At 63.3% G+C, this 57,671-nt stretch carries 43 protein-coding genes, 1 other RNA gene and 1 pseudogene (1 of these 45 running past the window's edge); 24 read left to right on the top strand and 21 right to left on the bottom strand.

Going from position 1 to position 57,671, the window contains the following annotated elements:
- Positions 1-621, top strand: the 3' portion of a protein-coding gene (gene fbp, locus J9892_RS04350; RefSeq protein ID WP_029314452.1) for a class 1 fructose-bisphosphatase. The gene continues 414 nt to the left of window position 1, outside the view; the window shows 621 of its 1,035 coding nt (coding positions 415-1,035); its start codon lies beyond the left edge, outside the window; its stop codon occupies positions 619-621.
- A 596-nt stretch (positions 622-1,217) separates the two neighbouring features.
- Here the strand turns inward: fbp and mfd are convergent.
- Both mfd and J9892_RS04340 read right to left on the bottom strand, forming a co-directional pair.
- Entirely contained in the window at positions 1,218-4,682 is a 3,465-nt protein-coding gene (gene mfd / locus J9892_RS04345) for a transcription-repair coupling factor (protein ID WP_210538012.1), read from the bottom strand.
- Positions 4,683-4,724: 42 nt separating this feature from the next.
- Positions 4,725-5,300: a PilZ domain-containing protein gene (locus J9892_RS04340; RefSeq protein WP_042863798.1), complete on the bottom strand. Its 576-nt coding sequence runs from the start codon at positions 5,298-5,300 to the stop codon at positions 4,725-4,727.
- Between the two features lie 76 nt (positions 5,301-5,376).
- Between J9892_RS04340 and J9892_RS04335 the strand changes: the two genes are divergently transcribed.
- The 3 genes from J9892_RS04335 (at position 5,377) to lolE (ending at position 8,628) form a co-directional block, all read left to right on the top strand.
- A complete protein-coding gene (locus J9892_RS04335) occupies positions 5,377-6,612 on the top strand; it encodes a lipoprotein-releasing ABC transporter permease subunit (protein WP_104452890.1) in 1,236 nt (411 codons plus the stop codon).
- A 76-nt stretch (positions 6,613-6,688) separates the two neighbouring features.
- A complete protein-coding gene (gene lolD / locus J9892_RS04330; protein ID WP_010674567.1) occupies positions 6,689-7,387 on the top strand; it encodes a lipoprotein-releasing ABC transporter ATP-binding protein LolD in 699 nt (232 codons plus the stop codon).
- On the top strand, positions 7,387-8,628 hold the full coding sequence (lolE, locus tag J9892_RS04325; RefSeq protein WP_039039045.1) for a lipoprotein-releasing ABC transporter permease subunit LolE: 1,242 nt from the start codon (positions 7,387-7,389) through the stop codon (positions 8,626-8,628). The genes lolD and lolE overlap by 1 nt, the downstream gene beginning before the upstream one ends.
- A 130-nt stretch (positions 8,629-8,758) precedes the next feature.
- On the opposite strand, the gene yfbR is transcribed toward lolE, so the two are convergent.
- A complete protein-coding gene (yfbR, locus tag J9892_RS04320) occupies positions 8,759-9,349 on the bottom strand; it encodes a 5'-deoxynucleotidase (RefSeq protein ID WP_010674569.1) in 591 nt (196 codons plus the stop codon).
- 84 nt (positions 9,350-9,433) lie between these two features.
- Positions 9,434-9,868 (bottom strand): YccF domain-containing protein, encoded by a 435-nt coding sequence (locus tag J9892_RS04315; protein ID WP_042016081.1) that lies wholly within the window; start codon positions 9,866-9,868, stop codon positions 9,434-9,436.
- Between the two features lie 430 nt (positions 9,869-10,298).
- On the opposite strand from J9892_RS04315, the gene tig reads away from it, so the two are divergent.
- The 6 genes from tig to ppiD all read left to right on the top strand — a co-directional run bounded on the left by tig (position 10,299) and on the right by ppiD (position 18,734).
- Entirely contained in the window at positions 10,299-11,609 is a 1,311-nt protein-coding gene (gene tig / locus J9892_RS04310) for a trigger factor (protein WP_210538011.1), read from the top strand.
- Between the two features lie 86 nt (positions 11,610-11,695).
- On the top strand, positions 11,696-12,319 hold the full coding sequence (gene clpP, locus J9892_RS04305) for an ATP-dependent Clp endopeptidase proteolytic subunit ClpP (RefSeq protein WP_210538010.1): 624 nt from the start codon (positions 11,696-11,698) through the stop codon (positions 12,317-12,319).
- A gap of 70 nt (positions 12,320-12,389) precedes the next feature.
- On the top strand, positions 12,390-13,664 hold the full coding sequence (clpX, locus tag J9892_RS04300; protein ID WP_010674573.1) for an ATP-dependent protease ATP-binding subunit ClpX: 1,275 nt from the start codon (positions 12,390-12,392) through the stop codon (positions 13,662-13,664).
- A 139-nt stretch (positions 13,665-13,803) separates the two neighbouring features.
- Complete coding sequence (gene lon / locus J9892_RS04295; RefSeq protein WP_041215258.1) at positions 13,804-16,158, top strand: endopeptidase La; 2,355 nt, start codon at positions 13,804-13,806, stop codon at positions 16,156-16,158.
- Between the two features lie 240 nt (positions 16,159-16,398).
- Positions 16,399-16,671, top strand: coding sequence for a nucleoid-associated protein HU-beta (hupB, locus tag J9892_RS04290; RefSeq protein ID WP_005315375.1), 273 nt, complete (start codon positions 16,399-16,401; stop codon positions 16,669-16,671).
- Between the two features lie 149 nt (positions 16,672-16,820).
- The gene (ppiD, locus tag J9892_RS04285; protein WP_161653526.1) at positions 16,821-18,734 is read left to right on the top strand and encodes a peptidylprolyl isomerase; all 1,914 of its coding nucleotides are present in this window, start codon (positions 16,821-16,823) and stop codon (positions 18,732-18,734) included.
- Between the two features lie 201 nt (positions 18,735-18,935).
- Here the strand turns inward: ppiD and J9892_RS04280 are convergent, their stop codons facing one another.
- From J9892_RS04280 to J9892_RS04260, 5 genes are all read right to left on the bottom strand, one after another.
- The gene (locus tag J9892_RS04280) at positions 18,936-20,528 is read right to left on the bottom strand and encodes an ABC-F family ATPase (protein WP_010674576.1); all 1,593 of its coding nucleotides are present in this window, start codon (positions 20,526-20,528) and stop codon (positions 18,936-18,938) included.
- A 210-nt stretch (positions 20,529-20,738) separates the two neighbouring features.
- Complete coding sequence (locus tag J9892_RS04275) at positions 20,739-22,394, bottom strand: cation acetate symporter (RefSeq protein ID WP_039039048.1); 1,656 nt, start codon at positions 22,392-22,394, stop codon at positions 20,739-20,741.
- A complete protein-coding gene (locus J9892_RS04270; protein ID WP_039039049.1) occupies positions 22,391-22,702 on the bottom strand; it encodes a DUF485 domain-containing protein in 312 nt (103 codons plus the stop codon). Before J9892_RS04270 ends, J9892_RS04275 begins: the two co-directional genes overlap by 4 nt.
- A 107-nt stretch (positions 22,703-22,809) precedes the next feature.
- Positions 22,810-23,436: a 3'-5' exonuclease gene (locus J9892_RS04265; RefSeq protein WP_104452892.1), complete on the bottom strand. Its 627-nt coding sequence runs from the start codon at positions 23,434-23,436 to the stop codon at positions 22,810-22,812.
- A 2-nt stretch (positions 23,437-23,438) separates the two neighbouring features.
- Positions 23,439-25,226: a putative nucleotidyltransferase substrate binding domain-containing protein gene (locus tag J9892_RS04260; RefSeq protein ID WP_041211372.1), complete on the bottom strand. Its 1,788-nt coding sequence runs from the start codon at positions 25,224-25,226 to the stop codon at positions 23,439-23,441.
- Between the two features lie 158 nt (positions 25,227-25,384).
- On the opposite strand from J9892_RS04260, the gene J9892_RS04255 reads away from it, so the two are divergent.
- Positions 25,385-26,191, top strand: a complete 807-nt coding sequence (locus J9892_RS04255) for a crotonase/enoyl-CoA hydratase family protein (RefSeq protein WP_010674581.1) — start codon at positions 25,385-25,387, stop codon at positions 26,189-26,191.
- A 67-nt stretch (positions 26,192-26,258) separates the two neighbouring features.
- Here J9892_RS04255 and J9892_RS04250 read toward each other — a convergent pair whose 3' ends face one another.
- Positions 26,259-27,758 carry an alanine/glycine:cation symporter family protein gene (locus J9892_RS04250; protein ID WP_010674582.1) on the bottom strand — a complete coding sequence of 500 codons (1,500 nt, stop codon included), beginning with the start codon at positions 27,756-27,758 and terminating at the stop codon, positions 26,259-26,261.
- A gap of 375 nt (positions 27,759-28,133) precedes the next feature.
- Here J9892_RS04250 and J9892_RS04245 point away from each other — a divergent pair, with 375 nt between their 5' ends.
- Positions 28,134-28,502, top strand: a complete 369-nt coding sequence (locus J9892_RS04245; RefSeq protein WP_010674583.1) for a GNAT family N-acetyltransferase — start codon at positions 28,134-28,136, stop codon at positions 28,500-28,502.
- A gap of 18 nt (positions 28,503-28,520) precedes the next feature.
- Positions 28,521-29,330, top strand: a complete 810-nt coding sequence (locus J9892_RS04240; protein ID WP_104452893.1) for a M90 family metallopeptidase — start codon at positions 28,521-28,523, stop codon at positions 29,328-29,330.
- Positions 29,331-29,410: 80 nt separating this feature from the next.
- Here J9892_RS04240 and J9892_RS04235 read toward each other — a convergent pair whose 3' ends face one another.
- The 8 genes and pseudogenes from J9892_RS04235 to J9892_RS04200 all read right to left on the bottom strand — a co-directional run bounded on the left by J9892_RS04235 (position 29,411) and on the right by J9892_RS04200 (position 41,445).
- Complete coding sequence (locus J9892_RS04235) at positions 29,411-30,007, bottom strand: GPR1/FUN34/YaaH family transporter (protein ID WP_029314465.1); 597 nt, start codon at positions 30,005-30,007, stop codon at positions 29,411-29,413.
- A gap of 1,129 nt (positions 30,008-31,136) precedes the next feature.
- Positions 31,137-34,044 (bottom strand): annotated as a pseudogene (locus tag J9892_RS04230) (DUF748 domain-containing protein).
- A gap of 271 nt (positions 34,045-34,315) precedes the next feature.
- Entirely contained in the window at positions 34,316-34,729 is a 414-nt protein-coding gene (locus J9892_RS04225) for a MerR family DNA-binding transcriptional regulator (RefSeq protein WP_010674587.1), read from the bottom strand.
- Positions 34,730-34,783: 54 nt separating this feature from the next.
- A complete protein-coding gene (locus tag J9892_RS04220) occupies positions 34,784-35,755 on the bottom strand; it encodes a hydroxymethylglutaryl-CoA lyase (protein WP_010674588.1) in 972 nt (323 codons plus the stop codon).
- A complete protein-coding gene (locus tag J9892_RS04215; RefSeq protein ID WP_104452894.1) occupies positions 35,752-37,716 on the bottom strand; it encodes a biotin carboxylase N-terminal domain-containing protein in 1,965 nt (654 codons plus the stop codon). Before J9892_RS04215 ends, J9892_RS04220 begins: the two co-directional genes overlap by 4 nt.
- Before the next feature lie 109 nt (positions 37,717-37,825).
- Positions 37,826-38,674 carry an enoyl-CoA hydratase-related protein gene (locus J9892_RS04210; RefSeq protein WP_161648157.1) on the bottom strand — a complete coding sequence of 283 codons (849 nt, stop codon included), beginning with the start codon at positions 38,672-38,674 and terminating at the stop codon, positions 37,826-37,828.
- 9 nt (positions 38,675-38,683) lie between these two features.
- Complete coding sequence (locus tag J9892_RS04205) at positions 38,684-40,300, bottom strand: carboxyl transferase domain-containing protein (protein ID WP_010674592.1); 1,617 nt, start codon at positions 40,298-40,300, stop codon at positions 38,684-38,686.
- Positions 40,297-41,445, bottom strand: coding sequence for an isovaleryl-CoA dehydrogenase (locus tag J9892_RS04200; RefSeq protein ID WP_010674593.1), 1,149 nt, complete (start codon positions 41,443-41,445; stop codon positions 40,297-40,299). Before J9892_RS04200 ends, J9892_RS04205 begins: the two co-directional genes overlap by 4 nt.
- 257 nt (positions 41,446-41,702) lie before the next feature.
- On the opposite strand from J9892_RS04200, the gene J9892_RS04195 reads away from it, so the two are divergent.
- From J9892_RS04195 to J9892_RS04145, 11 genes are all read left to right on the top strand, one after another.
- On the top strand, positions 41,703-43,214 hold the full coding sequence (locus J9892_RS04195; protein ID WP_210538009.1) for a CoA-acylating methylmalonate-semialdehyde dehydrogenase: 1,512 nt from the start codon (positions 41,703-41,705) through the stop codon (positions 43,212-43,214).
- Positions 43,215-43,293: 79 nt separating this feature from the next.
- Complete coding sequence (locus J9892_RS04190) at positions 43,294-44,451, top strand: acyl-CoA dehydrogenase family protein (RefSeq protein ID WP_104452896.1); 1,158 nt, start codon at positions 43,294-43,296, stop codon at positions 44,449-44,451.
- Positions 44,452-44,569: 118 nt separating this feature from the next.
- Entirely contained in the window at positions 44,570-45,361 is a 792-nt protein-coding gene (locus J9892_RS04185) for an enoyl-CoA hydratase (protein ID WP_210538008.1), read from the top strand.
- A 78-nt stretch (positions 45,362-45,439) separates the two neighbouring features.
- Entirely contained in the window at positions 45,440-46,540 is a 1,101-nt protein-coding gene (locus tag J9892_RS04180; RefSeq protein WP_161470447.1) for an enoyl-CoA hydratase/isomerase family protein, read from the top strand.
- 27 nt (positions 46,541-46,567) lie between these two features.
- Positions 46,568-47,488: a 3-hydroxyisobutyrate dehydrogenase gene (mmsB, locus tag J9892_RS04175; RefSeq protein ID WP_210538007.1), complete on the top strand. Its 921-nt coding sequence runs from the start codon at positions 46,568-46,570 to the stop codon at positions 47,486-47,488.
- A gap of 71 nt (positions 47,489-47,559) precedes the next feature.
- Positions 47,560-48,321 carry an SDR family oxidoreductase gene (locus J9892_RS04170; protein ID WP_210538006.1) on the top strand — a complete coding sequence of 254 codons (762 nt, stop codon included), beginning with the start codon at positions 47,560-47,562 and terminating at the stop codon, positions 48,319-48,321.
- A 366-nt stretch (positions 48,322-48,687) separates the two neighbouring features.
- Positions 48,688-50,124, top strand: a complete 1,437-nt coding sequence (gene arcD, locus J9892_RS04165; RefSeq protein ID WP_010674600.1) for an arginine-ornithine antiporter — start codon at positions 48,688-48,690, stop codon at positions 50,122-50,124.
- 91 nt (positions 50,125-50,215) lie between these two features.
- Positions 50,216-51,004 (top strand): sulfite exporter TauE/SafE family protein, encoded by a 789-nt coding sequence (locus J9892_RS04160; RefSeq protein ID WP_045524789.1) that lies wholly within the window; start codon positions 50,216-50,218, stop codon positions 51,002-51,004.
- Between the two features lie 102 nt (positions 51,005-51,106).
- Positions 51,107-51,203, top strand: an RNA gene (ffs, locus tag J9892_RS04155) — signal recognition particle sRNA small type.
- A gap of 590 nt (positions 51,204-51,793) precedes the next feature.
- Entirely contained in the window at positions 51,794-52,579 is a 786-nt protein-coding gene (locus J9892_RS04150; protein WP_134996771.1) for a MetQ/NlpA family ABC transporter substrate-binding protein, read from the top strand.
- Positions 52,580-52,762: 183 nt separating this feature from the next.
- Positions 52,763-54,076 (top strand): FAD-binding oxidoreductase, encoded by a 1,314-nt coding sequence (locus J9892_RS04145; protein ID WP_210538005.1) that lies wholly within the window; start codon positions 52,763-52,765, stop codon positions 54,074-54,076.
- 60 nt (positions 54,077-54,136) lie between these two features.
- On the opposite strand, the gene yjfF is transcribed toward J9892_RS04145, so the two are convergent.
- From yjfF to J9892_RS04130, 3 genes are read right to left on the bottom strand one after another with little or no spacing between them, the layout of a single operon-like run.
- Entirely contained in the window at positions 54,137-55,147 is a 1,011-nt protein-coding gene (yjfF, locus tag J9892_RS04140) for a galactofuranose ABC transporter, permease protein YjfF (protein ID WP_210538004.1), read from the bottom strand.
- Positions 55,140-56,159: a galactofuranose ABC transporter, ATP-binding protein YtfT gene (gene ytfT / locus J9892_RS04135; protein ID WP_045524792.1), complete on the bottom strand. Its 1,020-nt coding sequence runs from the start codon at positions 56,157-56,159 to the stop codon at positions 55,140-55,142. The genes yjfF and ytfT overlap by 8 nt, the downstream gene beginning before the upstream one ends.
- Position 56,160: 1 nt before the next feature.
- A complete protein-coding gene (locus J9892_RS04130; RefSeq protein WP_246876615.1) occupies positions 56,161-57,519 on the bottom strand; it encodes a sugar ABC transporter ATP-binding protein in 1,359 nt (452 codons plus the stop codon).
- Positions 57,520-57,671: the final 152 nt, after the last annotated feature.

The following is a 57,671-nucleotide window of genomic DNA, read 5'->3' as shown; positions in this document are numbered from 1 at the left end:
GTCAGCAAACCGGGCGCCGGGGTCACTCTGGAGGACTTCCTGCAGCCGGGTCACCGTCAGGTCGCGGCGGGCTACGTGGTCTACGGCTCCTCCACCATGCTGGTCTACACCACCGGCTTTGGGGTCAACGGCTTCACCTATGACCCCTCCATCGGCTGCTTCTGCCTCTCCCACGAGAACATCCGCATTCCGGAGGAGGGCAAGATCTACTCCATCAACGAGGGCAACTACATCAAGTTCCCGGACGGGGTGAAGAAGTACCTGAAATACTGCCAGGAGCGTGACGAGGCGACTCACAGGCCCTATACCTCCCGCTACATCGGCTCCCTGGTGTCGGATTTCCACCGCAACCTGCTCAAGGGGGGCATCTACATCTACCCGTCCGGCACCAACTCCCCGAACGGCAAGCTGCGCCTGCTCTATGAGTGCAACCCCATGGCCTTCCTGGTGGAGCAGGCCGGTGGCAAGGCGTCCGATGGCTTTGGCCGCATCATGGACATCCAGCCTACCGCTCTGCACCAGCGCACCCCCTACTTCGTCGGGTCCACCAGGATGGTGGAGCGGGCCGAGGCCTTCATGCGGGAGTTCTCCGCCCACGAGGATCCGGCCAACCAGGGCTGAGCCCGGGCCAGCGTCCCTTCGTCACGGGAGCCGTCAAGGCTCCCGTTTTTATTGGCGTGCAGGCGGGTGTAGCCAGGTTGATATGCTGACGGACTGACGGACTGACGGACTGACGGACTGACGGACTGACGGACTGACGGACTGACGGACTGACGGACTGACGGACTGACGGACTGACGGACTGACGGACGGACTGACGGACGGACTGATGGACTGACGCGGCGCCTCGGTTGTCGCGGTGCAATGGCTGGTGGCCCCCTGGCCGGGATGCCTGGCCTGGATACCTGGTCTGGATACGTGGGCGGGATAAATACGGCACGGGCCATCTGCGGGGCTATCGAGGCGCGTTGAACCCGTTTTTTGCCCACGATCATCCCCACATCCATCTGTTTTTCAGATGGGTTATGACTCAATGTATCGTATCAAAAGATGGATTCGGCGGCAAAATGGTGCTGCCAGAAGGGCGAACCGAGGCGTCGGGGGCAAGAAGGCGGGCCGGGGGCGAGATGCCGCCCCTTGCCAGCAACGAAACGGGAGCCCTGGGGCTCCCGTTGTTGTAGGCGGCAGGTCGCGCCCTGCTGACGTCATGCTTCCCCTCAGGGGGTGGCATGGCGGGCGAGATCCGCCAGCAGGCCGTCCACCAGTTTGAGGCGCATGGCCCTGTCCTGGGTCGGTACCTGGAAGCGCAGCCGGGTCGGCCCGTCCATCTTGTAGATGCGCGGCTGCTCCGAGAGCAGCTTGACCAGATAGGCCGGGTTGACGCGGGTTTCCTGGGTAAAGTCCAGATAGCCGCCGCGCTCGCTCATCTCCACCCGGCGAATGCCCAGCGCCGTGGCGCGCTGGCGGAAGGCGGCCAGCTCCATCAGCGTCTTGGTCGGCTCCGGCAAGAGGCCGAAGCGATCGATGAGCTCCACTTTGAGCTCCCGCAGCTCCTGCTCGTCCGCCGCACTGGCGATGCGCTTGTACATGGAGAGGCGCATGTTGACGTCCGGGATGTAGTCGTCCGGGAGCAAGGCGGGCAGGCGCAGCTCTACCTCGGTGTGCTGGCTCATGAGCTGCTCCAGCGACGGCTCCTTGCCATGTTTGAGCGCCTCCACCGCCTGCTCCAGCATCTCCATGTAGAGGGTGAAGCCCACCGATTCAATCTGGCCGCTCTGATCGTCGCCGAGCAGCTCGCCCGCGCCCCGGATCTCCAGATCGTGGGTGGCGAGCGCAAAGCCGGCGCCGAGATCTTCCAGCGACGCGATGGCCTCCAGCCGCTTGGCCGCATCCTTGGTCATCAGCTTGGGATGGGGGGTGAGCAGGTAGGCATAGGCCTGGTGGTGGGAGCGACCGACCCGGCCCCGCAGCTGGTGCAACTGGGCCAGACCGAGATGATCCGCCCGGTCCATGATGATGGTGTTGGCGCTCGGCACGTCGATGCCGGTCTCGATGATGGTGGTGCACACCAGCAGGTTGAAGCGCTGGTGGTAGAAGTCCGACATCACCCGCTCGAGCTCCCGCTCGCGCATCTGGCCGTGGGCGATGCCGATGCGCGCCTCCGGCACCAGCTCGGCAAGATCGGCGGCGCACTTCTCGATGCTCTCCACGTCGTTGTGCAGGTAGTAGACCTGGCCGCCACGCTTCAATTCCCGCAGTACCGCCTCGCGCACCACCGCAGGTTCGTGCTGGCGCACGAAGGTCTTGATGGCGAGCCGCTTGGCGGGCGGGGTAGCGATGATGGAGAGATCCCGCATGCCGGACATGGCCATGTTGAGGGTGCGGGGAATGGGGGTCGCGGTGAGGGTGAGGATATCCACGTCGGCGCGCAGCGCCTTGATCTTCTCCTTCTGGCGCACCCCGAAGCGGTGCTCCTCGTCGACGATGAGCAGGCCCAGATCCTTGAAGGTGAGCTCGGCGCCGAGCAGCTTGTGGGTGCCGATGATGATGTCCACCTTGCCCTCGGCCATCTCCTTCATCACGGCGCTCTGCTCCTTGGCGGAGCGGAAGCGGCTCAGCACTTCCACCCGCACCGGCCAGTTGGCGAATCGGTCGCGGAAGTTGTCGTAGTGTTGCTGGGCCAGGAGGGTGGTGGGCACCAGCACGGCCACCTGCTTGCCGCCGTGCACGGCCACAAAGGCCGCCCGCATCGCCACTTCGGTCTTGCCAAAGCCCACGTCGCCGCACACCAGGCGGTCCATGCTCTTGGCCTGGCACATGTCGCCGAGCACAGCGTTGATGGCATTGAGCTGATCCTCGGTCTCCTCGAACGGGAAGCTCGCGGCAAACTGGCTGTAGGCCTCCCGGTCGTGTTTGAAGGCAAAGCCGTGACGGGCTGCCCGCATGGCATAGACATCCAGCAGCTCGGCCGCCACGTCCCGCACCTTTTCCGCCGCCTTGCGCCGCGCCTTGACCCAGGCCTCGCCGCCGAGCTTGTGGCTGGGCGGGTTGTCGGAGCCGGTGTAGCGGCTGATCAGGTGCAAACTGGTGACCGGCACGAACAGCTTGTCGCCGCCGGCGTATTCCAGGGTCAGAAACTCGGTGGGCAGGCCGCCGGCATCGATGGTCTCGAGCCCCAGGTAGCGACCGACCCCGTGATCCAGGTGCACCACCGGCTGGCCCTGGGTCAGCTCGCCCAGGTTTCGGATCACCGCATCCGAGCTCAGGTTCTTGCTCTTGTCCCGCTGGCGCTTGCTGCGGATCTTGCCGCCGAGCAGCTCGGCCTCGGTGATGAGGGCAAGGGGCATCTGGCCGGGCTCTTGCAGCAGGAAGCCCCGCTCCAGGGGACAGACCAGCAGCCCGTGGCGCGCATCGCTCACCAGGAAGGCGTCGAGGGAGGCAAACTCCCGGGGTTGCAGGTTGATCCGTGCAAGCAGATCCCCGAGCCCCTCGCGCCGCCCCTCGGACTCCACCGCAAACAGGGTGCGCCCGGCAAAGCCTTGCAGGAAGCCGTCAAGGGCCAGCAGGGGCTGCTCCTTGCTGTGGTCGAGCTGCAGATCCGGCAGGGGGGCGAGGGGCAGATCGTGCTGACCCGCTCCGCCGTCAACGGTCGCCTCCTGCAGACGCACGGCGCCATAGTCCCCGAGGGCGGCGAAGAGCTGCTCCACCGGCAGATAGATCTGCTGGGGCGGCAGCAGGGGACGGGTGTTGTCCCAGCGCCTGTCTTCATAGCGCTGGCCGATGTCGTTCCAGAAGCGCTGGGCCGCGGGGTAGATCTCCCCCACGGTGAGCAGCAGGGTGTTTTCGGGCAGGTAATCAAACAGGCTGGCGGTCTGCTGGAAGAAGAGCGGCAGGTAGTATTCGATACCGGCGGGCCAGCGCCCCTTGCTCACCTCCTGATAGACGGAGCCCTCGGCGCGGGAGATCTCGAACTGTTCGCGATACTGGCCACGAAACAGCTCGATGGCCCCCTCGTCGGTGGGAAATTCCCGTGCGGGCAGGAGGCTCACCGACTTCACCGGCTCGCTGGAGCGCTGGGTCTCGGGATCGAACGGGCGGATGGAGTCCACCTCGTCATCGAAAAAATCAATGCGATAGGGGCGGCTGCTCCCCATGGGGAAGAGATCCAGCAGGGAGCCGCGGGCGGCGAATTCGCCGTGCTCCAGCACCTGTTCCACCGCCACGTAGCCCGCCTCCGCCAGACGCCCGCGCAGCTGCTGCAGGTTGAGGCGCTGGCCGCTTGTGACCATCAGGCTGTATTTGTCGAGATAAGCCTGGGGCGCCGTGCGCAGCATCAGGGTGGAGATGGGCACGATGAGCACGCCGTGGCGCATCTGCGGCAACTGGTAGAGGGTCTCGAGGCGCTGGGAGATGATGTCCTGGTGGGGAGAGAAGCTGTCGTAGGGCAGGGTCTCCCAGTCCGGGAACAGCAGCACCGGGCAATCCTGATCCGCCAGCAGGAACCCCAGTTCCTGTTCAAGGCGCAGGGCGCTCGGGGTATCGGCGGTGACCAGCAGGACGGGTCTTCGGGCTTCCCGGGTGAGGCGGGCGGCAACCAGAGCCAGGCTGCTGCCGACCAGCTGGCCGAACGTTGTCTTCTGGCCCGCTTTGGCGGGCAAGGCGGGGAGGGTCATTGGCATCATCGGAGTCTTTTACTGTTGGCGTTCTTTTGACATGGACCTGGGTTAGCGCTGACGTTCCTGGGCACGCAGCTTGAGCTGTTTCGACTGCACATGCAGGCTGGCGCGCACCAGCAGCTCCCGGTCATCCTCGCGGATGCGTACGTAGTCGAGCACCACGTGGGTGCCGTGCTCTCCGGCGTCCCGCTGCACGACCTCGCCGTAGCAGTAGACGGCGGAGGCCTCTTCCCGCAGGAAGATCTTGAGCCGCACGATCTGGTGCAGGGCGGGGGCCTCCCCGTGCCCCTGGTGGGGGTGCAGGTAGGTGAGCTGCCCGGCGCCAAAGCGCAGGGTGTGGAAGCGGTGCTCGGGATGATCCTGGGCCGCCAGCACATAGCCCATGATCATGTCGATCTTGCGGGACTGCTGATTGATGATCTCCACCAGATCGTGCATGGACTCGTTCTGGCTGCGCAGCAACCGGCTGCTCACCAGATCGATGGAGGTGATGGCGGAGGCGATGCGAAACGGCTCGGGCAACTCGGCCTCCAGGGCCTCCAGCGTCGGCAGACGAAAGTCGGCCGGCATGGGGATCACATTGACCGGCGTGGCATGGGTGACGCTGAAGAACTGTTCCTGCATGGAGGCTATCCCTTGTTGTCATAGACGGTTTCCCTTTATTATCCGGTATCTTATTTCGTTGGCAACGTAGATATCCTTGAAGACCGGACTTTTTCAGCCACTGTCGCTGGCCATCGGCCTGCGTTATGCAGGCTCGCGACGCAGTAACCGCTTCGTCTCCTTTATCTCCCTGTTCTCCACCTTTGGCATCGCCATCGGGGTCGCCGCCCTGATGGTGGTGATCTCGGTGATGAACGGGTTCGAAGGCCAGCTCAAGGGGCGCATCCTCGGGGTGATCCCCCATGTGGTGGTGACCAATCAGGCCGGACGCATCGAGGCCGAGCCCGAAGGTCTGCCCGATCTGGCCGGCTTGCCCCACGTGGTGGCCACGGCCCCCATGCTCGACAGCGAAGGCATGCTGCAAAGCCCGGGTCAGCTCACCGGCGTGAGCGTGCAGGGGATCGATCCCGCCCGCTGGCCCAAGGATGACATCCTGCACGCCCAGATGCTGGGAGGGCGCCTTGACAGCCTGCAGGCCGGTGAATACCACATCGTGCTGGGGCAGGGGGTGGCCAGCCGACTCAAGGTCTCTATCGGCGACCAGGTGCGTCTCATTCTGACCGAAGGTACCCGCTTTACCCCCTTTGGCCGGGTGCCGGCCCAGCGTCTTTTCACCGTCTCCGGCATTTTCGGGGTCGGCGCCGACGTGGACAGCCAGGTGGCCCTGATTGCCCTGGGGGATGCCCAGCGCATGCTGCGCCTGCCCGCAGACAAGGTGGGCGGCATCCGCCTCTGGCTGGACGATCCCTTCGCCGCCGACGAGGTGGTGAAGACCGCGTTGCCGGACGGGCTGGAGTGGCAGGACTGGCGCCGCGAGCGCGGCGAGCTGTTCCAGGCGGTGGCCATGGAAAAACGGATGATGGGGCTGATGCTGGTGCTGATCATCGCGGTCGCCACCTTCAACATCCTCTCCGCCCTGGTGATGGTGGTCACCGACAAGGAAGGGGAGGTGGCCATCCTGCGTACCATGGGCATGAGCGAATCCGGCATCGTCAAGATCTTCATGGTGCTGGGGGCGTCGAGCGGCGTCATCGGCGCCCTGTTCGGGGGGCTGGCGGGGCTGGCGCTCTGCTTCGGCCTCAATCCTCTGCTCAATGCCCTTGGGCTCAACCTCTATATGGCGGCGGGGGGCAGCGGTCTGCCGGTCATCGTCGAGCCGGCCCAGGTCATGACCATCCTGCTGGGTGCCGTGCTGCTGAGTTTCAGTGCCACCCTTTATCCGGCCTCCCGCGCGGCCCGGGTCAAACCGGCGGAGGCGCTGCGTTATGAATAATTCATCTTCTGTTGTTACTGGTGCCGGTGTTGCTACCGGCGCCAGCGTTGTTACAGGTGCAAGTGGAGCCTCCTTTATGAATCAATCCGTCTCCTGCGAGCCGCTGCTGCGCTGCCAGGCCCTCAATCATGTCTACAAAGAGGGCAATCTGGAGACCCAGGTACTCAAGGGGATCGAGCTGGACGTCGCCCCCGGGGAGATGCTGGCGGTGGTGGGGAGCTCGGGCTCCGGCAAGACCACCCTGCTGCACCTGATGGGGGCGCTGGACAACCCCTCCAGCGGCGCCGTGCTGTTCAAGGGGCAGGACATCCATGGCTGGGACAGCCGTACCCAGGCGAGGTTTCGCAACCAGGAGCTGGGTTTCGTTTACCAGTTCCACCACCTGCTCTCGGAATTCAGCGCGCTGGAAAATGCGGCCATGCCGCTGCTGATCGCCGGTGAGTCGGTGGCCAGCGCCACCGAGAAGGCGAGCAAGATGCTGGGGCGGGTGGGGCTCTCCCACCGTCTCAACCACAGACCGTCCGAGCTCTCCGGTGGCGAGCGCCAGCGGGTGGCCATCGCCCGTGCCCTGGTCAACGAACCCAGCCTGGTGCTGGCGGACGAGCCCACCGGCAACCTGGATCATGCCAGCGCCACCGCCGTCTATGAGCTCTTGTGCGAGCTCAACCGCGAGCTTGGCACCGCGTTCGTGGTGGTGACCCATGACTTGAGCCTGGCGGCCAAGCTCCACCGCCGGGTCACCCTGGTGAGCGGCATCATGGCGGAGGTCGCCTGATGTTCAAACCGCTGCCCCTGTTCCTGGGCCTGCGTTACAGCCGCTCCCGCCGCCGCAACGGCTTCATCGCCTTTATCTCGGCCTCTTCCCTCATCGGCATCGCCCTCGGGGTGATGGCCCTCATTCTTGGCCTCTCCGCCATGAACGGGTTCGAGCGGGAGCTCAAGAACCGGGTGCTCTCCGTGGTACCCCACGGCGAGCTCATCGGCATGGAGGCGCCACTGCCTGACTGGCCGCGGCTCAGGGACTACCTGCTGGCCCAGCCCGGGGTGGAGGCGGCTGCCCCGGTCATTCGCCTGGACGGCCTGCTGGAGCACGGCTCCGCCCTCAAGGGGGTCCAGCTGCGTGCGGTGCTGCCGGAGCTGGAAGCCAATCTCTCCGATGCGGGCAACTTCATGACGGGGCGGGGCCTTCGCGAGCTGCAGGCGGGTGAACACGGGGTCATCCTCGGCAAGATCATCGCCGACAAGCTGGGGGTCAAGACAGGGGACACCGTCACCCTGCTGCTGCCCCAAGCGGGGGATGCCGCCGGCATCAAGAACCCGAAACGGGAGGCGCTCACCGTGGTGGGGCTGCTCGAGATCGGCGGCCAGCTCGACGGCCTGCTCGGCTTCATGCACCTGGCGGACGCCCAGGCCATCACCGGCATGGGCAGCGCGGTGGAGGGGTTCAGCCTCAAGGTGAGCGACGTGCTCAAGGCCCAGTCCATCACGGTGGCGGCGGCCCAGAAATTCCCGCACTACGTCTATATCAGCAGCTGGATGAGCCGTCAGGGTTATCTCTATCAGGACATCCAGATGGTGCGCACCGTGATGTACGTGGTGATGCTGATGGTGGTGGCGGTGGCCTGCTTCAACATCGTCTCCACCCTGGTGATGGCGGTGAACGAGAAGCGCAGCGAGATCGCCATCTTGAAGACCATGGGGGCGAGCCCGGGCCAGATCCGGCTCACCTTCGTCATCCAGGGGATGGTGAACGGGGTGGCGGGAGCCTTGCTAGGCGCCCTGCTGGGCGGCCTGCTCTCCAGCAAGCTGACCCAGATCCTGAGCGCCATCGAAGGAGTGATCGGGCACCGTTTCCTCAATCCGGACATCTACTTCATCGACTTCCTGCCGACCGAGCTGCACATGCAGGACTTGCTCATCGTGACCGGCGCCGCCATCCTGATGAGCCTGGTGGCGACCCTCTATCCCGCCTGGCGGGCGAGCGGCCTGGTGCCGTCCCGGGAGCTGGGGCATTGATGCCCATGGATGTGATAACGGGCCCTGCGGGGCCCTTTTTATTGTCACTCTTTTGTGGGGAACCCCCCGAAGTGGCGGTTATCGAGGCAATACGCAGGAGGAGATGATGCCCGGTGCCGTGTTGATGGCATCAATGGGCATTCAACTCATCGAGAGGCAGTGAAAAACTCCCCACGAAGACATCGATGAAGTAGCGCATGGCGGGGTTCATCCTGGCGTCCAGCATCTGCTCGAGGCGCTTTCGCGCGGGCTCGAACTCCCGGTTGCCGACGCTCAGCTCCTCCAGACACTTGGTGTAGGCACAGAGGGTGTCTGCATCCTTCACCAGGCTGGTGAGGGCCTCGTCCTGGGCGCCGGAGTCGAGCAGGGGGCGAAAGTCCTCGACCAGCTCAGGCGGCAACATGCCCAGCAGGCGCTGCTCGGCGGCAAGCTCAATCTTCTTGTATTCACGGGCGATTTCGGGATTGAAGTACTTGACCGGGGTGGGCAGATCCCCGGTCAGCACCTCGCTGCTGTCGTGGTAGAGGGCCATGACGGCGGCCCGGTCTGCATCCACCTGAGCGCCGAACAGGCGATTGCTGATAAGGCCGAGGGCGTGGGCCACCATGGCAACCTGCAAGCTGTGCTCGGCGATGTTTTCGGGCTGGATGTTGCGCATCAGGGGCCAGCGGTAGATGAGGCGCATACGGGCGAGGTTGGCAAAAAAATGGCTGGGCAGCATGAAAGACCTCGAATGGGGCAATGAAAAAGGGCAGACCCTAGTCTGCCCTTTTTTCCACCCGCAAGGATAGTCTGAGATGGGCTGTCAGCGGATGTAGCGGCCCGATTCGGCCTCGTGGTTGGTCACTATCATCTGGCCGATGGGGGCCAGGCTGATGAGGGCCAGCTTGAGGTGCTGGATGCCGAACGGGATGCCGACGATGGTGACGAAACAGGCCAGCGCCGAGGCGATGTGGCCGATGGCCAGCCAGACCCCGATGAGCACAAACCAGAGAATGTTGCCAATCAGCCCCAGGGCACCGGTGCCGATGTCGCTCTGGCCCGTCATGCTCTTGCGGCTCACCGCCTGCTTGCCAAACGGGAAGAAGGTGAAGGTGCCGATGACGAAGCAGGCGCGTCCCCAGGGGATCCCGATGAGGGAGATGAAGCAGAGCAGCCCCGCCAGCCACCAGGCCAGCCCCATGAAGACGCCTCCCAGCACGAACCAGAGCAGATTGAACAAGAAGCGGAAAAAGGACATGTGGGTGACTCCAGCAGCACGTGAATTGGTTGTCACCATAGCGAGCCCGGCCGGGGGACGCAATGGCACAGGCGAGAAGGTGGACAATTTGGGTCGCAGCACGCCATTTTTGTGCCTGATTGGCGGCGGATGGCGATCAAAATGGCCCGTTCGCCGTGAAAAAGAGTGAGCCAGTGCAAATTATTGCGGATGGAATGCTTGAACTCGGTGCAAGGCTTCCCCATATAGGAGAAAGTCTTGCGCAAATTGTGCTGTCTGTGCCCCGGATGGGGGATGTGCGGCTCGACGCGACCACTGCACGCCGCTATAATGTCGCGTCATATTTTCTCATCACAAAGACAGTCGTTGTCTTTATAAACAGGAAGACTCCGGGCTTGCCCGGGGGCAATAAAGGGTCAGCACGCAGTGCTGAGTTGAACGAGGTAAAAGAATGCAAGTTTCTGTAGAGACAACCCAGGGTCTGGAACGCCGTCTTACCATCACTGTACCGGCCGCTACCGTTGACGCCGCCGTGCGCAAAGAATTGAATGGCCTGGCCAAAACCCGTCGCATCGACGGTTTCCGTCCTGGCAAGGCTCCGGTTGCCATCATCAAGAAGATGTTCGGTGCCATGGCTCACGCCCGCGTTGCCGATGAAATGATGCAGAACAACTTCATCAAGGCCATCATCGAGAACAAACTGAGCCCGGCTGGCGCCCCGACCATGGATCCGAAAGAGATCAAAGAAGGTCAGGATTTCGAGTTCACCGCCACTTTCGAAGTGTATCCGGAGTTCGAAGTTGCCGGTCTGGAGAGCATCAAGGTCGAGAAGCCGGTTGCCACCGTTAAGGACAGCGACCTGGAAAACATGATCGACACCCTGCGCAAGCAGCACGCCACCTGGACTGAAGCCGCTGTGGCTGCCGCCAACGGCATGCGTGTGACCATGGACTTCGTCGGTTCCATCGACGGTGAAGAGTTCGACGGTGGCAAGGCTGAAGGCTTCACTCTGGAACTGGGCGCTGGCCGCATGATCCCGGGCTTCGAAGACGCCATCCTGGGCAAGAAAGCGGGCGACGAGTTCACCATCGAGGTGACTTTCCCGGCTGACTACCACGCCGAAGCCCTGAAGGGCAAGGCTGCCAAATTTGCTTCCAAGCTGCACAAGGTTGAAGAGCAGGTGCTGCCCGAGCTGACCGAAGAGTTCGTCAAGCGTTTCGGCATCGAGAGCGGCAGCGTTGAAGAACTGAAGGCAGAAGTGCGCAAGAACATGGAGCGCGAACTGGCCCAGGCCCTGAAAAACAGCGTGAAAGAGCAGGTACTGAACGGCCTGGTTGAAACCAACCAGATCGATCTGCCGAAAGCTGCCGTTGCCCAGGAAATCGACACCCTGCGTCAGCAGGCTCTGCAGCGCTTCGGTGGCTTCCAGGGCGGCAACGCCCCCGAGCTGCCGGCCGAGCTGTTCCAGGCCCAGGCCGAGCGCCGTGTCCGCGTTGGTCTGCTGCTGGGTGACGTCATCCGCACCAACGAGATCAAGGCTGACGACGCCCGTGTGACCAGCATCATCGAGTCCATGGCCACTGCCTACGAAGATCCGAAAGAAGTGATCGAGTACTATCAGCAGAACGAGCAGATGCTGAACGGCGTGCGCAACCTGGCCATTGAAGATCAAGCCATCGATCTGATCCTGTCCAAGGCGCAAGTCACCGAGAAAGAAGTTGCCTTCGACGAAGTGATCAACAAGTCCGGTGCCGCTGCCTAAGAACATTTGACTTAAGGTCAAAACTGTTAAGTATAATGGCTCGTGTGATCTCCACTCGGGCCATTTTATTTTAGGGACAATGCCTTATGTACAAGAACTATAACGATGTGACTGAATCCCCACGCAATGCGCTCATCCCGATGGTGGTAGAGCAAACCGCGAAAGGGGAGCGTTCCTACGACATCTATTCCCGTCTGCTGAAAGAGCGGGTGATCTTCCTGACCGGTCAGGTCGAGGATCACATGGCGAACCTGGTGGTGGCCCAACTGCTGTTCCTGGAGTCCGAGAACCCGGATCAGGACATCAGCATCTACATCAACTCGCCGGGTGGTGCCGTCACTGCGGGTATGTCCATCTATGACACCATGCAGTTCATCAAGCCGGACGTGAGCACCGTCTGCATGGGGCAGGCCTGCTCCATGGGGGCCTTCCTGCTGGCCGGTGGCGCCAAGGGCAAGCGTTTCTGCCTGCCCAATGCCCGAGTGATGATCCACCAGCCGCTGGGCGGCTTCCAGGGGCAGGCTTCTGACATCCAGATCCATGCCCAGGAGATCCTGAAAATCAAGAATACCCTGAACGATCGTCTGGCGTTCCATACCGGTCAGGACATGGCCACCATCGAGCACGACACCGACCGTGACAATTTCATGTCTGCCGAGCAGGCCGTTGCCTATGGTCTGGTTGACGGCATCCTGAGCCAGCGCGGCTGAGCAGGGTACCCCGTCCTGTTGTAAACTCAACAGGACGATCCATCTTCTATTGATAAAACGAGGTCGCTGAATGACAGAGAAACGCAAGGGTGAGGGCGACAAGCTGCTGTATTGCTCTTTCTGCGGCAAAAGCCAGCATGAAGTGCGCAAGCTGATCGCTGGCCCTTCCGTCTACGTATGTGATGAGTGTGTCGAGCTGTGCAACGACATCATCCGCGAAGAGATCCGCGAGATCTCTCCCAAGCGCGATGGTAGCGAGCTGCCGACCCCTCATGAAATCCGCGCCCATCTGGACGACTACGTGATCGGTCAGGAGTACGCCAAGAAGGTGCTGGCAGTGGCTGTCTACAACCACTACAAGCGTCTTCGCAGCGGCAGCGAGTCCGGTGGCGTGGAGCTGGGCAAATCCAACATTCTGCTGATTGGCCCCACCGGCAGCGGCAAGACTCTGCTGGCCGAGACCCTGGCTCGTCTGCTGGATGTGCCCTTCACCATGGCCGATGCTACCACCCTGACCGAAGCCGGTTACGTGGGCGAGGACGTGGAGAACATCATCCAGAAGTTGCTGCAAAAGTGCGACTACGACGTGGAGAAGGCCCAGCGCGGTATCGTCTACATCGACGAGATCGACAAGATCTCCCGCAAGTCGGACAACCCCTCCATCACCCGCGACGTGTCCGGGGAAGGGGTGCAGCAGGCCCTGCTGAAACTGATCGAAGGCACCATCGCCTCCGTGCCGCCCCAGGGCGGTCGCAAGCACCCGCAGCAGGAGTTTTTGCAGGTCGACACCTCCAAGATCCTGTTCATCTGTGGTGGTGCCTTCGCGGGGCTGGACAAGGTGATCGAGCAGCGTTCCGTCAAGGGCACCGGCATCGGTTTTGGCGCCGAGGTGAAATCCAAGAATGCCAAGGCAACCCTGAGCGAGAATTTTGCCAAGGTGGAGCCGGAAGATCTCATCAAGTACGGTCTCATCCCCGAGTTCATCGGTCGTCTGCCGGTGGTCGCGACCCTGACCGAGCTTGACGAGGCGGCCCTCATCCAGATCCTGAAAGAGCCGAAGAACGCGTTGACCAAGCAGTATGCCGCGCTGTTTGCCCTGGAAGAGGTGGAGCTGGAGTTTCGTGACGACGCGCTCAATGCCATTGCCCGCAAGGCCATGGAGCGCAAAACCGGTGCCCGGGGTCTGCGTTCCATTGTCGAGGCCGTGCTGCTCGACACCATGTATGACCTGCCCTCCCTGAAAGGGGTCAGCAAGGTGGTGATCGACGAGACGGTGATCAAGGGAGACTCCGCGCCCCTGATGATCTACGACAATCCCGAGACTCAGGCCGCAGCCTCAGAGTAACTGTCTGATTTTTAATCACATAAAGGGGCTTTTTGCCCCTTTCATGCTTTTTACGGCCAAGGCGATTGAATCTCATCTTTGCGCCCCCATATACTCAGCCAAGCCTTTGCCAACGGTATAACAAGCCGAGAGGACATATATGAACCTAGAGCGTTCAGAACGCATCGAGATTCCCGTCCTGCCTCTTCGTGACGTGGTGGTCTATCCCCACATGGTCATTCCACTCTTTGTGGGGCGGGAAAAATCCATTCGCTGTCTGGAAGCGGCCATGGAGCAGGACAAGAAAGTCCTGCTGGTGGCCCAGAAGGATGCGTCGACTGACGAACCGACGGTGGAGGAAATTTTCTCCGTCGGGACAGTGGCCAATATTCTGCAGATGCTCAAGCTGCCGGACGGCACCGTCAAGGTGCTGGTGGAGGGGGGCCAGCGTGCCCGCCTTGAGCGGATGATTGACGATCGCGACTTCTTTGTCGGGGAGGCCCAGTACATCGCGTCTGCTCCCATCGAGGAGAAGGATCAGGACGTGCTGGTGCGCTCTGCCATCGGCCAGTTCGAAGGTTACATCAAGCTCAACAAGAAGATCCCGCCCGAGGTACTCACCTCGATTTCGGCGATCGACGATGCGGCGCGCCTGGCCGATACCATGGCTGCCCACATGCCGCTCAAGCTCGAAGACAAGCAGAAGGTGCTGGAAATCGCCTCCGTGTCCGAGCGCATCGAGTTTCTGATGGCCATGATGGAGTCGGAGATCGATCTGCTGCAGGTCGAGAAGCGCATCCGCTCCCGGGTCAAGAAGCAGATGGAGAAGAGCCAGCGGGAGTATTACCTCAACGAGCAGATGAAGGCCATCCAGAAAGAGCTGGGTGAGCTGGAAGATAGCCCGGATGAATTCGAAGCCCTCAATCGCAAGATTGAAGAGGCCGGGATGCCGGAGGATGCCCGCGAGAAGGCCCAGGCCGAGCTCGCCAAGCTCAAGATGATGTCCCCCATGTCGGCGGAAGCCACCGTGGTGCGCAGCTATGTGGACTGGATGGTGCAGGTGCCCTGGAAGACCCGCTCCAAGGTCAAGAAAGACCTGGGCAAGGCCCAGGAGGTGCTGGATGCGGATCACTATGGCCTGGACAAGGTCAAGGATCGCATCCTCGAATACCTGGCAGTGCAGGCGCGTGTGAACAAGCTCAAGGGCCCCATCCTCTGCCTGGTCGGGCCTCCCGGCGTGGGCAAGACCTCCCTGGGCCAGTCCATCGCCAAGGCCACCGGCCGCAAGTATGTGCGCATGGCCCTGGGTGGGGTGCGTGACGAGGCGGAGATCCGTGGTCACCGTCGTACCTACATCGGCTCCATGCCCGGCAAGCTCATCCAGAAGATGGCGAAAGTCGGCGTGAAGAACCCGCTGTTCCTGCTCGACGAAATCGACAAGATGAGCTCGGACATGCGTGGCGATCCCGCTTCCGCCCTGCTGGAGGTGCTGGATCCCGAGCAGAACAGCAGCTTCAACGATCACTATCTGGAAGTGGATTATGACCTGTCGGACGTGATGTTCGTGGCGACCTCCAACTCCATGAACATCCCGGGTCCGCTGCTGGACCGGATGGAAGTGATCCGTCTGTCCGGTTACACCGAGGACGAGAAGCTCAACATTGCCAAGCAGCACCTGGTGGCCAAGCAGATCCAGCGCAACGGCCTGAAGCCTTCCGAGATCACCATTGAGGATTCGGCGCTGATCGGGGTGATTCGCTACTACACCCGCGAGGCGGGTGTGCGCAGCCTGGAGCGTGAAATCTCCAAAATCTGTCGCAAGGCAGTCAAACGCATCCTGCTGGACAAGAGCATCAAGCATGTTCAGGTCAACCAGGAGAACCTCAAGGAGTTCCTGGGGGTACAGCGCTTTGACTATGGCAAGGCCACCGACCAGAACCAGATTGGTCAGGTGTGCGGGCTGGCGTGGACCGAAGTGGGGGGCGATCTGCTCACCATCGAGACCACCAACATGCCGGGCAAGGGCAAGCTCACTTACACCGGTTCCCTCGGTGACGTGATGCAGGAGTCCATCCAGGCGGCCATGACGGTGGTGCGGGCCCGTGCCGAGAAGCTGCGTATCAACGGCGACTTCTACGAGAAGCGCGACATCCACGTGCACGTGCCGGAAGGGGCGACCCCGAAAGACGGCCCGAGCGCCGGTATCGCCATGTGTACCGCCCTGGTCTCCAGCCTCACCGGCAACCCGGTGCGTGCCGACGTGGCCATGACGGGTGAAATCACCCTGCGTGGCGAGGTGCTGCCCATCGGTGGTCTCAAGGAGAAACTGCTGGCGGCCCACCGTGGTGGCATCAAGCGTGTGCTGATCCCGAAAGAGAACGAACGTGACCTCGAGGAGATCCCGGCCAACGTCAAACAAGATCTTGAAATCTATCCGGTTCGCTGGATTGATGAGGTGCTTGCACTGGCGTTGCAGGACAATCCGCAAGGTTTCGAACGCGTTTCTGTCGTGTAAATGTTGATGCGCCGCAAATTTGGCGCATTCGGGGGGTGGTTAAGGCTTGCATGCACCGGACAACGGAAGTAGCCTTGACCACCGATCGGGTACTCATGATGAGTCGCAATGCGTGATGTGGCGCGGGTTTGCGCCAGATTGTCACTTGCAACTGATCAGGAGGCTTGTTATAAAACCTCCACTTGTTGTGGCCAGGGAAATCAGCGCCGCAGCGATGTTCGATAAAAGGGGAATATAAGAGTGAATAAATCTCAACTGATTGACAAGATTGCAGACGGTGCTGATATCTCCAAAGCTGCCGCTGGCCGTGCGCTGGATGCCTTCATCGATGCCGTGGGCGAAGCCCTGAAAGAGGGTGACCAGGTTGCTCTGGTTGGTTTCGGTACTTTCGCCGTTCGCGAGCGTGCAGCCCGTTCCGGCCGCAACCCGCAAACTGGTGCGACCATCGAAATCGCTGCCGGTAAAGTTCCTGCCTTCAAAGCCGGCAAGGCCCTGAAAGACGCGGTCAACTAAGCCGGTCGCTGATATCTATCGGCACCGTCCTTGGTCTCTGACCAGACAAGTGAGAGGGCTCTCCCTCATACTGCTTGACCAAGGCGCATCGCAATCGGTGCGCCTTTTCATTATTTACGCCCATCGAGTTCGGGAGCATAAGTACAAACATGATGTTGGATAAACTACGCGAAGGGGCGCAGGGCAAGGTAGCCAAGGTTATCTTGGGCCTGATCATCCTCTCCTTTGCCTTGGCCGGGGTAGGCAGCTACCTCAATGGCCCGGCACGTACCGCCCCCGCCACCGTCAACGGCAATGACATCAGTGCCCCCGCACTGGAGAATGCCTACCGCAATGAGCGGGCCCGTATGGAATCCCAAATGGGTGAGGCCTTCAACCAGCTGGCCGCCAATCCCGATTACATGAAACAGTTCCGCCGTGGCGTGCTGGACCGTCTGATCGATCAGGCGCTGATCGATGACAAGGCCCGCTCCCTGGGTCTGCGCGTCAGCGATGAGCAGATCAAGCAGGCCATCGTCGCCATGCCCGAGTTTGCCGAGAACGGCAAGTTCAGCAATGACCGCTACCTGCAGCTCATTCGCCGTGCCGGCATGACCCCCGAGATGTTCCGCGACTCCCTGCGCCAGGACATGGTGCGCCAGCAATTGATGGGCGCCGTGCTGGGATCGGAGTTCGCCCTCAAGGGTGAAGCAGAGCAACTGGATCGTCTCTACAACCAGACCCGTGACCTGCGCCTGATCCGTCTGGCCGCTTCCGCCTATGTGGGCGGGATCGAGGTGAGCGATGCCGAGGTGGAGCAGTTCTACAAGGCCAACAGCGCTCGCTTCATGAACGACGAGACGGTCAAGGTCGACTATCTGCTGCTCGATGCCGCGAACCTTGGCAAGAACATCAAGGTCACCGAGCAGGATGCCCAGGATTACTACGACCAGCATCAGGATCTGTTCCAGCGTCCCGAGCGCCGTCAGGTGGCGCACATCCTGATCCCGTTTGGCAAGGATGAAAAGGCCGCCGAGCAGAAAGCCGAGGCCGTGCTGGCCAAGGCCAAGGCAGGTGACGATTTCGCCGCGCTGGCCAAGGCCGACTCCTCCGATACCTTCTCCGCGAAGAAGGGCGGGGAGCTCGACTGGTTCGAGAAAGGGGTGATGGATCCTGCCTTCGAGAAAGCCGCGTTCGCGCTGGCCAAGGCTGGCGATCTCTCCGCCGTGGTGAAGAGCCCGTTCGGCTTCCACATCATCAAGCTGCTGGCCGTCGAACCGGCCAAGACCAAGCCCTTCGTGGACGTGATGAGCGATACCATCGCCCGTCTGCAGTCTGAGAAGGCCAAGGAGCAGTTCTTCGCCGAGCAGCAGAAGATGGCCGACAGCAGCTTCGAGAACCCGGACTCCCTGGACTTGACCGCCGAAGCCATGGGCCTCCAGGTGCAGTCCACCGGCTATTTCAGCCAGGCCGATGCGCCCACACCGCTCAATGATCCCAAGGTGCTCTCCGTGGCATTCTCCGAACAGCTGCGTGATGACAACACCAACTCCGACGTGATCGAGCTGGCCGACGGCAAGGCGCTGGTGCTGCACATCATGGGTCACCAGCCGAAGGCGGCCAAGCCGCTTGCCGAGGTGAAAGAGCAGGTGATCACCGCCATCAAGCACGACAAGGCCAGTGAAGTGGCTCGTGGCAAGGCCCAGGGTCTGCTGGACAAGCTCAAGGCCGGTGAGAACGTTCAGGCCGACCTGACCGCGCTGGGTCTGAAAGTGGATACCCATACCGGCGTATCCCGTTTCGCCCAGGAGATGGATCAGAACCTGGTGACCCAGGCGTTCCGCATGCCCCATCCGATCGATGGCAAGCCGAGCGTCGAGCTGGTGACCGAAGCCAACGGTGATCGTGTGGTGGTGGCGCTGGACAAGGTCAACGTCATCAAGGAGCCGTCCCAGATGGTGAGCCTGCTGCAAGGTCAGCTGGGTCAGGGCAAGGCACAGGCCGACTACAAGTCGCTGATCGACGAGCTGCGCAAGGCGGCCAAGATCGAATACTTCACCGACGTGGAAGCCACTGTCGAGTAAGTCAGCCTCACGGCCCCAAGTGTGAAAACGGCTCCATGATGGAGCCGTTTTTTTATCTGCACGCGGCACAAGGGAGAGCTGCTGCCCGCTCGCAGGGGGGATACGTCGTCCTAGTTTGCATCCCGCTCGGCGTTGCCAGCAGGCATAAAAAAACCGGCGCACGAGGCGCCGGTTCTGATCGCTTTGCTTGAAGGCGGGGGATTACACCACACCCTGGGTGCGCAGGTAATCCTCGTAGGTGCCGCCGAAGTCGCGGATGCCGTCTTCGGTCAGCTCCAGGATGCGGGTCGCCAGGGAGGAGACGAACTCGCGGTCGTGGGAGACGAAGATCAGGGTGCCCTTGTACATCTCCAGCGCCAGGTTCAAGGATTCGATGGATTCCATGTCCAGGTGGTTGGTCGGTTCATCCATGATCAGGATGTTGGGGCGCTGCATCATCAGCTTGCCGAACAGCATCCGGCCCTGTTCACCACCGGAGAGCACCTTGACCGGCTTCTTGATGTCGTCCTGGGAGAAGAGCAGACGACCCAGCACGGAGCGCACCGCCTGCTCGTCTTCGTTCTCCTGCTTCCACTGGGCCATCCAGTCGAACACATTGAGATCGGTGTCGAAGTCTTCGGCGTGATCCTGGGCGTAGTAGCCGATCTGGGCGTTCTCGGACCACTTGATGGTGCCGGTATCCGGTGCCAGGGCACCGACCAGCGTCTTGATCAGGGTGGACTTACCGATCCCGTTGGTACCCAGGATGGCGACCTTCTCGCCCACTTCCAGCATCATGTTGAGCCCCTTGAACAGGGGACCGTCGCCATAACCCTTGGAGACGCCTTCGATCTCCAGGATGTTGCGGTAGAGCTTCTTGTCCTGCTCGAAGCGGATGAAGGGGTTCTGACGGCTGGATACCTTCACTTCCTCAATCTTGATCTTGTCGATCTGCTTGAGGCGGGAGGTAGCCTGGCTGGACTTGGAGGCGTTGGCGCTGAAGCGGGAGACGAAGGATTGCAGATCGGCGATCTGGGCCTTCTTCTTGGCGTTGTCGGCCAGCAGGCGCTCGCGGGCCTGGGTGGCAGCCAGCATGTACTCGTCGTAGTTGCCCGGGTAGACCCGCAGCTCGCCGTAGTCCAGATCCGCCATGTGGGTGCAGACGGAGTTCAGGAAGTGACGGTCGTGAGAGATGATGATCATGGTGCTTTCACGATCGTTGAGCACCTGCTCCAGCCAGCGAATGGTGTTGATGTCCAGGTTGTTGGTCGGTTCGTCCAGCAACAGGATGTCGGGGTTGGAGAAGAGCGCCTGCGCCAGCAGTACCCGCAGTTTCCAGCCCGGGGCCACTTCGCTCATCGGGCCGTTGTGCTGCTCGATGGGAATACCGGCACCCAGCAGCAGTTCGCCTGCGCGGGATTCGGCGGTGTAGCCATCATATTCGGCGACCAGGCCTTCCAGCTCGGCGGCCTTCATGTAGTCGTCGTCGGTCGCTTCCAGGTTGGCGTAGATGGCATCGCGTTCGGCGATGGCGGCCCACAGCTCGGTGTGGCCCATCATGACCACGTCCAGTACGCGCATCTCTTCGTAGGCGAACTGATCCTGGCGCAGCTTACCGATGCGCTCGTTGACATCCAGGCTCACATTGCCGCCGGTGGGTTCGAGATCGCCGCCGAGGATCTTCATGAAGGTGGACTTGCCACAGCCGTTGGCACCGATGAGGCCGTAGCGGTTGCCGCCGCCAAACTTGACGCTGATGTTCTCAAACAGCGGCTTGGCGCCGAACTGCATGGTGATGTTGTTGCTTGAAAGCACTGGAATGTCCCGGTTGGTCTGTCAAATGGCGCGCATTATGGCACAGATCCCCCGAAAGTTTTAGCAGGAACTGTGATCTGGCCCCATTGCAGGGGGGAAGATTTCACGACCAGGCCGGCAACGGGCTCCGGCCTCTCTTGCAGAGGGGAGGCGAGGGGGCGGTCATGAAAAAAGCCGGCACTGGGCCGGCTTGGATGCGTGGGATGCTACTTAGTGGGCGGAGGCGCCGGAGGCACCGAGCCCGGTCTGGGAGCGGACGAACTGCGGGAAGAACTTCGCATGCTCGTCGGAGGCTGCCTGGGACTTGTCGGTGACCGAGAAGAACCAGATCCCGATGAAGGCCAGCCCCATGGAGAAGAGCGCCGGGTATTCGTAGGGGAAGATGGCCTGGGCATGACCCAGCACCTTCACCCAGACGGTGGGGCCCAGGATCATCAGGGTCACGGCGCTGATGAGACCGAGCCAGCCGCCATAGACGGCGCCACGGGTGGTCAGGCGGGACCAGAACATGGAGAGGAAGAGCACCGGGAAGTTGCAGCTCGCCGCGATGGAGAAGGCCAGGCCCACCATGAAGGCGATGTTCTGCTTCTCGAACAGGATGCCAAGGCCGATGGCGACCACACCCAGCACCAGGGTGGTCATCTTGGAGACACGCAGCTCGTCGGCCTCGTTGGCCTTGCCTTCCTTGATGACGCAGGCATAGAGGTCGTGAGAGACCGCGGAGGCCCCCGCCAGGGTCAGCCCGGCCACGACCGCCAGTATGGTGGCAAACGCCACGGCGGAGATGAAGCCCAGGAACAGGCTGCCGCCCACCGCATCGGCCAGATGGACCGCCGCCATGTTGGTGCCCCCCAGCAGGGCGCCGGTGGCGTCCTTGAAGTCCGGGTTGGTGCTGACCAGCAGGATGGCGCCAAAGCCGATGATGAAGGTGAGGATGTAGAAGTACCCGATGAAGCCGGTGGCATAGAACACCGATTTACGGGCTTCCTTGGCATCGCTCACGGTAAAGAAGCGCATCAGGATGTGGGGCAGACCTGCGGTACCGAACATCAGGGCCAGCCCAAGGGAGATGGCGGAGATGGGGTCGGCGACCAGGCCGCCCGGGCTCATGATGGCCGCACCATTGGCATGCACCTTGACCGCTTCGCTGAACAGGGTACCGACGTCGAAGTTGACGGACTTCATCACCATGATGGCCATGAAGGAGGCACCGGAGAGCAGCATCACCGCCTTGATGATCTGTACCCAGGTGGTGGCCAGCATGCCGCCGAACAGCACGTAGAGCACCATCAGGATGCCGACCAGCACCACGGCCACGTGGTATTGGAGGCCGAACAGCAGCTCGATGAGCTTGCCGGCACCGACCATCTGGGCGATGAGGTAGAGGGCGACCACCACTAGGGAGCCGCTGGCGGAGAGGCTGCGCACCGAGGTCTGCTTGAGGCGGTAGGAGGCCACGTCGGCAAAGGTGTACTTGCCGAGGTTGCGCAGCCGCTCCGCGATCAGGAACAGTATGATGGGCCAGCCCACCAGGAAGCCGATGGAGTAGATGAGACCGTCGTAGCCCGAGGTATAGACCAGGGCGGAGATGCCGAGGAAGGAGGCGGCGGACATGTAGTCACCGGCGATGGCCAGACCGTTCTGGAAGCCGGTGATGCGCCCGCCGGCGGCATAGTAGTCGGAAGCCGAACGGTTGCGCTTGGAGGCCCAGTAGGTGATGAACAGGGTGGCGGCCACGAAGACCACGAACATCACGATGGCCGAGATATTGAGGGGTTGGCGTTGCACCTCGCCGCTGATGGCGTCGGCCGCCAGCAAGGGGGTGGAGATCAGACCTGCCAGCGGCAGCAGAAACTTGCCTTTCATGATTGCGCTCCCTTGAGGATCTTCTGGTTCAGCTCGTCGAACTCGCCGTTGGCACGAAATACGTAGATACCGGTCAGCACGAAGGCCGATACGATGAGACCAATCCCGACCGGGATACCACGGGTGATGCTGGAGCCTTCGCTCAAGGGGGTGCCAAGCCAGCCCGGTGCAAAGGCGATGAGCAGGATGAACGCCAGGTAGAGCCCCAGCATCAGGATGGAGAGGGTCCAGGCAAAACGCTGGCGTTTGGCGACCAGTGCCTGGAAGTTGGGATCTTGCTGGATCCGAAGATACGGTTGCTGTTCCATTGCAGTTCTCCATGACAGTGAATGTCAGCGGTGGATGAGGGGTTCCCTACCGGACAGCACGGCTGTCCATGTAATCAAAATGTGAATTAAATGTTATTCGTGGACAATTAGACTTTGGGATAAGCCAGCGGGCCGCCCTGATGCAGGCGTACAAAGACAAGGGCGGCGGTGACGGCATCGCTCAGGGCGTCGTGGGGGGGCAGGGCTGGCAGCGCCAGATGGCGACAGATCGCGGCCAGGTGCAGATCGATGGCGGCATCGGGATAGCGGCGATAGAGGTGATCGTGATAGAGGCGGCTCACCTCGATGCCGCGCTGGGGCAGGGTGAGCCGCCACAGCCGTTGGCAGGCGAGGTTGAGAATGCGCAGGTCATAGGCGATGTGATACCCCACCAGCTCACGGGGGCCGATGAACTCCAGCAGCGCGCTCAGCGCGGGCTCCAGTGCCATTCCCTGTTGCAGATCCTGATGGCGCAGGCCGTGGATCACCACGGACCCGGCGTTCAGGCTGGCGGGAGCCTGGACCCGGATGGCAAGGGCATCGCCCGTCTCTATCCGGTTGCCCCGGATGCGCACCGCCCCGATGGAGACGATCTCCGCCAGCGCCGGATCCAGGCTGGTGGTCTCGAAGTCCAGCGCCACCCACTCGTCGCCAGCAGGGCGGGCAAAGAGCGGGGCAAACTCCCCCTCCCGAAACGTCCTGCCAAGCCAGCGGCGGCGCCAGTGCATCCACATCGCTATTGCCTAAGACGAAAGTGCAAGGTGAGCCATTGCTGGAACTTCTTCACCTGGTGCAGGGCATGGCGCAGCAGATCCCGCTCTGCGGGGCCGAGGTCGGCCACCCGCACCCGTCCGTCTCCCTCCTGCAACTGGCTGCGCAGCCGAAGCCGCATGAACAGCCGGAAGGCCTCCGCCAGATTGGTGCCATAGTCCCGGCTGAGGCGTCCCTGGCCCACCAGGGCCTCGATGCGCCCCGTGGTCGAGGTCTCCAGGATCCCCGCCTCCAGGGAGAGTACCCGGACGCCGTGGACCAGAGGGAAGAGGCCGCCCCGCTTGAGATCCAGCCCCTCCGGGGCTTGCTCCAGCCTGCCAAAGAGGGTGAGGGGGGCGTGAAAGGCGACGGCGGCCCTTGCCATCTCCGCCAGCAGATCCGGCCGGTCGGCGAGGCAGGCCCGCAGGTGACGGGCGACGGGGGCGAGCCGGGCGCGATCTCCCGTGATGGCCTGGGCATCTGCCAGGGTGGCGAGCCATAGCAGATCCGCTTCGCTGGCGCGCACACAGGCCTGCTCTATCCCTTGCAGCCAGCCGCCAAGCGGCTTCACCCAGGCCGGGTTGTTGACCATCACCCTGCCCGGGCAAGGGGGATAACCCAGGCGCGCCAGCAGGGCGCTGAAGGCGGCCAGATCCGCCGACTGGGTGGGCCACGGCAGGCCATCCGGCAGGATCAGGGCATTGTCCTGATCGGTTTTCTGGATCTGTTCGCCACGCCCCTCCGACCCCAGCATCAGCAGGCACACCTGCTCTTGCTGCGCCGCGGGGATCACCAGGGAAAAGGCCTTGGCGATCAACTGCTCGTTGATGGTGGCGATGAGCTTCATCAGGAACAGGGTGTGGATCCCCTGGGCAAACAGGGAGCGAATGAGCTGCTGCTGCTCCCGGGCGACCGCCTCGAGGGCGGCCGGGGAGTCGGCGCGGGCGATGCGCAGGGTCAACACATGGGAGTGGGTGGAGAAGAGCCCGAGCACCTGGGTCAAATGCAGGATGCCTGCCACCTCCTGCCCCTGCCAGATGACCAGGCGCTTGATGCGGTGGCGGGTCATCAGCAGCAGGGCATCGAACAGATAGCTCCCCAGTGGCAGACCCGTCAGCGGGGTGGGGGTCAGCACCGCCAGCGGCGCACTGAGCGGCAATCCCTTGAGGGTGAGGGCGTGGAGCAGGGTCTTGCGGGTGGCCAGGCTCAGGCTGCCGTCTGCTCCGGGATAGAGCAGGCAGTCGGTGCCCCTGGCCACCATGGCCTCGGTGGCGGCCAGGAGCGAGAGGCTGCTTTCCACGATGAGCGGCGCCTGCAGATGGTCGGGAGCGATGCGGGTCAGGATGAACTCCGCCAGGTTCTGCTGCCCGAGCTGGCTGCGCCGCTCCTGCTCCCGCTGGCGCTCCGCCAGGGTGGCGGTGAAGTAGCGGGCGATATGGGGGTGCGCGTCGCACAGTGCCAGAAAGACGGGGCGGGGAATGAGCTGGCAGAGGGTATCTTCCAGGGCGGCGAAACGGTGGCGGCAGTGCCCGTCAAACTGGGCACGGACGTCGAACATGTCCCCCTCGCCATAGTCGCCAAAGGATTGATGGGGGGCAGACTCTTCCACGGCCCCCTTGATGATGAGGTAGAGCCCGGCGGGCTCCTCCCCGGCGTGCTGCACCGTCTGGCCCGCGCGAAAGTAGCAGATGCTGAGGTGCTGACCGAGCCGCTGGCGTGCCTCCTCGTCCAGGCCGTCGAACGGTGGACGGGCAAAATTGAACAGAAGTGACATGAGAGGCTCCACCGTGACCATGGGGCCAGTCTGACAAAGGCTCCACCACCGGGCCAGCCGACTTTAGTCGCAGGCCCGGGGCGGCCTCCCTGTACCTGCCCATAACACTCTGGTAACGTTGTGGTATGACCAGTTGAATCAAAAGGACGAAGACGGAGATGGAAAAGCCAAGGGTCAAATGGGTGTTTCAGGAGGGGATCGCCGAGGTGATGCTCTGCCGGGGGGACAAGCTCAACGCGCTGGATCGGGCCATGTTCGACGCCATCGACGAGACGCTGAACGCGCTATCCCGGCAAAAAGGGCTGCGGGCCGTGATCCTGCACGGGGAGGGGCGGGCGTTCTGCGCCGGGCTGGATGTGAAATCCATGCTGAGGCAGCCTGTGGCGGCGCTGGAGATCCTCAAGCGCGAGGCGGACGAGGCGACCAACCTGGCCCAGCGGGTGGCCTATGGCTGGCATCAACTGCCGGTGCCCGTGATTGCGGTGACCCAGGGGGTCTGTTTTGGCGGCGGCCTGCAAATAGCGCTCGGCGCCGATTTTCGCTTCAGCACCCCGGATTGCCGCTTCTCGGTGATGGAGATCAAGTGGGGCATCATCCCCGACATGAGCGGCAGCGTCACCCTGCGCAACCTGATGGGGATGGATACCGCCATGGAGCTTGCCATGAGCGGGCGCGAGCTGGAAGCCAGCGAAGCCAAGTCCCTCGGCCTGGTGAGCCGGGTGTGCGCGGATCCCCTGGAAGAGGCGCGGGCCTTTGCCCGGACCCTGATCACCAAGTCGCCGGATGCGCTGGCGGGGATCAAGCAGCTCTACACCCAGGCCTGGGCTCGCAGTGACGAGGCCATGCTCAAGGAAGAGACCCGGTTGCAGAGGCAGATCCTGGGGCGCCCCAACCAGTGGCGGGCGACCCTCAACAGCCTGTTTCGCTGGCGCCTGCCATTCGGACCGCGCCGCAACGCGCTTTGAACCCCTCACCCATCCAACACAAATGAAAATGGCAGCCGAAGCTGCCATTTTGCATTGTGCCGTCTGATTACTTGGCAACGGTATCCGGGTCCGCCTCGAAGGGGTGGCCGGTTTGCTCGCGCATCAGGTTTACTTCGGCGCGGTTTTCAATCCAGTAGTCCGCGTTCTTGATGCCGAGCTTTTCCGGGTGGAACACGGGATCCAGACCCTTGGCCAGCTGTGCCTCGTAGTCTTTCAGACAGGCGAAAGCCGGCTTTTGCAGCATCAGGATGGCACCGATGTTGAGCCAGGCCATCAGGCCGACCCCGATGTCACCCAGGCCCCAGGCCAGATCGGCGGTCTTGACGGTGCCGTAGACGGTGGCAGCCATCAGCGCAATCTTCAGCAGGAAGGTGAGCCAGGGGCGGTTAATCTTGCGGTTGACAAAAGCGATGTTGGTTTCGGCGATGTAGTAGTAGGCCACGATGGTGGTGAAGGCGAAGAAGAACAGGGCGATGGCGACGAAGTAGTTGCCAAAGCCTGGCATCATGCTCTCCATGGCGGTCTGCACATAGCCGGGGCCTGCCGCGATGCCGGCGATGCCGGTGTAGAGGGCGGCACCGTCCGGACCCTGCACGTTGTACAGGCCAGTGATGAGCAGCATGAAGCCGGTGGCGGAGCAGACGAACAGGGTGTCGATATAGACGGAGAACGCCTGCACCAGGCCCTGCTTGGCCGGGTGGCTCACCGCCGCGGCGGAGGAGGCGTGGGGGCCAGTCCCCTGGGCGGCTTCGTTGGAGTAGACCCCGCGCTTGACACCCCACATGATGGCCAGACCCAGAATGGCGCCGAAGCCGGCTTCCATCCCGAAGGCACTCTTCCAGATGAGCAGGATCACGCCCGGCAGTTGGCCGATGTTCAGGGCGATGATGACGCAGGCCACGATGATGTAACCCAGCGCCATGAAGGGCACCACGGTACTGGCGAAATTGGCGATGCGTTTGACGCCGCCGAAGATGATGAAACCGAGCAGCAGCGCCAGACCGGCGGCGGTCACGTTGGGGTCGATGGCAAAGGCGGTCTGCAGGCTGGAGCCGATGGAGTTTGCCTGCACGCCCGGCAGCAGCACGCCGCAGGCGAAGATGGTGGCGATGGCGAAGGTCCAGGCATACCACTTCATGCCCAGGCCCTTCTCGATGTAGAAGGCCGGACCGCCGCGATATTCACCGTTGATCTTCTCCTTGTAGACCTGGCCCAGGGTGGACTCCACGAAGGCGGAGCTGGCGCCAAGGAAGGCGACCATCCACATCCAGAACAGGGCGCCCGGGCCGCCGAAGGTGATGGCAGTGGCCACACCGGCGATGTTGCCGGTACCGACGCGACCGGCCAGGGTCATGGAGAGTGCCTGGAAGGAGGAGACACCGGCATCGTTGCCCTTGCCCTGAAACATCAGGCGTATCATGCCTTTCAAGTGGCGCAGTTGCAGGAAACGGCTGCGCAGGGAGAAGTAGAGGCCTACCCCCAGACACAGATAGATGAGCGCTGGGCTCCAAATCACGCCATTGATGGCATTGACGATCTCATTCATGTACAACAACTCCTTTGTTGCGCTGTCTTGGCGAGGTCTATATGCCTCGCTCCCTTAACATTGAAATATGCGGTGACCAAGGGGGTCACTCAGGATTGTGCGGGACTTTCGACTGGTTAGTCCGCGGGATTTAACATATCGGTTTGTTCAGGGCCTTCCTAGTGAAAAGTGTTGTGGCTTTGTTAATTTGTGAATTGACATTAACAAATGGTGAATGGAACTGGACAAGATTCGGTACATACCCATCATCTGCCGCTTTGCCATGCCCAGAGGGCTGATTGAGGTAATGCAAATAGGAGGCCAGGAGTGGCAACAAGGGAAAACAGATACATCATTCGCCTCGCCGGGGAGGCGGATGGGGCCGGATTGACGGGGTTGTTTGCCCAGTTGGGCTACCCCAACCCTGACGGGGCGGTCAGCGCCAGGCTGGCCCAGCCCGATCCGGCGCGGGAGGTACTGGTAGCCCTGTGCGAGGGGATCCCGGTGGGGGTGCTGGTGTGGCACCACTTGCAACCCATGCACCTTGCACCAGCCTGGGGCCTGATCTCGGCGCTGGTTGTCGATGAGGGTGCAAGGGGCGGGGGCATCGGGGCCCTGCTGCTGGCGGCGGCAGAGCAGCGGGCGGCAGCCCTGGGGTGCGGCCAGCTGGAGCTCTCCAGCAGCCTCAAGCGCGAAGGGGCGCACCGATTTTATCTGGCGCAAGGGTATTGCGAGCGTCCGAAACGTTTTGTGAAAGCTGTCTGATTGGCAAGAGGAGTCTGTGTGTTCTGGTCCAGGTTGAAAGAGGTATTGGGTGGTGCATCTCCCCGGGAGCCTCGTCTCCCAGAAGAGCAGGAGTGGCGCGAGGCGCTGGCGGCGGTGCCCATCTTGCAGGGGCTTGAAGAAGAAGAGGCGCAGAGGCTGATGGAGCTGGCGCGCCATTTTCTCTCGCGCAAGACCCTCACCCAGATCGGGGTGGAACTGACGCCCCGCCAGCAGGGGGTGCTGGCCCTGCAGGCAGTGCTGCCCATCCTGCACCTGGGGTTCGATTGGTATCGAGGTTTCCACGAGGTGATCATCATCCCCGAGCCCGTGACCCGTCGTCAGGAGGTGCAGGACGAGTTCGGGCTGGTGAGCGAATTTGAAGAGGAGAACGCCGGTGAATCCTGGCCCCAGGGGCCACTGGTGCTGGCCTGGAGCGAATTGCAGCAGGACGGGGACTGGGACGGATTCAACCTGGTGATCCATGAGCTTGCCCACAAGCTCGACATGCTGGGAGGGGATGCGGACGGTGCACCGCCCCTGCCGCGGGGCATGGATCCCCAGCAATGGACCCGGGCGCTGCAAGGTGCGTTTGACGAGATGAACGATCAGTTGACCAGTGAGGAGGTGACCGAGATAGACCCCTACGCCGCCTCGCACCCCGCCGAATTCTTCGCGGTGTGCAGCGAGAGCTTCTTCACCGATCCGTTGCGTCTGCGTGCCGTCTACCCTGCGGTCTATGACCAGTTCGCCCGCTTCTACGGTCAGGATCCCGCTGCCCGCTACCCGGCCACCCGGTTGCTGGCCGGAGATCCCGGAGCGCAGGGCTGACCGGCACTGCGTCCGGGCGGCAGAAACACAAAAGGCACCCCTGAGGGTGCCTTTTTCGTGACAGCGATGTCGCCGGGTGCTTAGGCAGCGGCTTTGAGCTGGGCGGGAGCGGCTTTCTTCTGCTCGCCGATGGGCAGCACGGTGCGACCGAACTGCTCGTTGATCACGGTGGCCATGGCCAGGTAGATGGCGCTGGCGCCGCAGATGATGCCTTCGAAACCGGCGATGGTGCCGATCAGGGTACTGCCGGTGAAGTCACGGGCAGCCAGCAGGAAGAACAGCACGGTCAGGGAGGCGAACACGAACTGCTTCACGCGGGGGAAGTTGACGGTCCCGATCAGCATGAACAGGGTGAACATGCCCCACATCAGCAGGTACCAGCCCATGTAGGCGTGCGGGGTGGCCTCGGCCAGACCCATGGTCGGCATCACCAGCAGGAACACCAGGCTCCACCAGAAGGTGCCGTAGGAGATGAAGGCGGTGACACCGAAGGTGTTGCCACGCTTGTACTCCATGATGCCGGCGATGATCTGGGCCAGACCGCCATAGCACAGACCCATGGCCAGGATCATGGCGCTGATGGGGAAGAAACCTGCGTTATGGATGTTCAGCAGAATGGTGGTCATACCGAAACCCATCAGACCCAGAGGGGCAGGGTTGGCCAATTTTTCGCTCACGTGGTGTTCTCCAACAATAGAGGTGGGGTTGATAAAAGACGCGCGATTTTAGGCAGGCTCAGGGGCCCGGGCAAGGGGGGGACACACAGAAATGGTAAAAAAAGAACACGAAAGTTTAAGTGGCCAACCATTCGTGCCATTCAGGTAGACGAGTGGTGAATGAAAAACGTTTTCAACGTTGCGATTTTGTATAAAAGGCAACTTGGCATGAAAGTCGGCAACGACGATGGTGACTGGGACTGGTGAGGGAAACGCGCCCCGGATGGTCGCGTCATGGCGGTTTGATTGAAAAATGAGTTCATATGCCATCAGACCAGAGTGTTTCCCTCCTGTTTGTGGCGCATGGACCTCCCGTATCGCTTGCCATCGCAGTGTCCGTTGCGCTCCCCATTTTCTCGTCAACCCCGCGCTCGCCACCGTGTTCCCTACACAAGGGCGGGGCGCCTGAGAAACCCGCAGGCGCGCTGTGTTGACTGCCACGGGCGAAAGGGGCGCAAGATTAACGGGCAGGATCAGAGGCTGCCCTTGTCAGAAAGCCAGAGGCGGGATGGGCCATGGGCCCAGTAAAGACGCTTCGAAATGGAAGGGGGGCGCGGGGTTGGCCCTTTGGCGTGCGCGAGAGGGTGTTCAGGATTGGTCCGATTAGACACTGTATATCTAATCGGCCATCTATTTTGACATGCCGACATGCCGACATGCCGACATGCCGACATGCCGACATGCCGACATGCCGACATGCGGGATAACGGGATAACGGGATAACGGGATAACGGGATAACGGGATAACGAGATCTTTCGAGACGGCTAGCGAGAGATAAATCCTGATGGCAGGGGTCGGGGGAGGTTAGAGAAGGGGAGGCAAGCAGGGATAAGGCAGCTCCACCATGATGTCGCCGCCGCTAGGCACAAAGGGAACAGCAGGGGCAAAGCGCGGGACCAGCCACCGCCCGCTCGCTCCGGCGGGAAAGAAAGGGATGAGAAAGGGTCGAGCAACTGGCACCGCACGGGTATCTGGGCGGTGGGCACCTTAAATGGCCAGGAAGGCGTTATCCGGTGGGGGTCGGGGGTGGGAGCCCCTTGGGCCATATGCCGTCGGGGCAAACAAGAGGGGCATCCGGCGGGCGCCGGATCAGTTGTCCAGAGTCAGCACCACCTTGGCTTCCTTGTCCGTCTCCTTCACCTGGCTGTCGAGCACGAAGAGGCGCTCCGGCGCGATGCCCTGGGTATCCACCAGATACTCCTTGGTGTTCTGGGCGCGGCGCATGGCGAGGTTTCGCAGGGACTTGGCGGTGATGAGCTGCTGATCCCGTAGCAGGAGCACCGCCTGGGCGCGCAGGGCCTCGCTCCCTTCATCGAGTCGCAACCGGTCGGCCAGATCCCCGAGATCTTCGTTGAACTTAGCTTCATAGGCCTCTGCCAGTGCGGACTGCATGGCGGGATCCTGCTCCAGCAGCGTCAAATCCACCGGGCTGCCGGTGGTCTTGGCCAGCAGCCGCTCAAGCTTCTGGCGCTGGAGGATGGGGCGCTCTTCGTTGAAGTTGACCTTGCCGCGAATGTTCATGCTGAGCTTGGGCCTCTCCTTGAGGGCCTGCGCGAGGGTGGTCAGCTTGGTCTGCTGGGTCGGGGTCAGGGCGGGATCGCCAGGTAGGAAGGGGAGCTCGTCGAGATCCTTGGTGCCCCCCGTCAAGGACGCAAGCAGGGAGAAGGGGGAGGTGATGGCCTTGCCGAGGGTATTGCCGAGCACGTCCCAGAAGATGTTGCCCAGGCTGAAATCAGGCTGATCCAGATTGCCCTTCACCTTGAGGTTCATCTTGATGACGCCGTTCGAATCGCTCAGCAGGGCGATGGCGAGGCCGAGGGGCAGATCCTTGGCCTGCTCGCTCTTGACCTTCTCCCCGAGTTGCAGCTTCTTGATGGTGATGTCGTTGTCCCCCTCCAGCCGGTTGCCCTGCAGCTTGTAGTTGAGTTTCATGGAGAGCTGCCCCTTGTCGATGGCATAGCCTGCATAGGTGCTGGAGTAGGGGGTGAAGGTGGTGAGCTCCAGATTGTTGAAGGCCACGGCCACATCCAGCACGGGATCCTCGATGAGCAGGTTGGCGCCCCCCCGGATGGTGACGGGGGCGTAGCGGTCCACCTTGCCGTTGAAGGCGAGCTCGGAGCGCTGCCCCGGGGTGTTGCTGATATGGCGGCTCTGGCCGTCGAGGGAGGCGATGTCCACCACGAACTCCGGGCTCAGGCTGCGATCGGCGAAGCGCAGGTTGCCCTGGGCGGTACGGATCTGATCGATGACGATGTGCGGGGCGGGGGCGCTCTCCCTGGCGTTCGCGGCGGGTTGCGGCAGCAGCAGTTGCTGCACGTTGGTGATCCCCTCTTCGTTGATCTCGATGCGGGCATAGGGTTTGCTCAGCAGGATGTCGGCGATGCGCAGTTGCTGGCTCAGGCCATCATAGTGCAGGCCGCTCAATTGCAGATTCTCTATCTGGAGCAGGCGCTGGTTGTCGGCCCGATCCAACACGTTGAGCCCCGCGACCTCGAGTCCACCGCTTATCTCCAGCTTGCTGATGGCCCCCTGGCGGTCGGTGGCCAGGTCCAGCCTGGTGCGGCTGGCAAGCTCGCCGTCCCGTACGCTGATGCGCAGCAGATCCTGCAGGTAGGGTTGAGCCAGGGTCAGCGGCAGCCCCTGCTGGCGGATGGCGCCGTTCAGGGTGAAGGGGGTCAGCCCCAGGGTGCCGTCAAACGCCACCGTCGTCCTGGTGTCGAGGGTTGCGTTGAGGGTGAGGGGGCTGGGTTGGGCGGTCTGGCTGCCAAGGGGCCCCAGGGTGAGGGCGAGGGCGGAGATGGCCCGTTTCAGGGGCTTGCCGCTGGTGGCTTCGGTCAGAGTGAGGCTGCCCTGGTCGATGCGGGTCTGCTTGAGGGCCCATTGCCAGGGCTTGGCGGGGGTGGCCGGTTGTTTGCCCCCCTTGGGGGTCTTCTGGGGGATCAACAGGTCCGCGAGATCCAGTTGTTGCTGTTGGTCGAGGACGGCGGTGATGGCCGGGCTCTTGAGGGTGGCGGCATCGAGCTCAAGGCGCTGCTTGTTGCCATCGATGCGGATCCCGGTCAGCGCCAACTGCTTGAAGCGGGCAAATTCCTCCCCCTTGTTGCGTGTGAGCTGCCAGTTGGCCAGGGTCAGCTTGCCCTTTGACAACTGCCAGTCCAGTCCCTGCTTGCCCTGGGTGAGGCGATAGGCGAGCTCGGCGCTGGCCTCCCCTTTGGCGAGGGTCGCCTTGAGATAGGGGGCCCAGAGGGGGGGCGAAGGGGGCGATGGCCACCTTGCCAAGGCTGAGGTTGCCCTTGCCGGCGCCGCTCATCATGTCGAAATCCCCTTCGGCCTTGAGGGGGCTCTTCTCGTTGACGGTGGCGCACAGGCGATAGGGGTTGAGCACCCCGTCTGCGCTGGAAAAGCCGGGCAGGTGCAGGGCGAGCTTGTCCAGGGTGAGGGGCGGGACCCACCCCGGGCTGCTCTGCTTGCGGCTGTCCCGGTAGCTGAGCCGGCCCTGCTCGACGGACAGCTTGCCGATGGTCACCAGCACGGGCTCGGCGCTAGCTGGCGGTGTTTGCTCCGGCGCAGGGGCGAGCAGGGAGGCCAGTGCATCGGTCAGGTTGAAGCGTGCCTCCCCCTTGAGATCCTCGAGGCGCACCATATCTGCCCTGGGGGCGGTCAGGGTGGCCTCTTCCAGTACCAGGGCGCGCTGCTGCCAGCTCGCTTTCAAGGCGGGAATGAGCTTCAGCTCTTCAAACGACACCAGCGCTTGCTGCTGGTCATCGAGCAGGGCGCTGGGCCCCAGCACGAGGGAGGGGGAGCGGATCCCCACCTCTATCTTGCCAAGGGAGAGGTGCAGACCGTAATGGGTGGCAAGCCAGCCGGGGAGATGGCGCTGGATGAGGGTCGGCGCCTGCCAGAGCAGGATGGTGATGCCGATGAGCAGGAGCGCGAGAAGATAGAGGGCATAGCGCAGCAGACGAGCGGGCAGAGGCTTGAGCATGATGGTCTCCATTTGATGCGCATATGGTAGCAATTAATCGTGCCCGGTTCATGGGAAGGACTCATGAGGTGCGCCGCACTCTGACCGGGCTGGGGAATTATTGTGCGACCAAGGCCGGATTTCCCCCGTTTGCCCCACCTCGCCGCTTGCCCAAACCGCCCAGTCTGTCCGGCATGCCGTGACGGGCGATGTGGGGAACAAGGGGGTTGCCGGGTCAGGGCCTGCCACTGCGAATATCCACTGGAAAACCGGGATACCGGGGGCGAGATACCCCCAGAGTCTGTCAATCCCCGTCGGTTTTCAAGCCGCCGAGGGAGTGGATGCAGCGCTGCTCGGCGGCATCGAGCTCGGCCATCACCATCTGGATGTCCTCCAGTTGCTGGCGCAGGGAGTGGCGTCTGGCCTCGATGAGCTGGATCATGGAGTGAAGCTGCATCCGGCTGGAGCGGTCGGTGTCGTACATGTCGAACAGCTCGCGGATCTCCGCCAGGCTGAACCCGAGGCGCTTGCCGCGCAGGGTCAGTTTCAGGCGGATCCTGTCCTTGTGGCTGTAGATACGGGTCTGCCCCTCCCGGGTCGGGGTGATGAGCCCCTCGTCCTCGTAATAGCGGATGGTGCGGGGGGTGATGTCGAACTCCTGGGCCAGCTCCGAGATGCTGTAGGTCCTCTCCTTGCCACTGGCGTGTCTGGCTCTCATGGTGCGCCCTCCTGATGAGCTGGCGGGGTCCTGGCCCCGCGGCAAGGGCCGGGTTCATGATGCATGATGGCCTCCCGGGGGGCGCTGCTCACGCTCTTGTGCGAAGCGCCGCCCCCTCCCGTGCAGGGCCTGGCCGACCCGGGAGCCGTTGGGGCGCCCCAGCAGCTCGCTCACCCACTGGCCGGTGGCGGCCAGCTGGTCGAGGTCGACGCCGGTGCTCATGCCAAGGCCGTGCAGCAGATAGACCACCTCTTCCGACGCCACATTGCCGGAGGCACCGGGGGCATAGGGGCAGCCGCCGAGCCCGGCCACCGAGCAGTCGATGGTGCGGATCCCGCGCTCGAGCGCCGGCAGCAGGTTGGCCAGCCCCTGGCCGTAGGTGTCGTGAAAATGAACCGCAAGCCGGCCCGCCGGGATCTCGTGCAGCACCGCATCCAGCATGGGAGCCACGGTGCCCGGGGTGCCGACGCCGATGGTGTCGCCGAGGGATATCTCATGGCAGCCCAGATCCAGCAGCCGCTCGGCAAGGGCGGCGACCCGTTTCGGGCGGGTCGGGCCGTCGAACGGGCAGGCGATGACGGTGGAGAGGTAGCCGCGCACCTTGATGCCGAGGCTGCGCGCCTCCTGCACCAGGGGAGCGAAGCGCACCAGGGACTCCTCCACGCTGATGCCGATGTTGGCTCGGGTGAAGCCGTCCGAGCAGGCGGTGAAGAGACCTATCTCGTCGGCGCGTGCGGCGACGGCGGCCTGCAGACCCTGCAGATTGGGCACCAGGGCGCCATAGCGGGTCGGCCCCCTGCGCGGCAGGGCATTAAAGAGTGCGGCGGAATCCGCCATCTGCGGCACCTTCTTGGGCGACACGAAGGCCCCCACCTCGATGCGCTGCAACCCGCTCTCGGCCAGGTGGGCGATGAGCGCCAGCCGCTGCGCCAGGGAGAGGGTGGCGGTCTCATTTTGCAGGCCGTCCCGCGGCCCCATCTCCACCAGGCTGACCTTGTCGTCCCGGTTCTCGTGCGTGTGGCTCATGAGCGCTCCTCCTGCGCGGTATGGTCCTCGGCAAAGCGCACCAGCACGGCGCCCTGGCTCACCTGTTCGCCCTGGCGGCACTGCAGGGCCTCAATCACCCCGTCCCGGTCAGCTTTGAGGACGTGCTCCATCTTCATTGCCTCCAGCACCAGCAGGGGTTGCCCCTTGCTGACCGGCTGGCCGGCCTCGACCTGCAGCGCCACCACGATGCCGTGCATGGGGGCCAGGATGCCCGGGACATGGCTCGTGTCGTGATCATGGTGGAGCTGATGATGCTGATCATCGAGCGAGAAGCGGATGCGCCTGCCCGCCAGGTGCAGCAAATAGGCGTCCTCGCCGAGGGGCTGCACCGGATAGCGCTGCCAATGTCCACCCTGGCACAGGCGGATCTGTTCTGACCCGAGTTCAAACGGGATCTGCTCGCCTTGCCAGAGTAGGCTGCCTGCCCGCTCGGCGAGGGTGAGAGTGCGGGTCTCCTCGCCGATGCGCACCGTGGCGCAAAAGCGGCGGGTGGGGCCCAGCCGAAAGCCTGCGGCCTGCTGCCAGGGGGAGGCATCGCGCTCGCAAGTGGCGAGCCAGAGGGTGGCGAGGGGCCAGGCGAGCGCAGGAACGGGCAGGGTGTCGGTGGGAATGGGCCACTGGGTGTGGTGGCGCATCGCCAGCACCTCTGGCGCTTCGCACAGGCGCTGCAGGAGCGGGCCGTTGTGCACCAGAGGGCCGAGATCCAGGGCTGCCAGGGCATCGGCCAGGGTGGCAAAGGCTTCGCTGCGGCTCGGTGCGTGGGCGACGAGCTTGGCGATCATGGGGTCGTAATAGGGGCTCACCTCATCGCCAGCGGTGACGCCGGTGTCGATGCGCACCCCCTTGGGCCAGGTGAGCCAGTGGATGGGGCCGCTCGCTGGCAGAAAACCGGCGGCCACGTCTTCGGCGTAGAGGCGCGCCTCCACCGCGTGGCCACGCAGCACCACCTGTTCCTGGGTGAGGGGCAGCGGTTTGCCCTCGGCCACCGCCAGCTGCCAGGCCACCAGATCCTGGCCTGTGATGGCCTCGGTAACCGGGTGCTCCACCTGCAACCGGGTGTTCATCTCCATGAAGAAGAACTCCTCCCCGCAGAGCAAAAACTCGATGGTGCCCGCCCCCCGATAGGCGATGGCCTTGGCCGCCGCCACGGCCGCCTCGCCCATGGCGCGGCGCAGGGCAGGGGAGATGTCGGGGGCGGGGGCCTCCTCGATCACCTTCTGGTGGCGGCGCTGCAAGGAGCAGTCCCGATCCCCCAGATAGATTGCGTTGCCAAGGGCATCGGCAAAGACCTGCACCTCCACGTGACGGGCGCGGGGGAGATAGCGCTCCAGCAGCACATGGTCGTCGCCAAAGGCGGCACTCGCCTCCCGCTTGACCGCCGCCAGGGCGTCGTCAAAGTCGGCCAGCTGATCGACCCGCCGCATCCCCTTGCCACCGCCGCCGCTGGCCGCCTTGATAAGGAGCGGGAAGCCCACCCGGCTCGCCTGATCGCGCAAAAAGTCGGGATGCTGATCCGCGCCGTGATAACCGGGCAGCACGGGGACGCCGGCTGCCTGCATCAGCCCTTTGGCCCCCGACTTGTCCCCCATGGCGAGGATGGCGGCGCCGCTTGGGCCGACAAAGCGCACGCCCCGCTGCTCGCAGGCGGTGGCAAAGTCGCTGTTCTCGGAGAGGAAACCGTAGCCCGGGTGGATGGCGTCGGCATTCGCTTCTTTGGCAATCTTGAGCACCTTGCCGGTGTCGAGGTAGCTCTCCCGGGCGGGGGCCGGCCCCAGATGCCAGGCTTCGTCGGCTTCGCGCACGTGCATGGCGCGGGCATCGGCGTCCGAGTAGAGGGCGATGGTGTGAATGCCGAGGCGCCGTGCTGTCTTGATGATGCGCACGGCGATTTCACCGCGATTGGCGATCAGCAGGCGCTTGATGGGAGTGTGATGGGTCATGCTGCCTCCCTGTTGTTCAAGGCGCACAAGTGCGAAGCGTGTTGATCCACACTCCCGTTATATTGACCACAGTTGGCGATCAGCAGGTGCTTGATGAGGTGGTATTGAGTCATGCTTCGTCCTTGAAACGGGGGCGCCAGGTTGGGGGGCGTTTGTCGAAGAAGGCCTGGATCCCCTCCTGGGCCTCGAGACCGACCCGTACCCGGGCGATGGTCTCGACGGTCTGCTCTTCGTGCTGGTGGCCTGGGCGCCCTTCGAGGGCGGCCAGCAGCCGCTTGGTCTCCTTCATCGCCTGGGGGCCGTTGCGACACAACCGCAGGGCCATGGCGCGTCCCTCCGCCAGCAACTGATCAGGCTGGCTGAGCCTGTGCACCACGTTGAGTCGGCAGGCGGTGATGGCATCGAAAGGCTCTGCGCTCAGCATGTAGCGGCGGGCCTGGCGCATCCCCATGGTGCGCACCACGTAGGGGCTGATCACCGCAGGCACCAGTCCCAGGGTCACCTCGGAGAGGCAGAAGCGGGCATTTTCGCTGGCCAGCACGATGTCGCAGGCGCAGACAAGGCCTAAGGCGCCGCCGTAGGCGGCCCCCTGCACCAGGGCTACCGTGGGGAAGGGCAGCTCGTCCAGTGCCTGCATCAGGTGGGCCAGCACCCGGGCGTCCTCGCGATTCTTGTCAAAGGCGCGGGGGTCGAACGCTTCCCCTGCCATCTTGCGCATCCACTCGAGATCGGCGCCCGCGCAAAAATGCGGCCCCTCGGCGCGCAGCAGCAGCACGTGGGGGCGGTCGGCGAGGGGCTGGCCGTGGGTCAGCTCGTCGAGGCAGTCGAGCAGCCCTTGCATCAGGTCGGCATCGAGGGCGTTGTGACGGGCCGGGCGGGCGAGCACCAGCTCGATCACCGGGCCGTGGCGCTCCAGGCGAAAATGGGCAAGGGGATCGTTGAAGAGCGGGTCTGACATATGAACTCCTTACATCCGGAAGATGCCGTACTGCCCGGGGCCCGGCTCGGCCCCCTGGCAGGCCGCCAGCGCCAGGGCGAGCACGGTGCGGCTCTGGGCCGGGTCGATGACGCCGTCATCCCACAGGCGAGCACTGGCGTAATAGGGGTGACCCTGGCGCTCGTACTGCGCGATCACCGGGGCGCGAATGGCGGCCGCCTCCGGCTCGCCCAGAGTCTTGCCCTCGGCGGCCAGCTTGTCCCGGCGCACCTGCACCAGCACCCCGGCCGCCTGCTCGCCCCCCATGACGGAGATGCGGCTGTTGGGCCAGCTGAAGAGAAAATCCGGTTCATAGGCGCGCCCGCACATGCCGTAGTTGCCGGCACCGAAGCTGCCGCCGACGATCAGAGTGATCTTGGGCACCCGGCTGCAGGCCACGGCGGTCACCAGCTTGGCGCCGTGCTTGGCGATCCCCTCTTTCTCCGCCGTACTCCCCACCATAAAGCCGGTGATGTTTTGCAGAAACAGCAGCGGGATCCCCCGCTGGTTGCAGAGCTGGATGAAGTGGGCCCCCTTCTGGGCGCTGTCGCTGTGCAGCACGCCGTTGTTGGCGAGGATCCCCACCTGCATGCCCTCAATGCGGGAAAAACCCGTCACCAAGGTAGTGCCGAACAACGCTTTGAATTCGTCAAACACAGAGCCATCCACTAGTCGGGCGATCAATTCTCGTGCGTCATAGGGGCGCTTGAGACTGGTGCCCACCAGGCCGTAGAGCTCCTCGATGGGGTAGTGCGGCTCATCATAGGAGGGAGCGGATGGGGCGGGTGACGCCGCCGTCTGGTTGTCACCCAGGTTGCTTACCAGGGTGCGGGTGATGGCCAGGGCATGGGCATCGTCCCTGGCCATGTGATCCGCCACCCCGGAGTGGACGCAGTGCACCTCGGCGCCGCCCAAGGCTTCTGCGCTGATCTCCTCACCGGTGGCGGCCTTGACCAGGGGCGGGCCCGCCAGAAAGAGGGTGGCCTGTTCCCTGACCATGATCGACTCGTCCGCCATGGCGGGCACGTAGGCACCCCCGGCGGTACAGAGTCCCATCACCACCGCCAGCTGGGGGATGCTCTGGGCCGACATGCGAGCCTGGTTGTAGAAGATGCGGCCAAAATGCTCCCGGTCGGGGAACACCTCGTCCTGCATGGGCAGGAAGGCACCGCCGGAATCCACCAGATAGAGGCATGGGAGGCGCAGTCGCTCGGCAATGGCCTGGGCGCGCAGGTGCTTTTTCACCGTGAGGGGGTAGTAGGTGCCGCCCTTCACGGTGGCGTCATTCACCACCAGCATGCACAGGCGCCCCGAGACCCGTCCGATGCCGGTGAGGATGCCGGCAGCGGGCACCGGTTCGTCATAGACCTGCCAGCCAGCCAGCGCCGACAGTTCGAGAAAGGGGGAACCCGGGTCCAGCAGCTGGTCGATGCGCTCCCGGGGCAGCAGCTTGCCACGGGCCTGGTGGCGGGCCTTGTTGGCAGCACCGCCGCCCAAGGCTATCTCCTCCAGGCGGGCATTGAGATCGTCGACCAGTGCCTGCATGGCGGCACGATTGGCCTCATAGTCGGGGCTCGCGGTGTCGAGACGGGAGTGGATCCTGCTCATGCATTATCCCCCATCAGCTCGCGGCCGATGAGCCAGCGGCGGATCTCCGAGGTGCCGGCGCCGATTTCGTAGAGTTTGGCGTCCCGCAGCAGGCGGCCTGTGGGGTATTCGTTGATGTAGCCGTTGCCGCCGAGCAGCTGGATGGCATCGAGGGCCATCTGGGTGGCATTTTCGGCGGCAAACAGGATGGCGGCGGCGCAATCCTTGCGGCTGGTGCGGCCCTGATCGCAGGCGCTCGCCACCGAATAGACCAGCGCCCGGCTGCTGGCGAGACGGGTATACATGTCGGCGAGCTTGCCCTGCACCAGCTGGAACTCGCCGATGGCCTGGCCGAACTGCTTGCGCTCGCGCACATAGGGAAGCACCACGTCCATGCAGGCCTGCATGATGCCAAGGGGGCCTGCTGCCAGCACCACCCGCTCGTAGTCGAGCCCGCTCATCAGTACCTTGACCCCGCCGTGCAGGGGACCCAGCAGGTTCTCCTGCGGCACCCGGCAGTTGTCGAACACCAGCTCGCAGGTACTGGATCCGCGCATGCCGAGCTTGTCGAGCTTCTGGGCGGTGGAAAAACCGGGAGTTCCCGCCTCGACGATAAAGGCGGAAATACCTTTGGGCCCTGCAGCGGCATCGGTCTTGGCATAGATGACGAAGGTGTCGGCATCGGGCCCGTTTGTGATCCACATCTTGTTGCCGTTCAGCACGAAGTGATCCCCCTCGCGCACCGCGGTGAGGCGCATGCTCACCACATCGGAGCCGGCACCCGGCTCGCTCATGGCCAGCGCCCCCACGTGTTTGCCGCTGACGAGGGAGGGCAGATATTTCGCCTTCTGATCAGGGGTGCCGTGGCGGTGGATCTGGTTGATGCAGAGGTTGGAGTGAGCGCCGTAGGAGAGGCCGACCGAGGCGCTGGCGCGGCTCACCTGCTCCATCACCAGCACATGGGCCAGATAGCCGAGGTTCACCCCGTCATACTCCTCCGCCACCGTGATGCCGTGCAGCCCCAGCTCACCCATGCGGGGCCAGAGATCCCGGGGAAAAGCGTTGCTCTGATCGATCTCGCTGGCGCGCGGTGCGATCACTTTCTGGCAGAAAGCCTCGACCTGTTCGGTCAGGGCCTGGAGGGTTTCATCCATCAGGGCATGCATCCGTGCTCTCCTTGGTGCAGTGGACTGCCGATTTCCCCTGCCATCAGGGTGATGACTGGTCAGTCCATTCGTGATTCAAGTTTACGTTAGCGTAAACGTAAATTGATTGTTAGTCTAAGGTAAATTCGATGGCAGCCCGCCGCAAGGGGCTACCCGGGCAGAGGAGCGCAAGGAGTGAACAGGATGTGCAACAGCAACATGGATGTGGCCGGCCTGCAGTGGCCTGCCATCGCCAGCCAACGGGCTAGGAGGGGGGCATGAGCCAGCATCACACCCAGTACGGGGATCTGCCGCTCTACATCGGTGGCGAGGCGTGTCCGTCCGCAAGCGACGAGTGGATAGAGGTGACCGACCCGGCGGACCAGCATCTGCTGGCGCGTGTGCCGAAAGCTACCTCTGCGGAAATTGAGCTGGCGGTGCGCGCCGCCCACGACGCCTACCTGCTGTGGCGGGAGGTGCCGGCCCCCGAGCGGGCCCGGGTCATGTTCAACTACCAGCATCTGTTGAAAGTGCATCACGACGAGCTGGCGACCCTGCTGGCCCAGGAAACCGGCAAGAACCTGGCGGATGCCAAGGGGGATGTGTGGCGCGGCATCGAGGTGGTGGAGCAGGCCTGCGGTATTGCCAGTCAGACCCTGGGGGAGACCATGGGCAACGTGGCGCGCCGGGTGGATGGCCACTCCTGGGTGCAGCCCCTCGGGGTCTGCGTCGGCATCACGCCGTTCAACTTCCCAGCCATGATACCGCTGTGGATGTTCCCGCTGGCGGTGGCCTGCGGCAACGGCTTTGTGCTCAAGCCCTCCGAGCAGGATCCCCTCACCCCCATGCGCCTGGCCGAGCTGTTTACCGAGGCGGGGGCCCCCAGGGGCATTCTGTCGGTGGTGCACGGCGGCGCCGAGCAGGTGGATGCGCTGCTGGCCCATCCCGATGTCAAGGCAGTCAGTTTCGTGGGCTCGGCCCGGGTCGGCGGCCACGTCTATCGCAGCGCCACGTCGCAGCTCAAGCGCGCCCAGTGTTTTGTCGGCGCCAAGAATCACATGGTGATCATGCCGGATGCCAACAAGGCGCAGGTGCTCGGCAACTTGGTGGGAGCCGGAGTCGGCGCCGCCGGTCAGCGCTGCATGGCCATCAGCGTGGCGGTGTTCGTGGGGAGCACCAGGGAGTGGATCCCCGAGCTCGCCGCCGAGTTCGCCAAGGTGAAACCCGGTGTCTGGCACGATCCCGAGGCCGCCTACGGCCCCCTCATCAGCCCGGAGGCGAAAGTCAGGGTGGAGGGGCTTATCGAGGCGGGGATTGCCGAGGGAGCCGAGTGCCTGCTGGACGGCCGTTTTTGCGACGTCCCCGGCTACCCGGTGGGCAACTGGGTGGGGCCGACCCTGTTTCGCGGCGTGACCCCCGAGATGCGCATCTACAAGGAGGAGATCTTCGGGCCCGTGCTGGCCTGCCTCGAGGTGGGGAGCCTGGATGAGGCGCTTGCCCTCATCAACGCCAACCCCTATGGCAACGGCACCTCCCTCTTCACCGGCTGTGGCGCCGCCGCCCGCAAGTTTCGCCACGAGGTGGCGGTGGGCCAGGTGGGGATCAACGTGCCCATCCCGGTGCCGCTGCCGTTCTTCTCCTTTACCGGCTGGCGCGGCTCCTTCTACGGGGATCTGCACGCCTACGGCAAGCAGGCGGTACGTTTTTACACCGAGACCAAGACGGTGACGGAGCGCTGGTTCGACGAAGACATTCCCAGCGGCCCCAATATGACCATTCAGCTGCGCTGACGGCAGGTTGCCCACTTTGCCCGGGTGCCCCCATTGACAGCAACGGATCGACGGAACAAGTACAAAGGAAGCGAACAAGATGGATTTTACCCTGACCGAATCCCAACGGGCCTGTGTCGAGTCGGCCGGCGCCTTCGCCGATCTGGCGCTCAAACCCCACGCCGCGCGCTGGGACAGGGAGCACGAGTTCCCCATCCCCACCATCAAGCAGGCGGCGGCGTTGGGCCTGTGTGGCCTCTATACCCCGGAGCAGTATGACGGTCTGGGCCTGAGCCGGCTCGATGCCAGCCTCATCTTCGAACGCCTCGCCATGGGCTGCACCTCCACCACCGCCTATCTCACCATCCACAACATGGTGAGCTGGATGCTGGGCAGCTGGCTGCCTGCCGAGGTGGCCGCGGAGTGGGTACCCAGGCTCGCCAGCGGCGAGCTGCTGGGATCCTACTGCCTCACCGAGCCGGGGGCGGGCTCCGACGCTGCGGCCCTCAAGACCCGCGCCGTGCGCGATGGCGCGGATTACCTCCTCGACGGCAGCAAGGTGTTCATCTCGGGCGCCGGCAGCACCGACGTGCTGGTGGTGATGGCCCGCACCGGTGGTGAGGGGGCCAAGGGGATCTCTGCCTTCATGGTACCGGCCCAGACCCCCGGCGTGAGCTACGGCAAGGCGGAGGAGAAGATGGGCTGGAACAGCCAGCCGACCCGGGAGGTGAACTTCAATGCCGTGCGCATTCCCGCTCGCTTCCGGCTGGGGGAGGAGGGGGAAGGGTTCAAGTTCGCCATGCAGGCGCTCGATGGGGGGCGCATCAACATCGCCAGCTGTTCGCTGGGCACAGCCCAGCAGGCTCTCAACGATGCCCTGGCCCATGTGCAGCAGCGCCAGCAATTTGGACACCCGATCAGCGAATTCCAGAGCGTGCAGTTTCGCCTGGCCGACATGGCCACCGAGCTCGCTGCCGCCCGCCTGCTGGTGCGCCAGGCGGCCGCCAAACTCGATGAGGGCAGCCCGGACAAGAGCGCCTGGTGCGCCATGGCCAAGCGTTTTGCCACCGACGTGGGGCACCGCATCTGCGACGACGCCCTGCAACTCTTTGGCGGCTATGGTTATATCCGCGAGTATCCGCTTGAGCGCTATCTGCGCGACACCCGGGTGCACCGCATTCTGGAAGGGACGAATGAAGTGATGCGGCTCATCATCGCCCGCCGCCTGCTGGCCGACCCCGGCCTGTCGCTGGAGTAGCGGGAGTAGCCTGCCCTGAGGACGCAGTCGGCGCGTCCTCAGGCTTTGTGAGCCAGGTGCAGGTTGGCTCCATTCAACCCTGTCATCATGGGGCAGTTTTTTTGACAAGGACAACGCAATGACAAGGATCAGGCTCGAATATCACGGCCACGTGGCCTACATCACCCTCGATCACCCACCCGCCAACACCTGGACGCTCGCCAGCCTGGAAGCCTTCTTGCAGATGATGGTGGAGCTGGATGGTCGCCCCGACGTGGTAGCCCTGGTGATCCGCGGTGCCGGAGAGAAATTCTTCTGCGCTGGCGCCGATCTCAAGATGTTCGCCGACGGCAGCCTGGCGTATGCCCGCGAGGTGGCCGAGGCCTTTGGCCACGCCTTCGAGGCGCTGGCCCGCTTTCACGGGGTCAGCATCGCCGCCATCAACGGTTATGCCATGGGAGGGGGGCTCGAAGTCGCGCTGGCCTGCGACATCCGCATCGCCGAGCAGCAGGCCAAGCTGGGGTTGCCGGAGGCCTCGGTGGGCTTGCTGCCCTGCGCCGGCGGCACCCAGCGCCTCACCGAGCTGGTGGGGCCGGGCTGGGCCAAGCGGATGATCCTCTGCGGCGAGAAGGTGAGCGCCACCCTGGCCTACGAGATGGGGCTGGTGGAGGAGGTGGTGACCGAGGGGCACGCCTGGGAGGCGGCGCAGCAGATGGCCCAGCTGGTGGAGCGCCAGAGCCCGAGCGCCCTGCGCGCCTGCAAACAGCTCATCAATCAGGGGCGAAGCACCCACAGGGACGCGGCGCTGCCACTCGAGCGCAGCCTTTTTCTCGCCCTGTTTGACGATGCCAACCAGCGCGAAGGGGTGGCGGCCTTCCTCGAGAAGCGGGCTCCGCGCTGGCGTTACGACCAATCCAAACCGAAAGAGTGAGGGAGTGAAGAATGAATGAGGTAATGATGGCGGCCCGCCATGTCGCAGGGGCAGATACCCGGTCTGCGGGGGCTGCCCATGAGTGAGCCCGTGCGCATCGAGACCCGCCCCACGGCGGATGGTGGCCACATCGGCATCCTCACCCTGGACAGCCCCGCCTCCCTCAATGCCCTGAGCCTTGAGATGATCCAGTTGTTGCAGGGGGCGTTGACCCGCTGGGAGCAGGATCCGGCCATCGTCTGCGTGCTGTTGCAGGGGGCCGGCGAGAAGGCATTCTGCGCCGGTGGCGACATCCGCTCCTTTTATTACCGCAAGCAGGAGGGGAGCGAGTCGGCACTGTTTGGCTATGCCCGCGACTTCTTCGAACAGGAGTACCGGCTCGATCACCACATCCACTGCTACGGCAAGCCCCTTGTCTGCGTGGCGGACGGCATCTGCATGGGGGGCGGCATCGGTCTCTTTGCCGGGGCCGGGTTCCGGGTGGTGACCGAAAAGAGTCTGTTCGCCATGCCGGAGGTGACCATAGGCCTCTATCCGGACGTGGGGGCCAGCTGGTTTTTGAGCCGGATGCCGGGGCGGCTCGGACTCTGGCTTGGCCTCACCGGTGCCCGCTTCAACGGGGCGGATGCCATCGGCCTGGGGCTCGCGGATCATGCCATGGGGAGCCGCGAGCGGGTGGAACTGCCGGTGCGCCTCGCCGCCCTCGACTGGTCTGCAGGCGACCCCTGCGAGCAGATCGAGGTGCTGCTCACCGATTTGCAGGAAGCCCCTGGTCAGGCATTGCCGCCTCCCGTACTGCTGCCCCACCAGGCCCGCATCGATGCGCTGTTGGCTGGCCGCTCTCTGCAAGGGGTGCTGGCACGCCTCGAGGGCGCCGAGCTGGACGAACCGGCGCTGACTCAGGGGCGGGAGACCTGCCTTCGCGGCAGCCCCATCAGCCGCGCCATTCTCTGGCGCCAGTTCTGGCAGGCACGGCGCCAGTCCCTGGCCGAGGTGTTTGCCGACGAGTTGGCCCTCTCGGTCAACTGCGTACTCAAAGGGGATTTTGTGGAAGGGGTACGGGCCCTGCTCATCGACAAGGACAAATCACCCCGCTGGCAGGCCCCGCAGGCGGGGGAGGCCTGGCTGGATGCCTTCTATCGCTGGCCCGAGGGTGACAACCCCTTGCGCCCCCGCTGACGTGCGATCACACACAAGGAGCACACCATGACAAGGATTGGGTTTATCGGGCTTGGCAACATGGGGGGCCCCATGGCCGCCAACCTGGCCAGGGCGGGGCACAGGGTGCAGGTGTTTGATCTGGTGCCCGAGAGCCTGACCCGCGCCATCGAGGCCGGCTGCCTCGCCACCGGCAATGCCCGGGAAGCGGTGAGCGGCTGCGAGCTGGTCATCAGCATGCTGCCAGCGGGCGAGCACGTGCGCAGCCTCTGGCTGGGGGAGAGTGCCGGTGAGCGGGGCGGCCAGGATCTGCTGACGGCCCTGTCGCCCGGCGCCCTGGTCATCGACTGCTCCACCATAGACGTGGCCTCGGCCCGTCAGGTGGGGGCGGCGGCGAAGGCGCGCGGCATCCGTTTTCTCGATGCACCCGTCTCGGGAGGCGTGGCCGGTGCGGCGGCGGGCACGCTCACCTTCATCGTCGGCGGCGAACAAGCGGATTTTGAAGCGGCCAGACCCGTGCTCGCCTGCATGGGGCAGAACCTGTTTCACGCCGGGGCCCTCGGCGCTGGCCAGATCGCCAAGATGTGCAACAACATGCTGCTCGCCATCCACATGGCGGGCACCGCCGAGGCGCTGGCGCTCGGGGTCAAGGAGGGGCTGGATCCCGCCGTGCTCTCCACCATCATGGGCAAGAGTTCGGGCAACAACTGGAGCCTTGAGCGCTACAACCCCTGGCCCGGGGTGATGGAGAACGTGCCGGCATCCCGTGGGTATACAGGGGGCTTTATGACCCGGCTGATGGTCAAGGATTTGGGGCTCGCCATGGCGTTGGCGGAACATGCCCACAGCGCCGTGCCCATGGGGGCCCTGGCCCGCAACCTCTTCAACCTGCACGGGAGCCAGGGCCAGGAGAACAAGGATTTCTCCAGCATCCTCGAGCTCTATCGGGATAAAACTGCGCCGGGTTAAGGGCCGTTATCTACCTATTTACCCGATAGTCTTTGACTCGACAGTCACCGGCCATCTCACCAGGAGCATTTATGGATATCACACAAAAAGTTATTGCCATGACGGGGGCGGGCAGGGGGCTCGGGCGCGCCATCGCCCTGAGTCTGGCGGAGCAGGGGGCGCAACTTGCGCTCATCGACGTCAACCGCACCGATCTGGAGGTGACCGAGGCGGAGGTGCGCAGCCGTGACGGCCGCTGCGCCCTGTTCGTCTGCAACGTGGCAAGCGAGCCGGAGGTCGAGGCGACCTTCACCGCCATCAAGGATCAGTTCGGTGCCCTGCACGGTCTCGTCAACTGTGCCGGCATCCTGCGCGACGGCATGCTGATCAAGGTGAAGGAGGGGGCACTGACGGAGAAGATGAGCCTGGCCCAGTGGCAGAGCGTCATCGACGTCAACCTCACCGGCACTTTCCTGTGCGGGCGCGAGGGGGCGGCGCTGATGGCCATCGGCGGGGAGGGGGGCGTCATCATCAACATCTCCTCCATCGCCCGGGCTGGCAACATGGGCCAGAGCAACTATGCCGCCAGCAAGGCGGGAGTGGCCTCTCTGGTGGTCACCTGGGGGAAGGAGCTGGCCCGTCACGGCATCCGGGTGATGGGCATCGCCCCCGGCGTCTTTGCCACTGACATGACGGCGGCGATGAAACCCGAAGCCATGGCCCGCATGCAGCAGGCCATCCCGGTAGGCACCCTGGGGCAGGCGGCGCAGCTGGCCCAGACGGTGCAGTTCATCCTTGCCAACGACTATCTGTCGGGGCGGATGATCGAGCTGGACGGCGGCTTGAGGCTCTAGTCCCCCCCTGCATATACCCTTTCTGACGCCCCTCCTGCAGGGGCGTTTTTGCAGGGGAAAGGCCCCAGAGCAAGGGTGCATAGCCATGCAGGTCCGCTTTTTGAAAAGCGGGGCGACATCATGAAAAGTCGTGAAATATCAACGGGTCTTTCTTAATTTGAACCAGCTCACAGGCACCCCGGATCAGTGCTGTAAAATTGCGCGCGGTCAAGGCGGCTCATGATTGACGGCAAGAGGGATTGCGGCCGGAATAGTCATGCAATATAGTTGCCGCCTTTTTCACGGGGTACGGATTTTTAGCCCCTCCCATGTCGCGCGCTGTATGAATACGGATGCTCAGCCGCCGCCTAATAAAACAGGTTTGAGATGGACAAGAAACTGGGGCTGGGTGCCCTCATTTCGCTGGTGATCGGCTCCATGGTCGGTGCCGGGGTTTTCAGTCTGCCGCAAAACATCGCAGCGCACGCCAGTGCCGGGGCCGTCGCCCTGGGATGGGCCATCACGGGGATCGGCATGATCTGCCTCGCCCTGGTCTACCAGAATCTCTCCATGCGTCGACCGGATCTCGATGGCGGCATCTTCAGCTACGCCAAGGCAGGGTTCGGGGATTTCGTCGGCTTCAACGCCGCCTGGGGTTACTGGCTGTGCCAGCTGCTGGCCAACGTCTCCTACGCTATCGTGGTGTTCAGTGCGCTGAGCTACTTCTTCGACACGCCGGACAATGTCATCTTCGGTGACGGCAATACTCCGGTCGCCATCACGCTCGCTTCCCTGCTCATCTGGTCGGTGCATGCCCTGGTGCTGCGCGGCATCCAGGTGGCGGCGCTGGTGAACATCGTCACCACCATCGCCAAGATGGTGCCCCTCATCGTCTTCTGCGTAGCCATCCTGCTCGCTTTCAACATGGAGACCTTCACCCTGGATCTCTGGGGGCAGGGGAGTCCCGAGCTCGGCTCCGTGATGGATCAGGTCAAGTCCACCATGAAGGTGACCCTCTGGGTCTTCATCGGCATCGAGGGGGCCGTGGTGGTCTCCGCCCGTGCCCGCCATCGCAAGGACGTGGGCCGCGCCACCGTGCTGGCGCTGCTCGGCGCCCTGGCGCTCTACGTCATGGTGACCCTGTTCTCCCTGGGGGTCATGAACCAGCCGCAACTGGCGGCCCTCAAGAACCCCTCCACCGCCATGATCCTGGAAGCCGTGGTCGGCCCCTGGGGCGCCTGGCTCATCAACATCGGCCTGGTGATCTCGGTGATGGGGGCCCTGCTGAGTTGGACCGTGCTGGCGGCGGAAGTGCCCTACATCGCGGGCAAGACCGGGGTCTTCCCGGCCTGGTTCGCCAAGGAGAACAAGAACGGCTCCCCCAAGGTGTCGCTCTGGTGCTCCACCTGCCTGGTGCAAATCTTCCTCATCATCATCTACTTCCAGAACAGCACCTATCTGGCGCTGGTGAACATTGCCACCTCGGCGGCCCTGGTGCCCTATGTCTTCTCTGGTGCTTACGGCCTCAAGCTGGCGTTGAAAGGGGAGACCTACGCGGGCCAGCCCCATCAGCGCAAGCGCGACCTGCTGCTGGCCCTGGTGGCCACCGTCTATGGCTGCTGGCTGGTCTATGCCGCGGGGGTGGAGTACCTCTTGCTGGTGGCACTGCTCTACAGCCCGGGGATCTTCATCTACTGGAAGGCGCGCCAGCACCACGGCCTGCGCAGCCTCAATCGGCTGGAGCAGGGGATGACGGCAGCTCTGCTCGGCTGCGCCGTGCTGGCGTTCTACAAGGTGATGGACGGTACCATTCCCCTGCATTAATCGGCACAATAAAGAGATGGCAAGATGCCATCTCTTTTTTATGGATAATGGCGGTCAAGTTGACCGCTGTTTCGTTATTGAAGGAATGTTTATGCTGTTTGTGGGCTATCTGGTGTTGGGCGCCTTCGCGGGCATGCTGGCCGGGCTGTTCGGTATCGGCGGTGGCCTCATCATCGTCCCCGTGCTGGTCCTGAGTTTTCACGCACAGGGCGTGGCGCCGGAGATCATCACCCATCTGGCCCTCGGCACCTCGCTGCCCACCATGATCTTCACCGGTTTCAGCTCCCTGCGTGCGCACCAGGAGGCAGGAGCGGTAGACTGGGGGATGATTCGGCGCCTGGGCGCCGGCATGCTGGTCGGTGCCTGGCTCGGCGGCATGACCGCCAACCTGCTGAGCGCCAGCACTCTCAACATCATCATCGGCTGCTTCGCCTGGACCATGGCCCTGCAGATGGGGCTCAATCTGAGGCCAAAAGCGGAGCGACACATGCCGGGCCCCCTTGGTACCGGGATCGCCGGCACCGTCATCGGCTGGATGTCGGCCTTGTTCGGCATCGGTGGCGGCTCGCTGACCGTGCCTTACCTCACCTGGAATTCGGTGCCCATGCGCAACGCCGTGGCTGCCTCCGCCGCCTGCAGCATGCCCATCGCCCTGGCAGGCAGCCTCAGCTACCTCTATGCCGGTTGGGGAGACGTCGATCTGCCCGAGTGGAGCGTCGGATTCATCTATCTGCCGGCCCTGCTTGGCATCGTGCTCACCAGCACCCAGTTTGCCCGTCTGGGCGCCAGACTGGCACACCGAATGTCACCCCGGCGGCTCAAGCAGGCCTTTGCCCTGCTCATGTTGCTGGTGGGTGCCAAATTCATGCTCTTTAGCTGAACCCTTGGCCAGATTGTTGAAAAATAAGGCGAACGGCTCGCGCAGCGGTAGAAAGCCGTTGCATTGAGGGGCCAGTTTGCCTATTCTCCTCGCCGGTGGTCCTATTGGTCCTCTCGCATTGATAACCCGTCGACCTGGTCAGGACCGGAAGGTAGCAGCCAAGGCGGGGGACTCGAGTGCCGGGATGTGGCTGGTAGGGCCACCACCTGTTTCTGCCATTCAACAAGTTACAGCTAATACCCCCTTCAGACCTCTTGGTAATCCACTTCATGTGGATGAATCAGGAGTCTTCAAAGTGAATCTCTGGCTCAATCCACACGGCAGCTGATACTACCGGAAAGTCACCAGGCACCCCTGTGGTGGTCGTAAAGCGTGCTCGTTGTAGCGATCAACAATCCCTGCAAACCCGCGACAAGCTGATGGCCCGTGCGGCGGTAGCCAAGTGGCCTGCGCCATCTCCTGGTGTGCTCCCCATTCCCTGTTGCCTTGGTCATCCGTCGGTGTTTGCCGGTCGTGCCCGTGCAGACCGTCAATACCCTCTCTTCGGCCTTGCCTGTTTCCTCGCTGGGCGGAAAGTCGACATGGGGAGTTCCAGCAACTGGTGTCGGCCGTCATCGGCGTACCACATGGCGGAAATAAAAGATTGAAAATAGCCCCTGGCATCGGGCTATTTCATTGATCCCGGCATTCGTCAATTTTGGTATATCCAAGGGATATCTTGTGCTTTGTACTCCTTGCATCGACCCCGTAATCTCGGGGGCGTCATCATTTATTAACAAGGAAAAAGCCATGTTGAAAACCATATTTAAATTGACGCCTCTGGTTGCCGCCATCATGTCAGGATATGCCAGCGCCGGGGAAACCATCCGGCTGGGGATAATGAGCGGCGAAGATGAAGATGTGTGGAAAGTTGCCTCGGTACAGGCCAAAAAGCAGGGGCTGGATATCGAGCTTATCAAGTTCAATGACTATATTCTGCCCAACGAGGCGCTGGAGAATGGCGAAATAGATGCCAATGCATTTCAGCACAAACCCTACCTGGACAATCAGGTGAAGAGCCGTGGCTACCATATCGTGCCGGTCGGCAATACGGCGGTGTGGCCCATCGGCCTGTATTCCAAGAAATTCAATGCGGTCGGTGACTTGCCGGAGAGGGCCATCATAGGGGTGCCCAACGATCCCAGCAATGAAGGGCGTGCGCTGCGGGTGCTGGCGTCGGCCGGGGTCATCAAGCTGCGTCCCGGCTCGGGCATATTGGCGACCACTACGGATATTATCGACAACCCCAAGAAATTGCAGATAAGGGAGCTGGATACCGGCATCATAGGGCGCTCTCTGGAGGATCTGGATGCCGCCGTGGTCAATACGGACTGGGCATTGAAATCCGGCTTGAGCCAGCAGCAACGTATTTATTCCGAGACGGCAAAAGAGAATCCTTACAATAATTTCATCGCGGTCAAAAGCGGCAATGAAAGCGCCCCCTGGGTGAAAACTCTGGTGGCATCCTATCAAAATGAGCAAGTCAAGGCTGCGCTGGAAAAATACTATAAAGGGACGGCTATCCCTGCGTGGTAATTAATACCGGTGCTCCATCACTGATGATTTATTGGTTATGGATACTGCCTTCTATCGGGGCCGCCTTCTCACCGGAGCGCAGTCCCCTATTTTGGGTGGCCGCACAGTGCGGCCATTTTGCAAGACAACCTGAGCCGGTACTCGACCGGGCCCTTGCAGACAAAGACATGAGCAGGATGCGCCATGAAGTTCCGTTATTTTCCCCGCACTGAAGAGATCAACGGTTGGGCCGCCATCTTGCCCGAGCGGGTGCCCAGCGCGCCGCTGAAGGGGGTGGTCCAGGGGGACTGGGTGGTGGTGGGGGCGGGCTATGCCGGGCTGGCCTTTGCCCATGTGCTGGCCGAGCATCAGCCACAGGCCCGCATCGTGCTGCTGGAAGCGGGTGTGGTGGGGGACAACGCCGCCGGGCGCAACTCGGGGTTTGCCATCGATTTGCCCCACAATATCGGCAGCGGCACCGCCGAGCTGGCCAAGGCCAGCCACTATCGGCGACTGCTGAAAGGGGGACTGGCCCAGCTGGCGCACTGGGTCAGCCGGTATCGCATTGATTGCGACTGGCAGCAGAGCGGCAAGTATCACTGCGCCGTCAAGGCCGGATCCGCCGGGCTGCTCAAACAATACGCCCATGAGCTGGATCTGCTGGACGAAGGCTATGAGTACCTGGAAGGGGCCGCCCTCTCGGCCCGTCTCGGCACCGGCTTTTACCACTCGGCCATCTATACCCCCAATACAGTGCTGCTCAATCCGGCCGCTCTGGTGCAGGGGCTTGCCGACAAGCTGCCGGGAAATGTGACCCTGTATGAGCGTAGCCCCGCCTTGCGGGTGGACAGCGCAGGCGGCGTTCGTATCACCACGCCCCATGGGGAGGTGGTGGCGAGCAAGGCCATGTTTGCCATCAACGGCGGCGCGGGTCAGCTGACCCCCTTTGCCGGCAAGCTTGCCTCCCTGGTGACCCATGCCACCCTGACCGAGCCGCTGACGCCCAAGCAGCGGGCCGGGCTGGGGGACATTGCGCCCTGGGGACTGACCCCGGTCAACGCCATCGTCGGCGCTACCTTTCGCTACACCCGGGATCACCGCATCCTGATCCGCCAGCATGTCGCTCATGCGCCGACACTGCACAGCCGTGCCGGGACCAATGAGGCCATGGTTCGGCGTCACCGCCAGTTGCTGCTCTCCCGCTTTCCCGCGCTGGGGGAGGTGGCCTTCGCCCATAGCTGGTCCGGGCTCATCAGCGTGAGCCGCAACGGGGCGCCGCTGTGGGGCCAGTTCGGCCCGGATCTCTACGCCGCGCTGGGATGCAACGGGGCTGGCATTAGCAAGCAGACCATGGCGGGCAAGGCGCTGGCCGATCTGGTGTGCGGGGTGGAGAGCCCCTGGGGCGAGCAGATGCGCGCCCTGGGCACGGCAAGCTATCTCCCGCCACGGCCCTGGCTGGATCTGGGGGTGCAAGGCTATCTCTGGAAAGAGCGGCTGCTGGGGGCTGGCGAATACTAGCGCCTGGTCACCATGGGGGACCTGCCCCTGGCTGAGCAGGGGACAGGTTGTGTGACGGTGTCAATCAAGCTGGGCGGCGGCAACCTGGCGCTTGAAGGGACCTGGCTTGTTGGCTTTGCGGTGTTCCGAAACCAGGATCAGCAGGCGCTGCAAGGCGATGAAGCTGAACAGCAGCAGGCCGATGATGATCTTGGTCCACCAGGAGCTGAGGGTACCGTCGAAGTTGATGTAGGTCTGGATCAACCCCTGGATCAGCACCCCGAACAGGGAGCCTAAGACGGTGCCCACCCCGCCGCTCAGCAGGGTGCCGCCGATGACCACGGCGGCGATGGCATCGAGCTCCACCCCGACGGCGGCGAGCGGATAGCCCGCCGAGGTATAGAGCGCGAACACGATGCCTGCCAGGGTCGCCAGGGTGGTGGAGAGCAGGTAGATGCGAATGGTGGTGTGGCGCACCGAGATCCCCATCAGGGCCGCCGAGGTGGCGTTGCCGCCGATGGCGTAAACGTTGTTGCCAAAGCGGGTGCGGTTGGCGAGCAGTATGCCGAAGACCACCACCGCCAGCATGATGAGGGCCAGCAGGCTCAGGCGACCACCCCCCGGTATCTTCCACGACAGGCTCGACAGATAGGTGAAGCTGGGGTGATCGATGGGCAGGGACTGCTCGGAGATGAGAAAACTGGCCCCCCGCAGGAAGAACATGCCCGCCAGGGTGATGATGAAGGCGGGGATCTTCAGGGTGTCGATGAGCCAGCCCATGAGGGCGCCAAAGCCTGCTCCGAGCACCAGCACCAGAGGGATGGCCAGCACGGGGCTGACGCCCAGCTTCCCGATGAGGGTTGCCAGCAGCACGCCGGTGAAGGCGATGACGGCCCCCACCGACAGATCGATGCCCCCCGAGAGGATGACGAAGGTCATGCCCACCGCCACTATTCCCAGAAACGCGTTGTCCGTCAGGATGTTGCAGATGATGCGGGTGGACATGAAGGCAGGGAAGGAGGCCAGGCAGAGTAGATAGCCCAGCACGAAGACCATGATGGTCACCATCAGGGGGAGGTTGCGTTTAAACATGGCGAGTCCCTCGCTGGAAGAGGTGGTTGAGGGCCGGTGATTGCATGACCAGCACCGCCAGCACCACCAGGGCCTTGACGATCTGGTTCCACTGGGGCTGGTAGCCGGAGAGCAGGATCCCGGTGTTCACCCCCTGGATGATCAGTATGCCGATCAGGGAGAGGGCGAGGTTGAAGCGCCCCCCCATCAGGGAGGTGCCTCCTATCACCACCGCCAGAATGGCGTCCATCTCGAGCCAGAGCCCGGCGTTGTTGGCATCGGCACCCCGGATGTCGGCGGCGACTATCATGCCGGCGACGGCGGCCATCATGCCGCTCAACAGGTAGGTGGCGATCACCACCATGGGGGTGTTGAGCCCGGCGTTCTTGGCGGCCTTGATGTTGATCCCCACCGCTTCGATGAAGAGGCCTAGGGCGGTGCGCTTGGTCAGCAGCCAGAGCAGCAGCGCCATGCCCAGGGTGATGATGACCGGGGTGGGCAGATAGAAGAGGGAGCCGCTGCCGATCCAGGCGAGGGCGTCGTTGTTGAAGGTGATGATCTGCCCCTCGGTGATGAGCTGGGCGATGCCCCGGCCCGCCACCATGAGGATCAGGGTGGCGACGATGGGCTGGATCTTGAACACCGCCACCAGCAGGCCGTTCCACAGGCCGCACAGAAGGCCCACCCCGATGACGGCGGCGAAGATGACCGGCAGGCTGTGACCGCCGGTGGCCAGGCTGGCCATGGTGGCCCCGCTGATGGCCATGACGGCGCCCACCGACAGGTCGATGCCGCCGGTGGCGATCACCAGCGTCATGCCGAGGGAGAGCAGGGCCACCGGGGCACAGCGGTTGAGGATGTCGATGAGGCTGCCAAACAGCCGCCCATCCTGGATGTGGATGGCGAAGAAGTTGTCGGCGACCAGGGCATTGATGAGCAGCACGCACACCAGGGCGGCGCACTGGGCCGAGCCCGTGGGCCACTCTCTGCGGGCGCGCGACCCCTTGGTGAGGGGGAGGATGGATGACGTCATATCAGGCCTCACATGCAATGGCGTTCATGATGGCAGGGACGCTCAGGGCGTCCGTCGCAAGCTCTGCCACCTGTTTTCTGTCACGAAGGACGATCACCCGATCGGCATAGCCCACCAGCTCCTCGAGCTCGGAGGAGATGACCAGCAGGGCCAGCCCGTTGGCGCAGAGGGATTCGATGAGGCGGATGATCTCGGCGTGGGCCCCCACGTCGATGCCCCGGGTGGGCTCGTCCAGGATCAGGAACTGGGGTTTGGTGAGCAGCCAGCGGGCGAGCAGCACCTTTTGCTGGTTGCCCCCGGAGAGAAACTGGATGGGCTGCTCCGGTCCCGGGGTCTTGATGGCCAACTGCTCGATGAGGCGGGCGGTGATCTCGTCCTGTTCCTTGCGAGAAAGGGGATGCAACCAGCCCCGCTGGGCCTGCAGGGCCAGCACCATGTTCTCACGCACCGAGGCCGAGGCGATGATGCCGGCGCTCTTGCGATCCTCCGGGCAGAAACCAAAGCCGTTGGCGGCCGCCTGGCGTGCAGAGCGGATGGTCACCGGCTTGTCCCGCACCCGGCACTCGCCGCTGTCGCTCGGCACTATGCCGAACATCAGCTCGGCGGTCTCGGTACGACCGGACCCGAGCAGGCCAGCGAGGCCCACTATCTCCCCGGGCATGACGTCGAGACTGAAGGGGGTGATGACTCCCCGCTTGCCATAGTCCCTGAACGACACCATGGGCTGGTTGCTGCGCAGTGTCTTGCCCGCCCGCTTGAGGGCATTGTCGTCCAGCTCGCGTCCCAGCATCATCTTGACCAGCTCCAGTTGTGGCAGTGCCTGGGTGTCGCGGGTGCCGACCAGCTCGCCGTTGCGCAGCACTGTGATGCGATCGCTGATGGCGTAGACCTGATCGAGAAAATGGGTGATGAAGATGAGACTCACCCCCTGATCCCGCAGGCGCGTCATCAGGGAGAAGAGCATCTGGACTTCGCTGGCATCCAGGCTCGCGGTGGGCTCGTCCAGGATCAGGATCCTGGCGGAGAGTGACACCGCCCGGGCGATGGCCACGATCTGCTGCATGGCGACCGAGTAGTGGTCGAGGGGCAGGGTGACATCCATCTCGAAGCCGTGGCTGGCCATGATGGCGCTGGCCTGCCGGGTCATGGCGCCCCGGTCGATGAAGCCGAAACGGCGTGGCTCGTGGCCGATGAAGAGGTTGTCCGCCACCGACATGTTCGGCAGCAGGTTGACCTCCTGATAGACGGTGCCTATCCCCAGACGCTGGGCATGGGCGGTGTCCGTCGGGGAGATGGGGACGCCATCGAGTTCGATACGGCCGGCGTCTCGCTGATAGACACCGGTGAGGGTCTTGATCAACGTGGACTCATGTACAGGATCTTTAGCTACAACCAATTGAAATAGATAGAAAAAAGGCTTCGTTTGTGATCTGATTTAATCGCAAAAAAAAACCGACACGCCCGAAGCCATGACTATTATCAATGCAACCCAGTACCTCAAGCAACTTCTTA

The sequence above is a fragment of the Aeromonas sp. Prich7-2 genome (assembly GCF_017939255.1).
Taxonomy (GTDB): Bacteria; Pseudomonadota; Gammaproteobacteria; order Enterobacterales; family Aeromonadaceae; genus Aeromonas; species Aeromonas caviae.
The sequence above is the reverse complement of the archived record's forward strand: the minus strand, read 5'-3'. Positions and strand labels throughout refer to the sequence as shown.

Coding starts and splice junctions, on each gene's coding strand:
- mfd (WP_210538012.1), bottom strand. CDS start 4,682: ATGATGCCAATGACCCTCCCCGCCTTGCCCGCCAAAGCGGGCCAGAAG.
- J9892_RS04340 (WP_042863798.1), bottom strand. CDS start 5,300: ATGCAGGAACAGTTCTTCAGCGTCACCCATGCCACGCCGGTCAATGTG.
- lolD (WP_010674567.1), top strand. CDS start 6,689: ATGAATCAATCCGTCTCCTGCGAGCCGCTGCTGCGCTGCCAGGCCCTC.
- lolE (WP_039039045.1), top strand. CDS start 7,387: ATGTTCAAACCGCTGCCCCTGTTCCTGGGCCTGCGTTACAGCCGCTCC.
- yfbR (WP_010674569.1), bottom strand. CDS start 9,349: ATGCTGCCCAGCCATTTTTTTGCCAACCTCGCCCGTATGCGCCTCATC.
- J9892_RS04315 (WP_042016081.1), bottom strand. CDS start 9,868: ATGTCCTTTTTCCGCTTCTTGTTCAATCTGCTCTGGTTCGTGCTGGGA.
- tig (WP_210538011.1), top strand. CDS start 10,299: ATGCAAGTTTCTGTAGAGACAACCCAGGGTCTGGAACGCCGTCTTACC.
- clpP (WP_210538010.1), top strand. CDS start 11,696: ATGTACAAGAACTATAACGATGTGACTGAATCCCCACGCAATGCGCTC.
- clpX (WP_010674573.1), top strand. CDS start 12,390: ATGACAGAGAAACGCAAGGGTGAGGGCGACAAGCTGCTGTATTGCTCT.
- lon (WP_041215258.1), top strand. CDS start 13,804: ATGAACCTAGAGCGTTCAGAACGCATCGAGATTCCCGTCCTGCCTCTT.
- ppiD (WP_161653526.1), top strand. CDS start 16,821: ATGATGTTGGATAAACTACGCGAAGGGGCGCAGGGCAAGGTAGCCAAG.
- J9892_RS04275 (WP_039039048.1), bottom strand. CDS start 22,394: ATGAAAGGCAAGTTTCTGCTGCCGCTGGCAGGTCTGATCTCCACCCCC.
- J9892_RS04270 (WP_039039049.1), bottom strand. CDS start 22,702: ATGGAACAGCAACCGTATCTTCGGATCCAGCAAGATCCCAACTTCCAG.
- J9892_RS04265 (WP_104452892.1), bottom strand. CDS start 23,436: ATGTGGATGCACTGGCGCCGCCGCTGGCTTGGCAGGACGTTTCGGGAG.
- J9892_RS04260 (WP_041211372.1), bottom strand. CDS start 25,226: ATGTCACTTCTGTTCAATTTTGCCCGTCCACCGTTCGACGGCCTGGAC.
- J9892_RS04255 (WP_010674581.1), top strand. CDS start 25,385: ATGGAAAAGCCAAGGGTCAAATGGGTGTTTCAGGAGGGGATCGCCGAG.
- J9892_RS04250 (WP_010674582.1), bottom strand. CDS start 27,758: ATGAATGAGATCGTCAATGCCATCAATGGCGTGATTTGGAGCCCAGCG.
- J9892_RS04225 (WP_010674587.1), bottom strand. CDS start 34,729: ATGAGAGCCAGACACGCCAGTGGCAAGGAGAGGACCTACAGCATCTCG.
- J9892_RS04220 (WP_010674588.1), bottom strand. CDS start 35,755: ATGAGCCACACGCACGAGAACCGGGACGACAAGGTCAGCCTGGTGGAG.
- J9892_RS04215 (WP_104452894.1), bottom strand. CDS start 37,716: ATGACCCATCACACTCCCATCAAGCGCCTGCTGATCGCCAATCGCGGT.
- J9892_RS04210 (WP_161648157.1), bottom strand. CDS start 38,674: ATGTCAGACCCGCTCTTCAACGATCCCCTTGCCCATTTTCGCCTGGAG.
- J9892_RS04205 (WP_010674592.1), bottom strand. CDS start 40,300: ATGAGCAGGATCCACTCCCGTCTCGACACCGCGAGCCCCGACTATGAG.
- J9892_RS04200 (WP_010674593.1), bottom strand. CDS start 41,445: ATGCATGCCCTGATGGATGAAACCCTCCAGGCCCTGACCGAACAGGTC.
- J9892_RS04195 (WP_210538009.1), top strand. CDS start 41,703: ATGAGCCAGCATCACACCCAGTACGGGGATCTGCCGCTCTACATCGGT.
- J9892_RS04190 (WP_104452896.1), top strand. CDS start 43,294: ATGGATTTTACCCTGACCGAATCCCAACGGGCCTGTGTCGAGTCGGCC.
- J9892_RS04185 (WP_210538008.1), top strand. CDS start 44,570: ATGACAAGGATCAGGCTCGAATATCACGGCCACGTGGCCTACATCACC.
- J9892_RS04180 (WP_161470447.1), top strand. CDS start 45,440: ATGAGTGAGCCCGTGCGCATCGAGACCCGCCCCACGGCGGATGGTGGC.
- mmsB (WP_210538007.1), top strand. CDS start 46,568: ATGACAAGGATTGGGTTTATCGGGCTTGGCAACATGGGGGGCCCCATG.
- J9892_RS04170 (WP_210538006.1), top strand. CDS start 47,560: ATGGATATCACACAAAAAGTTATTGCCATGACGGGGGCGGGCAGGGGG.
- arcD (WP_010674600.1), top strand. CDS start 48,688: ATGGACAAGAAACTGGGGCTGGGTGCCCTCATTTCGCTGGTGATCGGC.
- J9892_RS04160 (WP_045524789.1), top strand. CDS start 50,216: ATGCTGTTTGTGGGCTATCTGGTGTTGGGCGCCTTCGCGGGCATGCTG.
- J9892_RS04150 (WP_134996771.1), top strand. CDS start 51,794: ATGTTGAAAACCATATTTAAATTGACGCCTCTGGTTGCCGCCATCATG.
- J9892_RS04145 (WP_210538005.1), top strand. CDS start 52,763: ATGAAGTTCCGTTATTTTCCCCGCACTGAAGAGATCAACGGTTGGGCC.
- yjfF (WP_210538004.1), bottom strand. CDS start 55,147: ATGTTTAAACGCAACCTCCCCCTGATGGTGACCATCATGGTCTTCGTG.
- ytfT (WP_045524792.1), bottom strand. CDS start 56,159: ATGACGTCATCCATCCTCCCCCTCACCAAGGGGTCGCGCGCCCGCAGA.